We start from the raw sequence: 57,671 nt of genomic DNA, 5'->3' as shown, positions 1-57,671 counted from the left end.
AACCGTGCTTTAGCTGCACCTTTAAACGTTAATGGCGATCACTCTGACATGTATTTAACTCGTGATAGTGGTTGGATTCAGTTAGATGCATTTAGCCCGCAAGAAGCATATGACATGAACCTTATAGCTTTTAAAGTTTCTGAAGATCATGATATTAGACTTCCTGCAATAGTTAATCAAGATGGTTTTATGACATCTCATACTGCTCAGGGTGTTTACCCCCTTACTGATGATGCAGCATTTGAATTTGTTGGTACTTATAAACCAATGAATGATATGCTGGATTTTGAACATCCAGTAACTCATGGTGTTCAAACAGAAGAAGATTGGCACTTTGAGCATAAAGCTCGTCAACATAATGACCTTATGGTAAAAGTACCTTCAAAAATAGATGAAGTATTCGCTGACTTTGAGAAACTTAGTGGTCGTAAATATAATCCAGTAGAATGTTATGACATGGCTGATGCTGATGTTGCAGTATTTTGTTTAGGTACTTCAGTTGAAACTGCTCGTGAAGTTGCAACTGAGATGAGAGCTAAAGGAATTAAAGCAGGTGTTGTTGGACTTCGTGTTATTCGTCCATTCCCATTTATGGAAGTAGCTGATGCACTTAAAGATATTAAAGCAGTTGCTGTACTTGATCGTTCATCTCCAAATGGCGCAGCTGGGGCAATGTTTAATGAAGTTGCAGGTTCACTAATCAATACAGATTCAAAAGTACTACTTTCTGGATATGTTTATGGTTTAGGTGGTCGTGACTTAACTAAGGCAAACTTAGTAGATCTTTACAAAGAGCTTCAAGCAAATGCAGATGCTGGTAAATTAACTACTCAACAACAACAGTTTATCGGTGTTCGTGGACCGAAACTATCTTATTTATAGGAAATTAGTATGAGTGAAATGAAAAAAATTAAAAACTTAAAAGAGTTTTCAACATCAGCAGACCGTTTTGAAGGTGCAAACCTTTTATGTCCGGGTTGTGCTCACTCTATCATTGTTCGTGAAGTTCTAAATGCAACGAATGATGATTTAGTTTTAGCTGCATCAACTGGTTGTTTAGAAGTTTGTACTTCAGTTTATCCATATACATCATGGGATGCTTCTTGGATTCACATCGGTTTTGAAAATAGTTCAACTGCTGTTGCTGGTGCAGAGTCAATGTATAATGCACTTAAAACAAAAGGTCGTTTAAAGCAACCTGAGAGAAACCCTAAGTTTGTAGCTTTTGGTGGAGACGGTTCTTCTTATGATATCGGTTTTCAGTGGATTTCAGGCTGTATGGAAAGAAACCATGACATGATGTATGTTGTTCTTGATAATGAAGTTTATGCAAATACTGGTGGTCAGCGTTCAAGCTCGACTCCTATTGGTTCTTCTGCTACAACTTCACCTGCAGGTAAGATTTCTTACGGTGAAAAAACAAACAAAAAAGATATGCTAGGTATTATGGCAGCTCATAACATTCCATATGCGGCGCAAGTTGCTCCAAATAAATGGAAAGATATGGTTAAAAAAATCCAAAAAGGTTTTGCAACTGAAGGTGCAGTATTTATTAATGCAGTTTCACCTTGTACAACTGAGTGGAAATTTGATCCTAAAGATACAATGCATTTAGCTGACTTATCTACTGATTCATTGGTTTTCCCTCTTTATGAAATTATTGGTGGTAAAGAATTTAATATTACTTACAGACCTAAAAACATTGTGCCAGTTGAAGAGTATTTAGCTGCACAAGGACGTTTCAAACACTTATTCAAAGATGAGTACAAGTACTTAATCAAAGAGTGGCAAGAACGTGTAGACGCTAACTGGGCATATCTACAAAGACGTGAAGAAGCAAAAGTTTAAAAACTTCTAGCTTCGGCGCATATTGCGTCCAACTTAGATACGGCAGGCTATTAGCCTAGCCTTTATCTAAGTTAAACACAATCTACACCAAATCTAAAACTTTTAATCTATCAATTTTTCCTTATAACTTATCTAATTTTTTATATTTATTTTTTAACATCAAAAATTCGCTACAATACTTCAATTAAATTAAGGAATTATATATGCCATTATTAGACTCATTTACAGTTGACCATACTATCATGCCAGCACCAGCAGTTCGTAAAGCTAAGGGAATGAAAACTCCATCTGGAGACGACATTACAGTTTTTGACTTACGTTTCGTAAAACCAAATGAAGATATTCTTTCATCAGAAGGTATTCATACACTAGAGCACCTTTTTGCAGGTTTCATGAGAGATCATTTAAACTCTTCTACTACTGAAATTATTGATATTTCACCAATGGGCTGTAGAACAGGTTTTTACATGAGTGTTCTTGGTCAACCTGAAGAAGAAGTGGTTGCAAACGCTTGGGAAAAATCAATGAAAGATATCTTAGAAGTTAAAGAGCAAAAAGATATTCCAGAACTAAACATATATCAATGTGGTACATATAAGATGCACTCACTCTCAGATGCTAAAGATATTGCTTCTGCTGTACTTCGTAAAGATATAGATATTATGGATAACGATGCACTTTCTCTGGACTTAGCAAAAGTAGAAGACTAGATGTATATCTTACTACCAATGGATAGTGATGAAGTCCAAGAATCTTCTTTAACTAAGCTTGATGATGTAAAAATCTGGGCCCAACTATTAGTTGAAGAAGGTCAGTTGGTAGAAGTAAATCACTCTAATGATAAAGACAGTTTTGAAAAGTTTAGTGAGTGTGTTGTTGTCTCAAATGACAAAGAATATGTATGGCCTTTTATGGAAAAAAACATGATGGTTTTAGTTGCACATACTCAAAGAAGTATAGATGATATTGTTGAAGCATATTTATTTAAAGAGCTTCACGATTTAGCTTACTAAGATGAATTTAGATAAATTTTTACAACTATTTACTCCTCTTCCCGGAAATCACTATCTTCAAGTGAGTACCTGTGAAGATGAGATTACTACAGCACTAAAATCTATGATGGAAAGTGTCAATGGTGAAGTTAATCTTGCTTTATATAACGAAGACAATCTAAATTTTTCACAAGCTTTTCGGGCATTACCAAGAGACAATGATATGGTAATTTTAAAAGATATTTTTCATAAACATGAAAACCCAAAAATGATTTTAAAATTAGCATACTTAACACTAGCAAATACTGCCAATATAATTATTATGGAAAAAAAAGGCATTATGGACGTAGATGCTACAAAAGCTCTTTTAGAAGAGTTTGAATTTCGCGCGCCTAATGATATTGATATAGTTGAGGGATATGATTTAGTTATTGCAAAGAAGATGCATATGTGGGGTAATGGACTTTAGTGGATAAATTTAATGATGAACTTCATGAGATAGTTTTAAGTGAAGATGGTTCATTTACAGCTTATTCAAAAGAGTATGATGAACACTATCACTCTACAAAAGATGGAGCGACGAAAGAGTCGCTTTTAAAGCATGTACATCCAGCTTTTAAAATCAAAGAAAATCAAAAAGAAATTAATATACTAGATATTTGTTATGGTTTAGGTTTTAATACTCTAGCTACGCTTTATTATCATAAAAAGCATTCCCTTACATCTAAGCTAAATATCTATTCTCCTGAGTTAGATGCTACTCTTATATCATCTTTAAAAGATTTTAGCTATCCCAAAGAGTTTGATGAGTTTAAACACATAATTATAGAGTTGTGTGAGCATGGCATCTATCGTGATGCAGATTTTCATATAGAGATTTTTATTGGAGATGCAAGAGAATATGTGAGGGAATTTAAAAATAAGTTTGACATAGTTTATCAAGATGCTTTTTCACCAAGTTCTAACCCAATGCTTTGGACTTTACAATATTTTGAAGATATTAAAAATGCGATGAAAAAAGATGGAGTGCTAACTACTTATTCAATAGCTCTTGCAATAAGACTTGCTCTGTATAAAAATGACTTTAATCTTTATCTAAATAATGAAGATGGGATAAGAGCATCTACTGTAGCATCTAGAATTAAACTAGAAGAGTTCGCTCTTGTAGATATGCAACACAAGATATCGTGTAATCCAGATGCTAAACCTTTAATGGATTAGTATCTAGCTGAAATAGAGTCTACGTCATCCCATGTTATATCTTTACTCTTCTTAGATTGATGAGATATGATATGTGAGACATATCTTGCAAACATATCTGTTTCAACATTTACTCTACTACCTTTACGATAGTTTTTAAAAAGAGTCTCTTTCATCGTTATTGGTATGATAGTAAGTCTAAAACTTTCCGAGTTAACATCATTAACTGTCAGACTTACTCCATCTATAGTTATTGAACCTTTTGGCACAATATATGGGATGAACTTTTTGTCGATATTTATAAATACATCAAAAGAATTTCCACTATTTCTTATCTCTTTAATTGTACCGATAGCATCTGTATGCCCTTGAACAATATGTCCTTCAAATCTATCACCCATCATCATAGCAGGTTCAATATGAACTTCATTCTGGTAGTTTTCAAGAACTAAGTGTTTTTGAGATTCTGGAGATAACTCTACACTAAATCCATCGTTTGAAAGTTTAACAACACTTAGGCATGCTCCATTGATGGCAATAGAATCACCAAGCTTTGCTTTGTATTTTGATCTTACACTTAACTCACTTCCTGAGAAGCTTTTAACTGTAGCCATTTCTCTTATAAGACCTGTAAACAAGTGTGTCCTTTTATTATGATTTCTTCTTTAACTTTTTTCATTTTCTGTTCGAATAGGTAGTCTAAAACTTCTTTTATTCGAGTTTTTCTCTTTAATTTTTTTAAGAAGAGCTTCTTTTGTATTTAGATGTTCTTCTCTAACTTTATGCTCATCATTACCATCAACTTCTTCATCAAAGTCAATAACTTCTGGAACATAATCTTTAAATAAATCTTTTGTATCTTCACTCATTTTGAAAAACCTTAAGTAATTCTATATATATTATGGTAATGATACTCAAATATGATAAAATTCGGCTAAATTAAAAATTAAAATTTTTCTCGCCAAAGGCGAAGCTTTAGTTGAGATGTATAAACAGTAGGAATAAATATATGAATTATGATGTAATAATTATTGGTGGAGGACATGCTGGTGTAGAAGCTGCTTTGTCCTCTGCAAGAATGGGAAACAAGACTCTTATGATTTCAATGCTAGCTGATAATGTTGGTGCTACAAGTTGTAATCCTGCAATAGGTGGTTTAGCTAAGGGTCACTTAGTTCGTGAGTTAGATGCACTTGGTGGAGAGATGGGTCTTATTACGGATGAAGCTGGAATACAATTTCGTATACTTAATCAAACTAAAGGCCCAGCTGTTCGTGGAAGCCGTGCACAAATTGATATGGATAAATATAGAGTTATTGCTAGAAATGTAGTACTTAATACTCCAAACTTACACTTAGTACAAGAAACAGCGGAGTCTTTGATTATTGAAGATGCTACTGTTAAAGGTGTGAAAACTGACCTGCTAAATGAATATAAAGCTAAAAAAGTAATTGTAACTTCAGGAACATTTTTAAATGGAATTCTTCATATTGGAGAAGTTCAAAAAAAAGGTGGACGCTACGGAGAAGAGAGAAGTGAAGGCTTAAGTGCTTCACTTAAAGATGATTGTGGCTTAAGTTTATCACGTCTTAAAACTGGTACTTGTGCAAGAATAGATAGCTCAACTATTGATTTTTCTGTTATGGAAGAGCAAGGTGGGGATGAACTTCCTAGTCCATTTAGCTTTCGTACTAATAGAGAAGAATTTAGAGCAACAAAAAAACAACTTCCATGTTTTATAGCTTATACAAACGAGTCAACACATGAAATAATCTCTTCAAATTTTTACAGAGCACCACTTTTTACAGGTCAAATAGCAGGTAAAAGTCCAAGATACTGTCCAAGTATAGAAGATAAAGTAAGTAAATTTGCAGATAAAGATAGACACCATCTTTTTATAGAACCACAAACAATGGACAATACAGAATGTTATATAAATGGTTTGTCAACTTCTCTTCCACCCGAAGTGCAACGTGAAATGATAAAGTCTGTAAAAGGTCTAGAGAATGCAAAGATAGTTCGTTATGGCTATGCTATAGAGTATGACTTTGTAGATCCACGTGAACTGAGACATTCCTTAGAGACTAAAAAAATATCAGGTCTTTATTTAGCGGGACAAATCAATGGAACAACAGGTTATGAAGAAGCAGCTGCTCAAGGTCTTATGGCTGGGATAAACGCGGCTCTTTCTATACAAGAAAAAGAACCTCTTATTTTAAGACGTGATGAGGCTTATATAGGTGTTCTTATTGATGACCTTGTAACTAAGGGAACAAATGAGCCTTATAGAATGTTTACTTCACGTGCTGAATATAGACTACTTCTTCGTGAAGAATCTTCTGACACAAGACTTAGTTACTATGGAAATAAACTTGGACTTTTAAGTGATGAATTTTATCACAATGTAGAGTTAAAAAATAAGCAAATAAAAGAAGGTGCTCAACTTTTAGAAGATACAAAGTTCACACCAAACAAAGAATTTATATCATTTTTAGAGTCAATGGATGAAGTGGCGATTAAAGATATTTCTACAGCTCAGCAGTTAGTTGCAAGAAAGAGTTTTGATGTCGATAAGATGATAAAGTTAATCCCTGAGTTAGATATATATGATGATTACATAAAAGAAGAAATATTAGTAGAAGGTAAGTATGCACGTTATATAGAAAAACAAAGCGAAGAGATACAGAGAATGAAAAAGTATCTAAAAATTGCTATACCTGAAGGTTTTAATTTTAAACAAGTAAGTGGTTTATCTAAAGAAATAGTTGAAAAACTAGAAGAGTTTAACCCTCCTACACTTCAAGCTGCAATGCAAATAAGTGGAATAACACCTGCAGCTGTAGAAATACTACATATTTATATAAGAATTGCAAAGAAGAAAAAATAATCTAAGTGACCATAAGGTCGATACAAAGTAAAAGAGACTCGTTCTTTTTACGAATAAATAGGAAAATTAATGAAGACATTTTACTACGTACATACAGGTCATAGAATAGGTTTAGATAGATTTAGAAGAGCAAGCACAATAATACGTCTTTTAAAGGGTGTTGATATTACACTTCTATGTTCAGATTTTCGTATTGCACAAGTGGCATCTGAGTTTGGTATTGATACAAGTGTTGGGATAGATGTGGTTCGAAATATCCCGCAAATATCACATCATGGTGATAGAATTATTTTTGATTCTGATGAGGCAAATCCAATAATGTTGGATGACATGAGAAAATATTTTTCTAAGTTTATAAGAATCGCAGATAGTAAAGATGATAAAAAAGAAAATGAAGAATTTTTAATTTCTCCATATTTAGATGGAACAGATATTTGTAAGACAGTTGTGATTGATGATAAGTATTTTGATAAGTGTGAAAAAAGTATAGAACTTTCTCTGTTTTTTGGAGATGATGATTATGAAAAAGAACTAGAAGAAAATATCTCACTTCTAGATAGTTTAAATCCAGATTTACTTTTAGGTTTTTATTATTTTCTTGATTATGAAGATATGTTAAAAGATAAATTTCAAAATAACCATGAATTTGAAGATTATGATGAAGTTATAAAAAAATCAAAAATTTTAATAACTGCGTCTCCTCAAGCAGCTTTAGAAAATTTAGCTTCAGGTGGTAAACCAATTTTTATTCAAAGAAAAGATTACCCTAAAGACTTCCAAAAACTCTTTAATCAAATGAATATTCCTATAGTTGAAAATTATGAAAATTGTCAACTTTTGACAATATTGCAAGGGCTTGAAAAGCACGAGTATTACAATGTGGAACATAATAGTGAAAGATTAAGTGATTTTATAAAAGAGAGCTTAAATTTATAGCTACTTAAAAGTAATTTAGTATATAATCTTGCTTTAAAATTCACACTGAAGTGAGCAGATATGAAAAGTAACAGCCGTAGAGGTTTTATGGGTAAAGCGTTTGGTGCAGTAGCAGCAGTTGGCGCAGTAGGTTCATTGGTCGCAATGAAAAAGAGTTGGGATCCATTACCAAGTGTAAAAGCAGCTGGTTTTACAACTTTAGATATGAGTATATACGAAGAAGGCCTTATGGTTACTGAGAAATGGAGAGGGAAACCTATCTTTGTTCTTAAGAAATCAGCAGCAGTTATGGAAAAAGAAAAAGGTAACGCAGCAGCAGAAGCCAGAAATATTAAAATTGGTAATGATAACTTTATGGTTGCTATTGGTCTTTGTACTCACTTAGGCTGTATTCCAGCATTTAGAGAGGCTGAAGGTGATTTCCTATGTGCATGTCACGGTGGACAGTTTGACGCATCTGGTTTAGTAACAAAAGTACCACCTCCAAGAGGTTTTGATATTCCTCCATTTAAAATTGAAGGTAATACGTTAGTTCTTGGTGAAGTTGGTCCTGAGTGGCAAACTATGAAAGATAATGGCGTTACGCTATAAATTAGGGGGGGAGAGTAAATGGCACATTTTACAAAGGCAACAAGTGTTAAAGATTGGTTAAACCAAAGATTAGCAATTGAAAAAGTCGAAAAGGTAATGGCATCTGAGTATTGGATTCCAAAAAATATTAACTTCTTATGGGCAATGGGTATGGTTCTTGTAATCACTTTCGCACTGCTTGTAGTTTCTGGTATATTTTTATTGATGTACTACGTACCAACTGTTGATGAAGCATTTAATAGTGTAAATTATACAATAATGAGAGAAGTTGATTTTGGTTGGTTATGGAGACATGTACATGGTGTTGCGGCATCTGTAGTTTTCTTAGTTATCTATATTCACATGTTTACAGGTATCTATTACGGTTCTTATAAAAAAGGTCGTGAAATGATTTGGATTTCAGGAATGCTTTTATTTATTGCATTTTCAACTGAAGCATTTTCAGGTTACATGTTACCATGGGGACAAATGTCTTACTGGGCAGGTATGGTTATTACTAACTTGTTTAGCGGTGGTTCATTACATGCAGACGGTTTAGTAGAGTGGATTCGTGGGGATTATGTTCCTGCACAAGCATTCTTAGGTCGTTTCTTTATGTTACACGTTCTTCTTGTTCCTTTAGCAATTATGGGTCTTATTGGACTTCACTTTGCAGCTCTAAGAATACCACACGTAAATAATCAAGATGGTGAAGAAATTGATTTTGATGCTGAGTCTAAAAAATATTTAGATGGCGACAAAGTTGGTTCAAAAGTAATGAGATTTGCTAATGACTTTATGTCTAAAGATATGATGGTAGTTGGAATTTTCTTAATATTCTTTTTCTATCTTACTTTTTATAATTATGGTTTTGCAATGGATCCAGTAAACTTTGACCCAGCAGATGGTCTTAAAACACCTGCTCATATTTACCCTGAGTGGTATTTCTTATGGTCTTATGAAATTTTACGTCCATTTAATATTGACCTTGGTTTAGCACTATTTGGATTTGCACAGGTTATTTTTGTGTTCTTACCTTTCTTAGATAGAAGTCCTAATTCTGTTCCTGCTTCTCGTCGTGGAGCATTTAAGTACTGGTTCTGGGGAATGCTTATTGTTATGATCGTTCTTACAGCTATGGGTAAACTACCTCCAGAAGGTATATATAGTACAATTGGTCTATATGCAGCTATTATATTTATAGCTATGTGGGTAGCATTGCCAATTATTACATCATTAGAAAAAAAGTTATAGGGAGATAAAGATGAAAAATAAAGAACCATTAATATTAGCAGTTGTAATATTCTTTTCACTTGTAACTTATTATTTGGTTGAGCCTTATGCTCACCATGTAATGCACAAGCATGTAGATAGTGAAAATTTTACATATGCTGATTTACCAGAAATAACTAAAACTGGAAATGCAGTAAACGGTAAAGAGTTAGTGATGAATGCTGGTTGTGCTGGCTGTCACTCAATTGAAACAGCGGGAATGCCTGCGCCAATGGATTCAGTAATGGCAGCACAAAGCTATGGTGTTAATCCACCAGATTTAAGTAATGCTGGTGCTATATACGATGCTAAATTTTTAGCTGAGCTAATTAAAAATCCTGCACATGCTTTAAAAGTTGAGCATAAGTTTGATGAAGCAAAAGCTCAAATGCATCCAATGGTACCATTCTATGGTATGGGTGGAGACATAGACCAAGAAATTGCTGATATGGTAGCTTACTTACAGTCTATTGCTGTTAGCCCTGCTGATGTAACTCCTAAAATGGCATTTGAAAATGCTTGTGGTAGATGTCATGCAGTTGGTTATGAAAAATGGACTCAAATTGGTACTAAATCAGGATTTAAAGATAAAAAAGATGAGTTAGCATTTGATATCAAAGTATTAGAATATCAAGACTCACTAAAATCTTATATGGGTAAATTACCACCAGATTTAAGTATGTATATCCGTTCTCGTAATGAGCAGTTTATTAGTACTCTAATTGAAAATCCTCAAAATCATTTAGCTGGTACAGCTATGCCGCGTGTTGGTGTTACTGCAGATAGTGCTGCTAAAGTTATTGAATATATGAAAGACGCTGGTGATACTAAACGTCATGAAAGAGCTGAAGTAGGTAAAAATGTAATGATTTATATCGTCATATTTGCAATCTTTGCTCTTCTTTGGAAAAAACAAGTATGGAAAGACTTACACTAGTAAGTCTGTAAAGTGGAATAATCCACTTTACTCCGCTTGGACCGCTATGGTCACTAAAGTATGAAGCTAAAACTTCATCTATATTCAAGGGCTAGGACTTTTTGTCTTAGCCCTTTTATTTATCAAACTTCTTCTATCTTAACAAATCATTCATAAATATTTATATAGATTTAACTAATTAAGCCTTACTTTATTTCTGAAACTACAATCGTTCCACATAATAAATCATGTAAAGCTTTTTTATCTTTTCTATAAAATGGCATAATTAAACCTAAGAGAGTTGCAGCAGTAAATAAAAATGCTATAAATCTAAAAGCTGCTTTAAAAAAACTAATGTATTCTCCAGTCTTAGCATCTACAACTTTAATTTCATAAGCTTTTTTACCAAGAGTATGACCAAATTTACTTAGTAGTAAAGCGTATATAAACCCATAAAGAGTAATACCTAAAAGTGGTGCTATTTCTGATGATTGAAAATCATCCTTTCCGTCCATAATAATATAAGCTGTAATATATAGTATAGGAGCATATATCATAAACATATCAGTAATAAATGCTTTTACTCTATCTATGTATTTTGCGTACACATATTTTACTTTTGTCTTATCTATTTTGTTTTTCTGTTGTTTTTTAATATTTCTGAATCTCATAAACTGATTATATCAGATTAATACTTTGGCTTAAGTTTATAAAGTTAAGCATGAGTTTTAGGCTAAAAGTCAGTCAGATAATGACAAATTACTCTATTAAAGCACAAAAGGTAACAAATAACTAATAAAAAAGACACTTTAAACTTAATTTAAAAATTACCTTTGTACAATATGAGGTCTCAAAATGAACCACACTTTGAGAAGGGATAGTTGAATGACATTTCTGTTACTCAGTTATCACTTCTCTTAAGTGGTATCGTTTAAAAAAAACAGGAGAATTAGAATGAAAAAAACTTTAGTTTCTTTAGCGGCAGCGTCGCTAATCGTAACATCAGCAGTAGCTGCTGATAAGGGTATCGATATTGTAACAACTGGTCAAGCAGTGGTTTACTATAATACGTTGGGTAACAATGGTGGCAAAGACTTATTTACTGCTAATGGTGGTGCAGCTAATTCAAAAGGAAATTTCGGTGTTCAATTAAACTTAGATGCTGATCTTAAAAATGATTTCACATTTGGTTCACAAATTAATTATTTAACTACACTTGGATTAGAAAAAAATCTTGTTAATGCTGATATGCAAAATACAAATGGCACTACAGGAACTGAAAAATCAATTTCTGATGACATTTACTTTAGTAAATTATTTATAGCTAAAAAAATGGGAAAAACAACTATTAAGCTTGGTCGTCAAGAGCTTCCTAAAGCACTTTCTCCATTTGCATTCTCAGAAGGTTGGAATGTATTCAAAAATACTTTCGACGCTGGATTAGTAGTTAATACTGATATTCCAAAAACTACTATCGTTGGTGCTTATGTTGCTAAAGGTAATGGTAATGGTTTTGGTAACAACATGAGCTCATTTACTGATTTAGTAGTTAGTGCTGATGCTGGTGGTACAACTACAGTTGGCGGAACTGCATATATGTTAACTGTTCAAAATAAGTCATTACCAATGACTACAGTTACTGCTTCATACTATGATTTAGCAAAAATTGCAACAACTTTGACTGCTGGAGATATTGGTGCGAATGTTATGTGGCTTGATGCAAAAGTTGCTTCTAAAGACTTACCAATGGGTCTTAACTTCGGTCTTCAAGGTGGTCAAATTGCACCTGATAATTTTAAAGCAGTTAAAATGGCAAATACAACAGCACTTGGTGCTAAAATTGGAATGAAACCAATTGACGCTTTATCTTTATCTTTAGCATATACATCAATTAGTGGTGATGAAACTGATGCAAATGTAGCTATTAGAAACACAACTGGTGTTAAAACACCACTTTATACTCAAATGATTGCCAACCAAGATTGGATTGCACTTGATTCAAATACTATAATGTTAAAAGGTGTTTATAACACTGGTAACTATGGTAAAATTATACTTCAAGGTTCAATGTCAGATACTGGTAAGGCTAGCTTAAAGAGATACACAGATGCAAGTTCTAAAAGTCAAGGACAAGACTTATTAGATATAGAATTAGTATATAAAGTTAAAGTTGGTGATGTAAACTTATTAGCAGCTTATATCTCTCAAGACTTTGATAAAGATAATGGTTCTACAGCAGAAGATCACAACGATATTGTTCGTTTTGTAGCTCGTTACAACTTCTAATAAGCACTTAGCTTAAAAGAAAGACGATACTTCACGAATTATTCCCACGTATAGCGTGGGAATACCTACTTCAATTAATTTAAATCAAAAAACTTTATGATATAATCTTACAAATTAAAATAAAGAGAACTACATGAAAATTATAAATATTTTACTACTTTCAATTGCCTTATTTCTTATTACAGCCTGTGGAAATAGAACACCTTTTAAAACTCAAACACCACTCGAAAAAGCATCTTTAGTGTATATATATACTCTTTCTCAAGTTTCATTTGACGATAATCCGAGTAATCCTGAATACAGTATACGAATAAATAATAAACGATATTCACAGAGAATAAAAGAAGATGAATACATTGCCTTAAACTTAAAACCTCAGAAAATGACTATTTCAGCTACTAAAAAACAGATAGAAGAAAAAGTACTTAATATGGATCTAAAAATTGGACAAATATATTATGTAAAAATGATAACTAAAGACGGTGGTTCATTTGAATTTGTACAAGTGAATAATGATATAGGATCAAAAGAAATTACAAAGACAGGGCTTGCGGGTTCTTCTGAAGAAGCAGAAGAAAATATAATAACAGAATTTATAAATCCAAAAGATACAGAATCAGTTGAAGTTAAAGCTACAACTACAACTCTTGTTCCTACTACAAATCAAACTGTTGCTCCAATGTCAAAAACGGATGAAATTATGAAAGCTTATGACTTAAAACAAAAAGGTATTATTAACGACGAAGAGTTTAAGACTCTTAAAATTAATATATTGAGTAAATAAAATGTTAGTTGACAGTTATGATAGAGTCGTTGATTATTTAAGAGTCTCAGTAACAGAGCGTTGTAATTTTAGATGCCAATATTGTATGCCAGAGAAACCATTTTCTTGGGTTCCAAAAGAGAATCTACTTAGCTTTGAAGAACTATTTGAGTTTATGAAAATAGCTATTGATGAGGGTGTTAATAAGATTAGAATTACAGGTGGTGAGCCACTGCTTCGCGAAGGTTTAGATAAATTTATAGAGATGATTTACAAGTATGAACCTAGTGTTGACTTAGCAATGACTACTAATGCTTTTCTTTTAAAAGGATCCGCACAAAAGTTAAAAGATGCAGGTCTAAAACGCATTAATGTAAGTATAGACACACTTAAACCAGAAATTGCAAAACAAATAGCACAAAAAGATGTATTAAAAAATGTTTTAGAAGGTGTTGATGAAGCACTTAAAGTTGGACTAAAAGTTAAAGTAAATATGGTTCCAATGAAAACTGTGAATGCAAATGAGATTACAGAGGTATTGGAATATTGTAAAGAGCGTAACATGAGTATTCGTTTTATAGAATATATGGAAAATTCTTTTGCATCTAAGGACATAAAAGGTCTTAAATCAAAAGAACTTTTAGAAATTTTAAGTGCAAAGTATGAGTTTAGCGATGATGGCTTTGATGGTTCTTCTCCTTCTCATTACTATACTATGAAAGATGGTTATAGATTTGGAATTATTGAACCATATGAAGATGATTTTTGCAAAAAGTGTAATCGTATTCGACTTACAGCAGAGGGTAATCTTATCCCTTGTCTATATTTTGATGAAGCTCTTAGTATATCTAAGGCTATAAAAGCTGGGGATATTAAAGCAGCTGCCCAAGTTCTTAAAGAAGTTATTAGAACAAAGCCTGAGAAAAATAGATGGGGTGGTGATGATGCAGAAATTTCGTCTCGCGCTTTTTATGAAACTGGTGGATGATAATTGATATACCTTGTAGAACATTTTTATAGTATTCAAGGTGAAGGTCGTTACACAGGTGTTCCTTCTCTATTCTTCCGTTTTGGCGGATGTAATATGAGATGTGAAGGTTTCGCATGTGAAGAACTTGCACCAGACGGAACAAAAATTATTGGTTGTGATACTGTTTATGCTGTAAATAAAGAGCATTTTTCATTGAACTGGAGTCCTATACAAAAGACTCAAGAATTGTTAAATGTTCTAGATATTTATGAGCTTCCACAAAAACCAGTTGATATTGTGCTTACAGGAGGCGAGCCTCTTTTATATGCTAAAGAAGAGATATTTGTGGAGTTTCTTGAAAAGCTTCATGAAGCTAGACATAAAATAACTTTTGAGACAAATGGCTCAATGGCAGTAGACTTTGAAAAGTACCCTATATACAAAGAGTGTATATTTACCTTGTCAGTTAAACTATCAAACTCAAAAGAACCATTTAGAAAAAGAGTTAATGGAAACATCATCCATTCAATAGCCTCAAATGCAAAAGAGGCCTTTTTTAAATTCTCTATAGATGCTGACTCTATCAATCTTGGGTTGGATGAAGAAATACATAATATTACGCTTCATTCTCCTAAAACTGAAGTTTTTTGTATGCCATTAGGTGGAAACAAAGCTGAAGTAGAAGCCAATACAGAGCCATTAGTTGAGTTTTGTAAAGCTAAAGGTTATAACTTTTCTGATAGACTTCACATAAGAATTTGGGATCAGAATAAAGGAGTATAAATGATAATACGAAAACTTTTTAAATTTGAAAATGCCCATGTAGTACGTGGTTGTTCAACTGTAAAGTGCAGAAGTTCTCTGCATGGACACTCATATAAGGTAGAACTTCTATTTGAATCTAACTTCCTTGATAATGGACAAATGGTTTATGATTTTGGACTAATGAAGCAAAATATGAAAGCACTAGTTGAGAGTTTTGATCATGGAGTTACTATCTGGAGTGAAGATGATACAGAATATATTCAGAACATGAAAAAACATTCACAGAGATGGGTAGAGCTTCCAGTTTCTCCATCATGTGAACAGTTCTCACGTGTTATATTTGTTATGATTGATAGACTTCTACAATTAACAAGTAGTGTAAATGGAGAAAAAGAAGTAAAGTTAAATAGTGTAATTGTACATGAAACTGACACAGGTTATGCGCAAGCTTTTAGTTATGATGCTTACTCAAAAGATATGGGTTACATTGAACTTGATTCTATAATCTTCTCAAATGAGGTGAAAAGTGACTGGGCAGATTCAAAGCTGTGGGAAAAAGTAAAACAAGGTGATAGTTTTATTAACCCTTCAAGTGTTTAGAGCTGTTTTAACAGCTTACTAAACTTACTTTTTCTTTTGATGTAAAAGAAAACCTTACTGGAAGTATTTTAACTACTTCTCCAGATTTTATAGATTCAACACTGTCATTTATCATAATATAAGAGTTTGAAGATGCAAGAGGCGAAACCATTCCTGGAGCAAACTTTTCACATGGCTCAAAACTACTTCCATCAAAATATCCAGGGACTAAAGAAATACGACCTTTTTTTAGTTTGTAGTCATTTTTCATTTTTGTTTCAATTGAATTAAGATATTTCTCATTTACCCCACTTAAAGCAAGGATAATACTTTGCCCAAAGAGTTCAAAGTTTAGTGCTGCAGCTAGTGGATTACCTGGAAGGTTTAAAACTAAAGTTTCATTGATTCTTCCAAATGTTGTAGGTTTCCCTGGCTTTATTTCAATCTTATCAAATAGTGACTCTATATTAAATGCACTAAATGCTTCTTTTGTAAAGTCTGCATCTCCAACACTTACTCCACCTGATGTAATAATGAGGTCACTATTAAGAGCACTTTTAATATGCTCATGTAAGTCCTCTAAAGTATCTTGAGCAGTTCCTATAAAGTCAACCTCACATCCAAACTCTGAGGCACGTGATAATAGAGTAGGTGTGTTAGTATTATAAAGTTGATGTGATTGAACATTTTCAAAATGCATCTTTAGTTCACTGCCAGATGCAAAGATTGCGATGGTAGGTTTTTTATAAACTTTTATGTGGCTTATACCTTGAGAAGCGAGAAGTGTTATTTGATGAGCTTGTAATTTATCCCCACTATTTAAAAGAGTTTTGCCTTTTTTAATATCTTCACCACAAAGGCGAATATGTCTACCTTGTGAAAGGTTTGAAGGAAGAGTAACACCTTTTTCACATGCAGTTGTGTCTTCAACAGGAACGATACAATCACAACCCTCAGGAATCTTAGCTCCTGTCATTATTTTAATGCCTTTTTCAGATGTAAGAATTTCCTTAGAATCATCTCCAGCAAAAATAGTATGAGTAACTTTTACACATTTGCTTGCATCTGAGGCTTTTACAGCATAGCCATCCATTGCAGAATTATCAAATGGTGGAAGGTTATGTTGTGCAATTATATCTTGAGCTAGGATTGATCCTAAAGCTTGTTCAATTGGTAAAATTTTAATTGATTTTTTTTTAGTATTTTTATAGATGATTTCTAATGCTTCTTTTATTGTTACTGCCATTTATGCCTCTTATTAAAAAATTATAGTAGAATTCCACTATGAATGAAATGTATAATATGAGTATTGTAGCACATAACTACAGTGTTATTGGAATTTTAGGAACGATTTTTATCAATATTATGATGCTTTTTAGAGCACGTGATATTAAAAAATATTCAAGGTTTATGACAATATTTATGCCTATTGGTATGACTGTAATTGGAACAATTATATTTACTGGTGTAGTGATGATGGCAGCTAAACATCTGGAGTTTAGCGAAGAAAATATACTTATGATTATTTTTGCAATTGTGCTTATTATTTTAGAAAACACAAGATCTAAAAAATTGCAGTGTCTAGGAAAAGAAGAAGATGAACCACTGAGTCTTTACAAGAAGCAGGTATATAAGATATTTATGATAGAGATTATTATGGTTCTATCAATATCTATCTGGATGTGGCTTTGATATATATACTCCACGATGAAGCTTCAAAAAAGACTTTAAACTTAAAAGGTGAACTTCACAAATATCTTGTAAAAGTTCGTCGTCACAGTCTAGATGATGAACTTTTTTTTAGAAATAGAGATGATATTAAAATATTGCATAGGTATAAAATTGTAAATATAGAATCAAGATCTTTAGAACTTGAACTGCTCTCATCAAAAGAAGAAATAAGATGTAGTAAAAAATCTTTGCATATAGCATGGTGTGTTATAGATATTAAATCAATAGAAAAAGTTTTACCATCATTAAATGAGATAGGAGTTGAAAAAATATCTTTTATTTACAGTGATAGAAGTCAAAAAAACATTAAATTGGATTTTAAAAGATTTGAAAGAATTTTAGAAGCTTCCATGCAACAGTGCGGTCGAAGTTCATATATGGAGTTTGATACATATCAGGGCATAAAAGAGTTTATAACAAAATTTGAAGATGTAAAAGTTTTTGACTTTTGTGATAATATTTTAGAATCAGATGCAAACTTTGAGCGTGTTCTTATTGGTTGTGAAGGTGGTTTTTCAAAAGAAGAAAGAGAGCTTTTACAAAGCCAAGAAAGTTTTAGACTAGATACTCCTATGGTTCTTCGCTCTGAAAGTGCAGTTATGGCAGTTGCAAGCAAGATACTATTGTAAGTATGGTAAGTGGTAGTTTGTATCTTAAGATATAATTCGATATAATTCGAGTTCCAAAAATCCGCACCCATACGGATTAAAAAAATATATAGATATGCGTATTCAAATCGCGTATCAAAAGGCAAAAAATGAAAAAAGATCTTCACCCTAACTTAGTAACTTGTGCTGTAACATGTGCATGTGGTAACAGCTTTGAAACAAAAAGCGAACAAGAATCAATCCGTATTGACATCTGTAATGAGTGTCACCCATTCTTCACAGGTTCTGAAAGAATGGTAGATACTGCAGGTCGTATCGAGAAGTTTAACGCACGTTACGCTAAGAAATAGTCAAGAATTTTTCTTGCTTACATTTGTTCCAACTCCAATTGGAAACATAGGCGATATATCGCTTAGAGCTATTGAAGCTCTAAGCAACGCTGATACACTACTTTGCGAAGACACTCGCGTTACAAAAAAACTCATACATATTTTAAAAGAGAGATACAATACTGTTTTTAAAGAAGAACAGAAATTTATATCACTTCACTCCCATAATGAAAAATCTTTTGTTGAAAAACTAGAACCATCTTTTTTTGATCAAAATATTGTTTATGCTTCAGATGCTGGAATGCCAGGAATTAGTGATCCTGGACAACTTTTAATAAATTACGCTTTACAAAATAATATTGAGTATGATGTTCTTCCTGGAGCAAATGCTCTTTTAACGGCTTTTGTTGCTAGTGGATTTGTTGAGACACAGCTGCTATTTTGGGGATTTTTACCACATAAAGGTAAAGACAGAGCTACTTCACTCCAAGGTGCTTTACATAATAGTTTTACAACAGTACTTTATGAATCTCCACATAGACTAGAAAAGCTACTTCTTGAAATAAAAGAAGAAGAGCCTGCTAGAGAGATTTTTTTAGCAAAAGAATTAACTAAAAAATATCAAAACTATTTTCGTGGTACAGCAGAAGAAATTTTAAACAATTTAAATGACAATTTTCGTGGTGAATGGGTTGTTGTTATTCAAGCAGCAGAGAAGCATAATAGTAGTGCAATTTCGCAAAATGACATTTTGGACCTTGACTTGCCAAAAAAAGTACAAGCAAAACTTATTTCTAAAATAACAGGCGAAAATACTAAATCTTGTTACCAAAGATTGCTAAAACTGCAATAAAAATTATAAACTAACTAGATTATCACTTTTTTTTGCTAGAATATCTTTATGTTAATTTATGCTAAACAACCAATCAACTATATAATAGAAAATTATCCTAATAAAATCAAAACTCTGTATCTTGCAAAAGAACTTGAGAAAAAAGAGTATTCTCGATTAATGAAGATGAATTTTGAAGTCAAGCGCATCCCTCCAGATGCTGCAGGTAAAATGTGTAAAAATGCTATTCATCAGGGTATATTAGCCGAAGTTGATGATTATGAACTTCACCCTTTTAACTCATTTTTAGATAAAGATTTTGTTCTAGTTCTATCAGGTTTAACCGATGTTGGAAATATCGGGGCAATTGTTAGAACAGCTTACGCTATGGGTGTAGATGCAATCGTAGCATGTGGGATTAAGAATATAAACCTTGAACCTGTTATGAGAACCAGTACAGGAGCATTGTTCGATATGCCGTTTGCACTGGAACATAATATACATAATGTTATGAACGATTTAAAAACATCTGGTTTTTGCATCTATGGTGCAGACATGGGTGGAACAGATATTAGAGAAGTTAAGTTGAAACAAAAAAGAGTTCTAGTTTTAGGAAGTGAAGGAGAAGGTTTAACTTCTCGTGTCGTTTCTAAACTAGATGAAGTCGTTAGTATAAAAATGTTACATGGGTTTGATTCTTTAAACGTTAGTGTGGCAGGAGCTATTTTGATGGACAGGATGAGAATATGAGTGATGGACTTAGTAAGTTAAGAGGTATTGGTGCTCAAAAAATACATGAGTTGACTCATATAGCAAGACATCATGTTCAAGCTGTTCTTCATGAAACTTTTGATGATATGAATAAAATACAATTTTTAGGATTTATATCAATATTAGAAAGAGAATACGGTGCAGATTTAAGTGACTTAAAAGCTAAAGGACAAGAGTTCTATGCTGGAGAAAGCCCTAAACTTGAGCCAGACACAAAAGTTTTTGTATCTTCTAAAAAGAAAAAAAGTTATACTCTTATTTATATATTAGTAGTTGTAATTATATTTGCAGTTGCTGTATCCTTTACTCTAGATCTTACTTCTGCTGCATCTACTAAAGCAAAAACACATACTATTGATAACAGTGCTATTGAAAATGCTAAAGATAGTATGTCCCAAAATGCTATTATAGAAGATGAAAAGACTACTATAGAAGATAATAATACTACTATCCCTGTTGTTATAAAAGTTAAAACAGAACCAGAGCCTGAACTTATTCCTGAGGTAGAACCTGAAGTAATACAAACTGTAAAATCTTTTAAGCTAATGCCAAGGTCAGAACTTTGGGTAGGTTATATTGATCTTAGTAATTATAAAAAATATCAAAAACTTTTTAAAGGTGAATTAGATATTGATCCTAATAAAAACTGGATATTAACACTTGGACATGGTTATTTAAAAGTTGAGATAGACGGAGAAATTACAGAATTTAGAGACAAAAAAAATATTAGACTTTTATATAAAGATTCAAAACTATCAAGGATTACTTTTAGCGAGTTTAAAGAATTGAACAAAGGAAGTAAATGGTAAAAGTTTTTTTTGCCATTCTCCTATCTTTAACTCTTAGTTTAGCAGATGAAGTAAAAGAAGTAGACCTTTTAAAAGAAAAAATACAAACTCTTATAGAACCTCAAGTTTATAAACAAAATAGTGCATATATTGATATTCTGTTTTCTCCCGCTACAGATTACTATCTAGGTGAGAGAGTAGATGCGGTAAAGGTTATTCAAACACTTAAGGATAATGGGCTTTTAAATTTATTTTTTAAAAAACCAAGTGAGCTTACTCTTCATTTTAAAACAAGTGGTTCTCCTCTATTTTTTGTTAAAATTATGGGTGATACACTTAGAAATATAGGTTATTACAGATATGTTACACAAGAGTCAAACCTTAATAACTCTGAATTCACTTGGACTATTAACTTAACTTCTGAATATGCTACTGACCCATTAATATTGCAACAAGAACTTGGTAAAAGTGGTTGTAACATTGTAGATATCCATAGAAACACTCCAACTGACTGGACATATATAGTTGATATGAGAGATGGAGAACTAAACGTTGAAACTCTTGAAGATGGTTTTGAAGTAAAGTTGAAAAGATCACTTTATGCGAAGTGGATAAATGTTTCACAAATCAAAAAACTAAATATTATATCTTCAAGAAGAAATAGTTGGTATCCATACATTGCATATTATGACAACTCATTGCATCTACTAAAAGTCTTAAAAAAAGACACTAGAAGAAGTAGAATAATGCTTAACTTCAATGACAATGTTCATTATATAAAAATTTCTGATATTTATACTTTAAAAAATATTCGTGATGATTTAACCTTATCACCTCTAGGCTCAAGATAGCCCCACACATCAAACATAAGACTCCTTAGCTCTTTCTAAATATTTTTCGCTAAAATAACATCAATAATTTTACTAGGAATATTTGATGTTTGATGAAATACAGTTTGACAAAATGAAGAGATTACCAAAGTATGTTTTTGCTGAAGTAAATGACTTGAAGATGGCTGAGCGTAGAGCAGGTGCTGATGTTATTGACTTCTCAATGGGTAACCCAGATGGTGATACTCCAGAGCATATACGAGAAAAACTTGTAGAGTCAGCCCAAAAAACAAAAACACATGGTTACTCAACTTCAAAAGGTATACCTAAACTTTTAATGGCAATCTCTGATTGGTATAAAAGAAGATATGACTGTGATTTAGACCCTATGACAGAGTGTGTTGCAACTATGGGTTCAAAAGAGGGTTATGCACATCTTACTTATGCGGTTACTAACCCGGGTGATGTTGCTGTAGTTCCTGATCCGACTTATCCAATTCATGAATATTCTTTTATCTTAGCAGGTGGAAATGTTGTTAAGTTTGGCATAGAATTTGATGAAGACTATAAATTGGATGAAGATAAATTTTTTAAAGATTTAGATCGTGTTTTTAAAGAGAGTTCTCCTAAACCAAAATATGTACTAGTTAACTTTCCTCATAATCCGACGACTGTAACAGTAACTCAAGAGTTCTATGTTAAGTTAGTTGCAATGGCAAAAGAGAAAAGATTTTATATCATCTCTGATATTGCATATGGAGATATAACTTTTGGTGGTTATGTAACTCCTTCAATTATGAGTGTTCCAGGTGCAAAAGATGTTGCGGTTGAGAGTTTTACACTTTCAAAATCTTATAATATGGCTGGCTGGAGAGTTGGTTTCTTTGTAGGAAATGAAAAACTTATTGGCGCTCTTCAAAAGATAAAGTCATGGTTAGACTATGGTATGTTTACTCCTATTCAAGTTGCAGCTACTATAGCACTTAATGGCGACCAGCAATGTGTTAAAGATATTACAGATAAGTATGATCATCGTCAAGATGTTTTACTTGAAGCATTTGAAAGAGCTGGATGGAAAATACGCAAAAATCAAGCAAGTATGTTTGTTTGGGCTAAATTGCCTGAGTGTGTAGAGCATCTTGGTAGTTTAGAATTTTCAAAAAGACTATTAACTGAAGCTGGTGTAGCAGTGGCTCCTGGAATAGGTTTTGGTGCTTATGGTGAGAACTATGTTCGAATAGCACTTATTGAAAATGACAATAGAATCCGCCAAGCGGCTAAAAGTATAAAAGATTTTTTAAAACAGTTTGAAGAGGAAAAAAAATAGTATGATAAAAGTAGGAATAATGGGTGTTGGAACTGTTGGAACAAGTGTAGCTCAAATTTTAAAAGACAATGCAGAGATTATTTCTGCTCGTGCTGGTGTTGATATATCAGTTAAGAGTGGTGTTGTTAAAAATCTTAACAAAGATAGAGGTTTAGATATCTCTCTTAGCGATAATGTTGATGACATTCTAAATGATGAAGAGATTGATATTGTAGTAGAACTTATGGGTGGAGTAGATGAGCCATTTGAAGTTGTTAAACGCGCACTTAAAAATGGAAAAGCAGTTGTTACAGCTAACAAGGCACTACTAGCTTATCACCGTTATGAGCTTCAAGAGATTGCTGGAACTATCGCATTTGAGTATGAGGCTTCAGTAGCTGGTGGTATTCCAATCATTAATGCTCTTAGAGATGGTTTGTCTGCAAATCATATCGAATCAATCATGGGAATCATGAATGGTACTTGTAACTATATGATGACTAAGATGACTGAAGAGGGCGTTGCTTATGATGCTATTTTAAAAGAGGCTCAAGAACTTGGTTATGCAGAAGCTGATCCAACTTTTGATGTTGGTGGATACGATGCTGCTCATAAACTACTTATCCTTGCATCTATCGCTTATGGCTTAGATGCCAAGCCTGAAGATATTTTAATCGAAGGTATTGAGAATGTTAGCCAAGATGATATTACTTTTGCAAAAGAGTTTGGTTACGCTATAAAACTTTTAGGAATTGCTAAAAAAGATGCAAATGAAGTAGAACTTAGAGTTCATGCTTGTTTGATTTCAAAAGATGAGATGATTGCTAAAATAGATGGTGTTATGAACGGAATCTCTGTTGTAGGGGATAAGGTTGGTGAGACACTTTATTATGGTCCTGGAGCTGGTGGAGATGCAACTGCAAGTGCTGTTGTTGCAAACATAATTGATATTGCAAGAAGTGGAAAATCAACTCCAATGCTTGGATTTGATAAGCCAATGGAAGGAAAACTTACTTTAAAAGCTACTGACGATATTAACTCAAAATACTATCTTCGTATAAATGTATCTGATCGTGCAGGAGTACTTGCAAAAATAACTAAGGTATTTGAAGATAACAATATTTCAGTTGAGACTATGCTTCAACGTCCATCTTCAACTAACTCTGCAAACTTACTTATTTCTACTCATATAGCACTAGAAAAAGATATTCAAAATATGATAAAAGAGATTGAAGAGTTAGAGTTTGTAAACTCAACTCCAGTAATGATTAGAATAGTATAAAGGACTTTTATGCCAAATATAGAAACTATAGATAGTGTATGTACATATTGTGGAGTTGGCTGTGATATAGCAGCAAATGTAGATACTAAAGAGAATAAAATTGTAAAGATTTTTGCTCATCCAGATGGTGTAGTTTCTCAAGGCAAGCTCTGTATCAAGGGTAAGTATGGTTTTGGTTTTGTAGATGCTCCAGATAGACTTCGTATTCCTAGAATCAGAAAAAGTTTCTTAGAAAAAAATCCATCAATCAAGGAAGCTATCTCTTCTTTTTTAGTTGATTTAGATGAAACTTGGTATGAAACAGACCTTGATAATGCAACTACAGCTTGTACAATGAAGTTAAAAGAGACTCAAGCTAACTATGGTCGTAAATCTATTTGTTCTATCGGTGGAGCAAGAACTTCTTGTGAATCATCTTACCTTTTTCAAAAATTCACTCGTCATACTCTAAACTCTCCACATGTAGATAATTGTGCTCGTGTTTGTCACTCCCCATCACTAAGTGGTATGAGAGTAACAATTGGTGAGGGTGCTGCTACTAATACTTACAATGATATTTATAACACTGAATTTATGATAGTTATTGGTTCAAACACAACAGAAGCACATCCAATTATTGCTAATCGTATGATTGATGTTGCGCGTAAAAAAGACAACTTGGCTGTTTTTGATGTACGTGAGATTAAACTTCATAGATTTTCTAAATACAAGGCTATTATGCCTCATGAAGCAAACTTATTAACTCTAAATATGCTTGCCTATGTAATTATAGAAGAAGAGCTTTATGATGAAGACTTTTTAAAAAATCGTACAAAAGATTTTGATGCATTTGCCGAGAAAATTATTAATGATCCCTTTGCTAACCCAGACTACTATAACGAGATAGAAGGTTATGAGTATCTTTCTAAAATGATAAGAAAAGTTGCTCGTGAATATGCACTTAAAAAGTCTATGATTTTTTGGGGACTTGGAATAACTGAACATATTGATGGTTCTTACGCTGTAATGGCAATGGTTCACTTGAGCTTAATGACTGGTAATATTGGAAAGAGTGGAGCAGGTCTTATGCCTCTTCGTGGTCAAAATAATGTTCAAGGAACATGTGATATGGGAATGCTTCCATATTATGCTCCTGATTATCAAGTACCAAAAGAGATTGGTCTTATGACTCCTCAACTTGTTGATGAGATGTTAGAAGATAGAGTTAAAGTTGTACTTAATATTGGTGAAGATTTAACTCATATTCATCCAAATCTTAATAAAATAGATCGTGCAATTGAGAAGCTTGATATGATTTTTGTTCAAGAGCTTTTTATGACTGATATTGCAAAACGTGCGGATATTGTTGTTGGTGTAAAATCAGCATATGAAAAAACAGGTGTTTATGTAAATGCTATGCGTCGTCTGCATCTATCTCAGCCCCTAGTTAAATCTGACTTGCCTGATGACTGGGAAGTATTACAGATACTTGATAATAAAATGGGTGGAGATTACGACTATAAAACGAGTGAAGATGTATGGAGTGAAGTTCAACGCGTTGCTTATAGACGCTTTTCGGGAGCTGATTACCATAGACTTGAGAAACATCGTAAACGTGGTCTTCAGTGGCCTGTACATACTGAGGATACACCAATTCTTCACCAGTTAGACTTTCGTACTGAAGATGGACTTGGTCATTTTAAATATAATCAATATAAACTTCGTGGAATGATAAAAGAGATACTTGATAAAAAACTTACAGGTTATCACTTAAGTACAGGTAGAACTCTTGCTCAATATAACAATGCTTCGCAAACTTCAAGATGTGAATCTTTAATGAAACGTTATGATGAAGATGTACTTCTTGTTTGTGAAGAAGATGCAGCTGATTTCACGAGTGAACGGGTTATATTAAGAAGTGAGTTTGGTGAGACAACACCACTAACTATAAAAATAACAGATAAGGTTCAACCAAAAACATTGTTCTCAACTTTCCATCATGCAAAAAGTAAAATTAACGCTCTCTTTGGAGATGCTCATGATGAACTTATAATGACTGCTGCATTTAAGACAATTAAAGTAGAAGTAATAAACACTTAGATGAGTAGAGCCAAAGGAAATTTAGCTGAAGACAAAGCATGTAAATTTCTTGATGAAAATGGCTTTATGATAATAGAGCGAAACTTCTACTCACGTTTTGGTGAGATAGACATTATCGCAACAAAAGACGAAGTTCTTCACTTCGTCGAAGTAAAAAGTGGACTTGACTATGAGTCTGCAATCCAAAACATAACACCTCAAAAATTATCAAGACTACTTAGAACAGGCGATGTTTATATGAAAAAGAATTCTTTAGATGTAGATTTTATGTATGACGCGATTATAGTTACTCCACAAGATGTGGAACTTGTAGATAATATAACAATCTAATTTACTTTACTCTTCTAACACTTGCATTTCCAAAAAATAAAATACCGTCAATCCTAGTTTCATATAAAATATTTTCACTATCTAAAATAAATGTAGCATCTTTAGACCCACCACTAAGATAGTCTTTTTTAACTCTTACGCTAAAGATAGACTTATCGTCTTCTTGTCTTATATGCTTAACTATAATGCCTTGTTCAGTATCTTTACTACCAAGAGCATTCATCTGTTTTGTCTCATCTTTTTTCATAGAAAGAAGATTGTGTTTTTTGTTAAAAAAGACACTTATCATATCATCTTGGTATATTTCATCTAAAACTTTTTCTTTTTTTGTAATAATATCCTTGTAGCTAACGTTATATCTCACATGAATAATATCAAACTCTGATATTTCCACTCTATCTTTTTTATACTCATTAACAATAGTTTTATTATTAGCATAATCGATAGTATAAGTTTTTATTTTCTCAAAACCATTGCCATACTCAGAGTTAATATACTTTTGTGGAATAAGCACCCCATCTTTAACTAAACCAATGCTTTGCAATATATACTGCTTGTTATTAGTAAGTTTACCAACAATACCAACTCCGCTTCCTATGATTTTAATGCTGTACTTTTCACCATCATTGTCATATACAACTTTTGCAGCAGCTATTTTGCCAAATATAGACAACTCACCTATATAATCCATCTTCATAGTGTTAGCATTTAGACTTAGTGATATTAGTATTAGTATAATAATCTTTTTCATAACAAGCTCCTCTAAGTATGTAAAATTAACATAACTCTGTGTGGATTAAATGTGAAAGAAATGATATAATATTTTAAAATAAATTGGAGATTTTCATGGATGCAAAAATATTTTTTGGCTCAACAGAGCAAACAGGTGAAAACTTCAGTGAGAGAATAAGTCCTTACAGGGGAGATGTAGTTTCTCGTGCTCCTATCTGTAGTGAAGAAGATGCAAAGAAGGCTTTAGATATTGCACACTTATCGGCAAAAGAAGCTAAAAAGAGCACTCTATCTCAAAGATGTGATTGGCTTTTGGATGTATGTTCTAAGCTAAAAGAAAATAGAGAAGATATAGCTCAAACTATAACTGATGAGGTAGGTAAACCTATATCTTTTTCTCGCATAGAAGTTGATAGATGCATAGAAACTGTTACTTTATCATGTGAGACTATGCGTACTATGCATGGTGAAACGATCAATACAGATGCCATGGCTAGTGGAAAAAAAACAATGGCATTTTTTACAAGAGAGCCAGCTGGTGTTGTTGTAGCTATAACACCTTTTAATTTTCCACTAAACCTTGTAGCACATAAACTCGCTCCTGCCCTTGTTGCAGGTAATGCTGTAGTTTTAAAACCAACTCCTGAAGCACCTCTAACTGCTTATAAATTTGCAAAACTATTTATTGATAGTGAGTATGCGATAAAAGATGCTCTTAGTGTTGTATATGGTGATGCTGAGGTTGGAAGTGCTCTAATTACCAGCGACATTCCAAGAGTCATAAGTTTTACTGGTTCTGTCCCTGTTGGAAATATTATTACTAAAAGTGCAGGAATAAAAAAAGTATCCCTAGAGCTTGGTGGAAATGCTGCAACATACATAGATTCAAGTGCAGATTTGGATCTTGCGGCAACTCGTTGTGCATTTGGTGCTTTTGTAAACTCAGGTCAGGTTTGCATCTCTCTTCAACGCATCTATGTCAATGCTGATATATATGATGAGTTTGCATCTAAGATGGCAGAAGAAACTAAAAAATTAGTAGTTGGTTCTCCTTATGATGATGATACTTTTTTAGGTCCACTTATAGATGATGAGTCTGCTATTCGTGCTATGAATTGGGTAAAGAGTGCAGTTAAAGAAGGTGCGACATCTATGCTTGAGTTAAAACGTGAGGGAAGAATGTTTTACCCTTGTGTAATGGCTGATGTGCGTGATGATATGGCGATAGTTTGTGAAGAGGTTTTTGCTCCTATAGTCTCCCTTGTAAAAGTAGATAATTTTGATGATGCAATTCCTCGTATGAACAACTCTCCTTATGGTCTTCAGTTTTCTGTTTTTACAAATGATTTAAGTATAACAAAACGCGCTATTTCAGAGTTAGATGCAGGTGGAATTATTATAAATGACATACCTACCATTCGTTTTGATATTCAGCCATATGGCGGATTGAAATTAAGCGGAGTAGGGCGTGAAGGTCCTAAGTTTGCTATAGAAGAGATGACAGAAATAAAAAGTGTCATTATTTGTTAATGAAAAAAAAAGTGATTGTTTCGTCTTGTTTACTTGGTAATTTATGCCGTTATGACGGTAAAACAAAAAAAAGTACAGAAATTATAGATGCCCTTAAAGAGTATGAAATAATTCCTTTTTGTCCTGAAGCTCCAATCTTTGGAACACCGAGACAGAGAATTAGTGTTATAAATATTGATGCAGATAACAGGATAATAACCGATGTTACTAAAGAAGATGTAACACAGCTTTTAGAAGATGAAATTAACTCATTTATAAAAGATAATCCAGATGCGAACAAGATAATTTTAAAGTCAAAAAGTCCGAGCTGTGGGTTTGGAACTACTCCAATATTAAATGAGCAAAGAGACATTCTCCATTACTCAAATGGAATTGCGGCTGAAATATTCAAAAAAAATTACAAAAACACCAAAATAGAGGACGAAAACACTTACTTTTAACTCTTTTTATCCCCATTTTTAGATATAATCGAGCAATTTTATAAAAGAGAATAATGATGGATATTAGAGAAGAGTACTTAAAATTTTTTGAGTCAAAAAACCATAACAGAATTGCGTCAGCGCCACTAGTGCCAGAAGATGCTTCACTTCTTTTCAACAATGCTGGAATGGTGCCTTTTAAGTCAATTTTTACAGGTGAAATTCCTAGACCTACTAACCCAAGAGCTACTTCATGTCAAACATGTTTAAGAGCCGGTGGAAAGCATAACGATTTAGAAAATGTTGGACATACAGCAAGACACCATACATTTTTTGAGATGTTAGGAAACTTTAGCTTTGGTGACTACTTTAAAGAAGAAGTACTTGACTACGCATGGGAGTTTTTAACAGAGGTTCTAGAACTACCTAAAGATAAACTTTGGATTACTATTCATGAGAGTGATGATGAAGCTGAACTTCTGTGGCAAAAACATGTTCCACTAGAGAGAATTCTTCGTCTTGGTGATGCTGATAACTTTTGGTCAATGGGTGATACTGGACCATGTGGACCATGTAGTGAAATCTTTTATGATCAAGGTGCTGAGAATTTTTCTGGCGAAGAAGATTATCTTGGTGGTGAGGGTGACAGATTTTTAGAAATTTGGAACCTTGTATTTATGCAGTATGAAAGAAATGCTGATGGAACAATGACGCCACTTCCAAAACCTTCAATCGACACAGGTATGGGACTTGAACGTGTTGTAGCTATAAAAGAGGGAGTTCTTAGTAACTATGATTCATCTCTATTTATGCCTATCATTAGGGATGTTGAAAAACTAATTGGCAAAGAGTATTCATATGCAACTGGGGCATCTTATCGTGTAATTGCTGATCATATTAGAACTGCACTTTTCCTTTTAGCTCAGGGTATTAACTTCTCAAATGAAGGACGTGGTTATGTGCTTCGTCGTATTCTTCGTCGTGCTGTAAGACATGGTTACCTTCTTGGTTTTAGAGAAGCTTTCATGTACAAACTTGTAAATACTGTTGTAGAACTTATGGGTGGAGAATATGATTATCTAATAGTAAAAGCAAAAGCTGTTACAGAACAAATACAACTTGAAGAAGCAAGATTTTTCAAGACTATTGAGTCTGGAATCGCTCTATTTGAAGAAGAACTTTTAAACACAAAAGAGACTTTTTCAGGTGAGGTTGCATTTAAACTTTATGATACTTTTGGTTTCCCACTTGACCTGACAGAAGATATGTTAAAAGGTAAAAACCTTAATCTTGACTCTGCAAAATTTGAGGAGCTAATGTTAGAGCAACGTACTCGCGCTAAAGCTGCTTGGAAAGGTAGTGGTGATTCTGAGACTCATGGTGATTTTAAAGAGCTTTTAGAGAAGTTTGGCGAGAACACTTTTGTTGGTTATGAGTTTACTCAACATTCAGGGGAAGTACAAGCTCTTCTTGATGATAACTTCAAGAGTGTGCAAACCTTACAAGCTGGTTCAAAAGGATGGGTTCTTTTAGATATAACTCCTTTTTATGCTTTAAGTGGTGGTCAAACAGGTGACAATGGAGAGCTTGAAGGTTTTGCTAAAGTTGAAGATACTAAAAAGTTTTTCGACCTTAACCTTTCACAAATCACTGTTACATCAACAATAAAAATTGGTGATCTCGTAGATGCTAAGGTTGATATTTCAAGAAATGCAATTATTAAACATCACTCAGCTACTCACCTTTTACACGCTGTATTATCTGATGTTTTAGGCGATCATATTTCTCAAGCAGGTTCACTTGTTGAAGCTAAGAGACTTAGATTTGACTTCTCTCATCCAAAAGCTCTAAGTCATGCTGAAATAGCTGAGATAGAAACTAGAGTTAACAATGATGTACTTAAAGGCATAAGTGCAAATACTCAAGTAATGGGTATACAAGATGCTAAAAATAGTGGTGCAAAAGCTCAATTTGGTGAGAAGTACGGTGATGAAGTTCGAGTAGTTAGTTTTGCAGATGCATCTGTAGAGTTTTGTGGTGGAGTTCATGTTGATAACACTGCAAATATAGGTTCATTTATCATTACTAAAGAGAGTGGTGTTTCTGCTGGTGTTAGAAGAATAGAAGCTGTTTGTGGTAAAGCTGCATACCAACACTTCTGTGAGCAAAGAATGCTTATCAAACAAGTTGAAAGTGATGTTAAAAACTTAGATGTTCTAGCGGGTGTTGCTAGACTTAAGTCAAATATAACAGAGTTGAAAACTGAACTCAAAGATGCTCAAGAAAGCTCAAAAGTTGAAATAACATCTAATGAAATTAATGGTGTTGCAGTTGTAGTTGAAGAGTTAATCTCTGGAGACATCAAAGAAAAAATTGATGAACTTAAAAATGCAAACGAATCTCTTTGTGCAATGCTTTTTCAAGTAAAAGGTGACAAGGTTCTAATAGCTGCTGGTGTTAAAAATGCTTCTGCTAAAGCTGGTGACTGGATTAAGAATATTGCTCCAATCCTTGGTGGCGGTGGCGGTGGTCGTCCAGACTTCGCACAGGCTGGTGGAAAAGATAAAACTAAATTACCTCAAGCTAAAGAAGCATCTCTTGCTTTTATAACAGAAGCTCTTTCATAGTGCAAGAAATTTTTGTTGAGTATAAGACATTAGTAGTTTTCTTACATGTCATCTCAGCAGTTGTATGGGTTGGTGGCATGGTATCTATGGGATATGCTGCTCATCCATCATTTATCGAAATTGAGTCTCCAGCAAAAAGACTTGAACGTATATCTCATGCACTAAAAAGACTATTTACTATAGTTCTTCCATTTGTAATTATTCTAATTATAACAGCTATCATAATGATAAAAGGTTATGGTCTCTCATATACTAAATACAGTACTTTATCTCACGCAAAAGAAGCTATATGGTCTCTTATGTTTATAAACCTTATCGTAATGATAAAGCGAAGAAATAGAGCTGATAAGATGCTAAACGAAGGTAATTTTGCAGGTGCTAAATCTCAGTTAGAGCTTATTGGTAAGTTTATGGTTCCTCTAAATATCCTTTTAGGAATCACAGCTATTTTTATAGGATCATATTTTTCTTCAAGTTTTTAATAATAAGCTATAAACAGAGAAAACTCTTGAAGAGTAATTAAAATAACTTAAGGCATTTAGTATATGATAAGACTCGCATCTGGTTCTCAGACTCGCGCTATGCTTCTACGTGAAGCTAGTATAGAGTTTATTCAAGAGGCCATAGATTTCGATGAAGATGCCATTGTTGCATCTTCACCTAAGAACTTTGTATATCAAGCAACACTTGGAAAATATGAAGTCAATTTAAAAAAATTTGGAATTGAAGATTACCCAATACTTGTTGCTGATACTGTTGTAACTGCACAAGGAAAAATTCTTCGCAAAGCTAGGTCTAAAGATGAAGCAAGAGATATTTTAATGACTCAAAGCGGAAATATAACTTCTATAGTTACTTGTATGATTTACCACTCAAAAGAGAAAAAAATTATAGATATCTCTCAAACAGATTATATTTTTGATGAATTTAATCTTGATGATTTAGAATTGTACCTACAAAGTGGTGAGTGGAGAGGAAAGGCTGGCGCTTGTATGGTTGAAGGCTTTTGCAAGTCTTATATCAAAGAAGTAAGAGGATTTGAAAGTACTGCAATGGGACTAAATACAGATACTCTAAAAGCCTTTATTTAAGAACTAACGCAGATTTTATTTCTACCACTATTTTTTGCTTCATAAAGAAGTATATCTGCCTCTCTATAGAGTTCATTTTCATCATCTATAGAGGTTGCATCTTTTATGGCAAGACCAAATGAGACTGTTAGATACTTACTTGCACTATTCTTTTTATGCTCAATTTTTAAATCTTCTATATTTTGTTTTACTTTTTCTATAAACTTGATAGCTTCTTTAGGTGAATGCCCTTTAAATATTAGTGCAAACTCTTCTCCTCCTAATCTAAAACAATAATCATCCGCTCTTGTCATAGAAGCTTTTATGCAAGCTGAGAGGCTTTGAAGTGCTTGATCTCCGCTAATGTGACCATATGTATCATTGTATTGTTTAAAGAAATCTATATCTAGTAGAGCAAAACAAATATTGTATTTCTCACGTTTAGCGCTATTGATAAGTTTTGGAAATATCTCATTAAAATATCTTCTGTTATACAGAGATGTAAGTTCATCTGTAATGGAGAGTTTTTGTAGTTTTTTCTCTGTCTCTTTACGATTATTTATCTCATCATTTAACTTTCTATTTGCACGAAGAATGATTAAAAGTATAGTTATAAAAAGTAAGCCTAATCCAATAATCCACTGTAAAACAGGTTTATAGTTCACATCATTATCATAATTAACAGATACCCATTTATTTAATATTGCTTGTTCTTTATCTGCTGGTATTTTAGCTATAACCTTATCAAAAATGTTTCTTAGTATTGGCTCGTCATTTCTAACTGCAACTCCAAGTTCTAACTTCTCATCAAACTTACCAGCTATCTTTAACTGCCCAATATAATTTTTTTGTATATGATAACCGGTAGTTGCAAGAGTACCAATAAATCCAAATAGTTTAGCGTTTTCTACTTGGTGAAGACCATCTTTGATGTTCTTCACTTCAACAATATTCATATCAGGATATTTATCTTTAAGAATCTCTGCAAAAGCATAATCTTTTGCGATACCGATTTTTTTATTGACTACTTTGCTAATATCATTGATAAAAAATTCATCAATATTTGTCACAATCACCAGTGGAATATGTAGATATGATTTTGTAAAATGAAAATATTTTTTTCTCTCTTTTGTTGGAATCACTAAGGATAAAACATCACACTTCCTTTGTAATCCTAGTTTTAAAGATTCGCTCCATGTTTTAGTGGGTAAAAGTTCAATTGGCGTGCCTATTTCTTTTTCTATTATTTTTATATACTCAGCACTCATACCAATATGTTTTCCATTTTCATTTTTCTCAAATGGCATCCAATCCGGATCAATACAAAGCTTAATAACTTTTTTCTTTTTTAGATAAGCAATTTCTTTACTAGTTAATATTTCATTCTTTTGAATATTTCTAATTTTTATCCATTTTGAAATAATTTCATTTTTTTGATCTTGAGATAGGATAGCTAAGGCTTTGTTAATGAGAGAGTGAAGTATCTTGTGCTCTTTATTTATCCCCATACTTATTGGAAACCTTTTAGTGTCTGTAAAAGCCGCAGAGATATCAGTAAATAAATTGTCTTGGATAAGGTTATGGTAGGAGATATATCCAACAATTGCGTCAACTTCTCCATACTGAAGCATATTCATCTCTTGTATCGCATCAGAAGCATATACTAGTTCAATATTTTTAACTTTTGAGAAGTATGACTCCATCATTCTATGCCCTCGTATTATGGCTACCTTTTTTCCTTCTAAGTCCTTTAGAGACTTATACTTATCTTTATTTTTTCTATTTGAAAATATAATAAAGTTTGTAAACAAATATGGGTCTGTAATAAGATAATCTTTTTCATTTTTATGGTGTTTAAATATAGATGCTAATCCATAATTTCCATTTTTTTTAGAAACTTCATGTCCTGCTGTTTTATCTATTACCCTTAAGTCAACTGAAATTTCTATCCCTATTTCTTTAGATAAAAGATTAAAGTAGTCTTGTATGATTCCAACTACATGATTGTCTTTATTTAAAAAAAGTAGAGGTTTTTGATATTTAATTGCAGCAAATTTAACTTCAGGATTATTTTTTATCCACTCTTTTTCTTCTTTAGTGAGAGTTATGTTACTTTTCTTTTTCTTCTTTAGTGAGAGTTATGTTACTTTGTGATGGTTTAAAAATATAATCATGAATATCTACTTCATTTTTTATTAGACCATGTTTTTTGTATATTTGAAGTGTGTATTGTATTCTTCCCTTGTCTAAAGTACCTATTGGAATTAGTTTATGCTGTATGACTTCTTCTAGTGTATTTGCTTCATATCTTAGATGCTCTATTGACTTTGACGCGGCATATTTTTCTTTTATAAGTTTGATTATTTCTTCTTTATGCTCTAGTGCATAGTACCAACCTTTAATGGTCGCTTTTTTAAACTTTTCTACTCTTTTTGGGTGATTTTTTGCTTCTTGGTTATTCGTAAAAAGCATATCTCCATATAAATCCAGTCCATAATTAGCTGGATGTATAATATTTATATCTATGCCTCTTTCTTTAAAATAGAAATATTCATTTGTAAGATATCCAGCATAAGCGTCAAATTTTTTGTTAATTAGAGCTTCATAGGTATATGTGTCTTTAATTCTTTTAAGGTTGGGTGTAACTTCAATATGTTGAAGCATTGATAAGATACTAAATCCATCAGTATCTTTTTTATAAAACATTAGTTTTTTATTGTTGAGTTTGTATGGAGAGTCTAAGCCACTACTTTTTAAAGTCATAATAACAGCAGGAGAATGCTGAAAGATAGGTGTAACTATAGTTATTGGTTCTTTTTTTGCCTTGTATAAAAATAAGATAGAATCAGCTACTCCATACTCAGAGTCGCCATTTATAACTTGCTCTATATTATTTTTACTTCTGTCTCTTTCTCTTATCTCAACATCAAGACCAAGCTCTTCATAAAAGCCTTTTTCTTTTGCTGCATAGTAACCAGCAAATTGGAACTGATGAAGCCATTTAAGTTGTAAAGACACTTTTTCATTTGCATGAAGAGAGAAAGTAAGACTAAAAAATAAAATAAAAAATATTTTCATAATATGCATATTAATACCTTATAAATATTTTACACTAAATCTCTTGATAAGCCATTGAAAATTTGCATTATACAATATATGATAAAGAAGAAAAAAATTACTATAGTATAATACACTTATATATAAAAAGAGTAAAAAATAGTTGCGGTTGGATAGATATGTATTATGATAATGAGATAAAAGCACTTAAGCGTTCGGCTAGATATAGAACAAGAGAAGTAGTTAACAATGATATTTTAGACTTTGCATCTAATGATTACTTAGGTCTTTCACACAACAAAGAGCTTCATAACAAAACTACTCAAGCCTTATCAGAACTTCCACTTCATAGTTCAAAAGCTTCTCTATTGGTAAATGGTTATCATCAAATACATAAAGATTTTGAAGACTCTTTAAAAGAGGCAAACAACTTTGAAGATGCAGTAGTTCTGGGCAGTGGATTTAGTGCAAATATAGCTTTAATAGAAGCACTTGTAAGAAAGGGTGATGAACTATTTATGGATGAGCTCTACCATGCTTCTGGAGTCCTTGCATCTAGTCTTAATGGTATAAATGTAAAGTTCTTTAAACATAACGATATGAAAGAACTCTCTACAATTTTAGAAGCCTCAGATGCAAAGAGAAAGATAGTCGCAGTTGAGGGCATCTACTCAATGGATGGAGACTTGGTAGAAAAAGAAGTCTTTAGCATCTGTGATAAAGAAGATGCCATTCTTATAGTCGATGAAGCACATAGTTGTGGTGTTGTTGGAGACAAGCTTATGGGCGTGTTTGACCTTTATAAGATAGATGCAAAGCCAAACCATATAAAGATGGGAACTCTTGGTAAGGCTTATGGAAGTTTTGGTGCTTATATCTTAGCATCTGAGCATATAATCGAGTACCTTATAAATCGTGCTAAGCCAATTATCTATGCTACTTCACTCTCACTTTATGATACTTTACTAGCTCACAACTCTCTTAAGTTTATTCGCTCAAATACAAACTCTTTAAAGGGAGAAATAGCACTTCGTCAAAGAGTAGTTTTTGAAGAGTTGGGAATTGCCGTTGAAGGACTTATTGTTCCTATACTTATAGGAGATAATGCCAAAGTCCTAGATATGAAAAACAAACTCTTCTTAGATGGTTATGCAGTCGGTGGTATAAGACAACCAACTGTGCCAAGTGCTATCATTAGACTCATTGCTAGACTTGGTCAGAGTGAAGATGAGTTAAGAGTTGTATGTAAATCAATTAAAAGTATGACAGTTTGAAATATTCAAGAAGAGATAGAGATTTTTTTTGTACAATTGTAGCAATAAAACGTTGGAGATAACTCTTGTATAAAATATCGCAAAGAAGATACCTAGGCAACAAAAACAGAATCTTAAATTTTATAGATGAAATTATAAAAGCTGAAGTTGGAGAGTTTGATTCTTTATGCGATATTTTCTCTGGAACTGGAGTTGTCGGAGAGTACTTTAATGCAAAAAATAAAAGAATTATCTCTAACGATCTACTTTATAATAACTATGTTTCACTAAATGCTTTTTTAAATCCTGAACCTTTCAATGAAGCCAAACTATTAAAAATTATAGATGAGTTTAATGAGTTAGAAGTTGATGAGAGTAACTACTTCTCAGATAACTTTGGAGATAGATATTTTTCTATGAAGATAGCAAAGAAGATAGGTTATATAAGAGAAAATATACGAGACTTATTTGTAAACAATGATATCAATTTAAAAGAGAAAAATATACTAACGACTTCTTTGATGTACTCAGTTGATAGAATAGCCAACACTGTTGGACACTACGACGCGTATATAAAAAAAGATATAAGAGAGCAAGCTTTTGTTATGAAAATGCTTGATTTATCTAAAGATAAAAATACAAACAATGAAGTACACAATACAGATGCAAACCTCTTGATAAGAGATATAGAGTGTGATGTTTTGTATCTTGACCCACCTTACAACTCTAGACAGTATTGTGATGCTTATCATCTTCTTGAAAACTTATCTCTTTGGAACAAACCTGAAGTATTTGGAGTTGCAAAAAAGTTTGACAGAAGTAAAATAAAAAGTGAGTATTCACTTAAAAGCGCAGCTGAGAGTTTTGATGACCTGATAATAAATGCAAAATGTAAATATATTTTACTTTCATACAACAACATGGGCGAAAAAGGCAACTCTAGAAGTAATGCAAAAATCACTGATGAAGAGATTATAAAAAGTATGTCTAAACGCGGTGAAGTGAAGATATTTGAAAAAGATTACAAGGCTTTTACAACTGGAAAAAGTTCTCATAGCGATAATAAAGAGAGAGTGTTTTTTGTTGAGGTTAAAAATTGAAAAAAGCTTGGTCAATCTCTACAACAGTTAGAAATCCGGAGAGACTTCGTAACTTTCTAATCACTCTAAAAGAGATCCAAAATAGAGAGTGGAACCATGAAACTCAGATAGAGTTTCAAGCAAGACTTGTCAAAAATAGATTTTATGGATTTGGAAGTAATCAGTTTTACAATAACTTACCATCAAAACTTGTTGACCTTCTACAAGATATGAACCATGAAATAACTCTAGATGAAGCTATGAATATACTTGAGAAAAGAAATTATCCTGAAGGCATAGCGATAAGAGGAAGAACATCTTATAAACCTTTGGAAAAAATAGGGCTCGTTTGTCTTGTAAATAAAAAGATAAAAATAACATCTCTTGGCATCTATCTATTAAAAGATGATTATGACTTAGGAGAAATGTTTTTTAAAAGCTTTTTAAAATGGCAATATCCAAACCCTGTAGATAGAGACTTTAAAGATTCAGAGATTTATAATCTAAAACCATTTATCTTAACGCTGCATCTTATAAACGAAGTGAATAAACTTTGTAAAGTAAAAGATATAAAAGAAGTAGGAATCTCAAAAACAGAGTTTGAAATTTTTGGACAGACACTTGTAAATTATAAAGATTTAACAGACCAAGCTAAGACCTTAGTTGAGTTTAGATTAGCACTAAGAGCACTTAAAACTCACAAAGAAAAAAAAGAGTTTACACAAAACTATATAGAAGAGTTTTTAGCAGATTTTACAAATATAGATAACAATAATCTAAGTGATTATTCTGATAATACTATAAGATATTTTAGACTTACAAGGCTTATATATATTCGCGGTGGAGGTTTTTATATAGACCTTGAGCCAAGAAGAATGATAGAGATAAATGCACTCTTAAAAACTTATGATGGAAGTAGTGAATCTCTTAGTAAGAAAGAGTATATAGAGTACATTTCAGATATTAATTTACCTATTTTGCCGTGGCAAAGTGAGCAAGAACAGAAGAAGATATCAGATGCTATAAAAGTGGAGATAGAGACTCTTGAATCTCAACTACAGATGCAAGAGAACCTAGATGCAAAGAGTGTCGAAGAGTTGAGAGGGTATCGTAAAAAACTCCAAAATATAAAGATAAAAAAAGAGCTTCAACATATCTCTAAAATAGATGAAACTATAGATGCTCTAATAAATATAAGAAGCTTAGACTTGAAGCCTAGTATTGCTTTAGAGAAGTACATAACAATGGCACTAAATATTATCAACGATGCTAAAGAGGTAAGAGCAAACTCTTTGGTTGGAGATGATAATGAGTTTATATTTACAGCTCCTGCAAATAAGCCAGATATAGAGTGTTTCTATGAGAGTTTCAATAGCATCTGCGAAGTTACTATGTTAAATGGAAGAGACCAATGGCATAATGAAGGGCAACCTGTTATGAGGCACTTTAGAGATTTTGAAAACAACTCTGCACAAGAAGATAACTATTGTATATTTGTAGCACCTAAGATGCATAGAGATACTATAAACACATTTTGGTTTTCTGTGAAGTACGAGTATGAGGGTTTAAAACAAAAGATAGTTCCTTTAACTATATCTCAAATCATAGAGATATTGGAGTTTATAAAGGTTCTAAAAGAAGAAAAAAGACCTTTCTTTCATACCCAGTTTCAAGTATTTATGCAGAGTATCATAAATCTAAAAGATGAAGTTCATACATCAGATGAGTGGTTAAGAGCTATACCTAAGGTTCTTCATGATTTTAAAGGGAGTTTTTATGAGTGATTATTTAAAATCTCCACTAAACTATACTGGTGGAAAATATAAACTTTTAAAACAGATAGAACCGTTATTTCCAAAAAATATAAACACCTTTGTAGATCTTTTTGCTGGTGGATGTAATGTTGCAGTAAACATAGATGCAAAGAAAATTATTGCTAATGATATAAGTGCTGATATTATCAACCTATACAAATTTTTTAAAAAGAGTTCATCTGATAAAATTATTGAAAAAATAGAAGTAATAATAGAGAAATATGAACTATCAAACACTACAAAATATGGATATGAAAAGTACAATACAAACTCAAGTTCTGGAGTTGGAAAGTATAATAAAAAATTCTATGAAAAACTAAGAGCTGACTATAATGAGAATCCTAGTGAACTTATGTTTTACACGACTCTCATTTTTGCATTTAACAATCAGATACGTTTTAATGCCAGCGGTAAGTTTAACACTCCTGTAAATAAAAGAGATTTTAATAAGAATATGAAGAAAAATTTAGGGCTATTCATAGATAGATTAAATACGCTAAATATCTCGTTTAACTCAAAACACTTTAAAGATGTGAAAATACCATCAGACTCTTTTGTTTATATTGACCCTCCATACTTGGCTACGCAAGCGACTTACAACGAAAATGGCGGTTGGAATGAAACTAAAGAGATAGAGTTACTAAAGTATATGGATGAGTTAAATGCCAAAAATATAAAGTTCGCACTCTCTAATGTTTTTGAAAATAAAGGTCGTAAAAATGATCTTTTAATAGAGTGGAGCAAAAAGTATAATATTCATAATCTAGAACATACTTATCACAACTGTAGTTATCATGCTAAAGATAAAAATACAAATACTACGCAAGAAGTGTTAATTACCAATTATTAGGCAGAAATTAGATAAAATATATTATGAAAATTAAGCAGCTGAAAATTTCACTAAAAGACATAACTTTAGTAGATATAGACTTTGAGATAACTTCTTCATTAGCTCTTGTTGGGCAGAGTGGAAGTGGAAAAAGCTTAACACTAAAAGCACTTTTGGGAATGTTGCCTAATAGTATGGCTGTTGAATTAGAAGTAGAGTCAAAGTTTGAACTAAAAGCTGGAAAAGACCTCTCTTTTGTTCCTCAAAATCCATTTACCGCGCTATCTCCACTTACAAAAATTAGAAAACAATTTTTTGTAGATGATAAAAGAATTAAAGAACTTTTTGATCAGGTAGACTTAGACATAGAACTAGCAGATAGATTTGCTCCTGAACTATCAGGTGGACAACTACAAAGAGTTGTTATAGCTATGGCTTTGGAACAAGATCCAAAACTCATTCTCTTGGATGAACCAACAACAGCCCTAGATCCTGAGACGAGAGTTTTGATTTTGGATTTGTTAAGAGATTTACAAAAGAAACATGGTTTTAAGATGCTATTTGTAACTCACGATATGAACTCAGCAAAGCTTATTTGTGATGAGATATGCGTTATAAAAGACGGAAAAATAGTTGAGAGCGGGAATATGCAAAGTATTTTAAATGCTCCACAAGAAAAATATACACAAACATTAATTGAAGCAAATTTTGCGAACAGGGAATTTAGACAATGAGCAAACTTAAAAATATATTTTTAAGCATATTACTACTGGGATTTTTATCTCCCTTTTTAGTACTGGGGTATTTTTTAACTGTGCAAAACTATGATGTTTCTGCATTAACAAATTATCAGCCAGATGTAACAACTAGAATCTACGATAAAAACGGCGATAAAATAGCAAATATATTTGATAAAAAACATAGATACTATGCATCTTTTGATGAGATTCCTCCAAGGGTTATTGAAGCCCTTGTAGCCATAGAAGATACAACTTTTTTTGAGCATCCAGGTATCAATATAGATGCTATCTTTCGTGCAGCTATAAAAGTTATAAGAGCTGGTAAGGCTGTTGAAGGTGCTAGTACAATTACTCAACAGTTAGTGAAAAATGTACTTTTAACAAGAGAAAAAAAATTATCAAGAAAGATAAAAGAAGCTATCTTTGCTCTAAAGATTGAACGTGCTCTTACAAAAGAGCAGATTCTAGAATGCTACTTAAATGAGATTTATTACGGTCATGGTTATTACGGTATAAAGACAGCTGCAGATGGATATTTTCATAAAAAGCTTGCAGATTTGACTCTTAAAGAGATGGCTATTTTGGTTGGACTTCCAAAAGCACCAAGTACTTACGCCCCGACAAAAAACTATGAAATCTCAATGGGCAGAGCAAATCGCGTTATAGACAGAATGCATGTACTTGGTTGGATAGATGATTTGGCTTATAAAACTGCTTTAGAAGAAAATCCTGAAGTTTTTAACGACACTCTTACTCAAAACAAAGCACCATTTATCGTTGATGAAGTTGCTAGACGTGCAAGAAAACTAGGTATAGACGATATGAAAACAGGTGGTTATGAGATATATACTACTATTGATATCAGACTTCAAAAAGTTGCTAGAGAATCTCTAAAAAGTGCTTATGACAAGTCACTAGCAAGAATCGAAGCTTATAAAGTAAGAGAAGCGAAGATTCTTCTAAGAAAACCAGACTACGAAATATCTCCAGATGTAAACACAACTGTATTAAATGGAGCTCTTGTATCACTTGATTCAGCCACAGGAGATATATTGGCACTAGTTGGAAGTACTGACTATAAAATTTCTTCATACAACCGTGCAACACAAGGAAAGAGACTTCCTGGTTCTGCTTTTAAACCTTTTATCTACCAAGTTGCAGTTGACTTAGGTTATTCTGGAGCTACTAAACTTATAGATGTCTCTAGAACTTACAAGTATGAAAAAGATGGCGAAGAGATGAAGTGGCAACCTAAAAACTATGAAAAGAACTATAAAGGTCTTATCTCTTTAAGAGAAGCACTTATACACTCTAGAAATCTTGCAACTATAAATCTTGTAAATGATATTGGCTTACAGCAGTTACTAAGAGAGTTAGACAAGTTTGGTATAAAAAATCTTCCTCGTGATTTATCTATTTCTCTAGGAACTATTTCCGTTTCACCACTAGAGCTTGCAAAGTACTACACATCTTTTGCAAATCATGGACTTCAAATAGAGCCGCATCTAATTAGATATATAGATAAAAATGGAAATACTATTTATGAAAAAAGTGAGAAGACTCAGTTTATAACAGAACCTACACAAGCTTTTATAATGACTACTATATTAAGAGACGTTGTTAGTCGTGGTACGGGTAGAAGAGCTAGAGCTAAAGGTATAGAACTAGCAGGAAAAACAGGAACTACAAACAAAAATATAGATGGTTGGTTCGCAGGTTATTCACCAACTATAGAGACAATAGTCTGGTTTGGAAATGATGATAATACTCCAATGCATAGATGGGAAACTGGTGGTAAGATAGCCGGTCCTGCTTTTGCTCAGTATTACCAAAATGTTTTAAAGTTATATCCACAGATACAAAGGGAGTTTATAGCTCCTGAGGGAATAGTTGAAGTTGATGTAGGAAAAAGAAAAGAGTATTTTAGTGATATCTCAAAACCACCTAGAACTGAAAATGACGCAAAACCAGAAGAGGAGTTATTATTTTGATAAAAAAAATTATATTAGCACTGTTAGTACTTAGCAGTGTAGCAAATGCAGAACTATTTAAAAGCTCAAACGTAAGTCTTGGTCTAAGTATCGGAAATGGTAATTTAACTACTGTTGAAGATGGAGAGCAAAATTATACAATATTGGGTTTTAGTGCCGAGTACTTTGTTCAAGATAACTTGTCAGTTTCTCTTGGTGTTATGAGCTGGCTTGGAGCTACTCCAACACTAAAACAAGTGACTACAACAGCGACTTACTATGTACCTTTGGATCAAGAGTTTCGTCCTTACTTTGGAGGATTTGCGAGACAAACATATGTTAGTGATGGTTATGAAGATTATGAGTCATATGGTGGAAGGTTAGGGATAGCAATGATCTTATCTCCAAACTCTTATGTTAGTTTTGGAGTGGTAAGCGAGCACCAATCATCTTGCGCTGAGTGGCAAGATAGTTGTTCAAGCACATATCCTGAGCTTGTGTTTGGAGCGTCTTTTTAGTCTTTTTTATCTTCAGATTTTTTAAGAGACTTGATGTTAATTTTTCTTCCAACTTTTTTTGGAGGATAACCTTCTTCTCTTTGTGATCCATCATGACGATGGTTTCTATCTCCACTTTTTCCTGAGAAGATTGCTTTGCCATTTTCATCTTTACCTAAGTACTTATTTGGTGCTTTGTCTTTTTTAGCCCATTTGTCGTCTTTGCCTGATTTGTTAAAGTCTTTTTTGAAATCTTTCTTGTCATCTCTTTTAAAGTCTTTTTTATCATCTCTTTTAAAATCTTTCTTGAAGTCTTTTTTGTCGTCAGAGTATTCTCTTTTTGGCTTTGGCTCACCAGTTTCTTTATCGTAACGTTTTTTAGCTTCTTCTTTTATTTGACTTTGAGTCATCTTTTTAGGAGTATATTTTGAGTCTGTTTGTGGTTTTTCAATAACTACATACTCAAAACCTTCTATTATGTCTTGCTTGATTACACGACCTAAAAGAGTCTCAATAGGATAAAGAAGTTTTTGCTCAGTTTCGTTTAAAAGAAGAAGAGCTCTACTTGTAGTATGAGCAAGTCTAGCCATATATAAAACAGCTTTACCAGGTACATCAAGACTGATTAATAAGTCACAAACAAGTGTCTCATCTTTGATAAGAGTTCTGTCATCTACAACTTGTACATTTTCTAGTGCTTGAGAGTTTTCATTTTGTAAAAAATCTTCAACACTTTTAGCATCTATAGATGTTACTACGATGATTTTACTCTCTCTGTTATCAGATATAAGTTTGTTAACTAGAGATAATTTCTTATCATTAGGACATGGATGAACGCGGTGGTTGTTTGGTTTGATAGTTGATTGTGTCGATGACATAAGAAGTCCTAAGTAAGCAATTTAAATTATTGGTCGAATTATATCTTAAAGTTGCATAAATAATTCTATTGAAGTGTTATTCTAATTTTCAAGCTTCTGTTTACAAAATAGTCCATTGATATGATTTTCAATTAAACGATAGGTCTTTGAGTCAAGTGTACCTAAAGCATTTAAGGCTAATAGCATCTGCTTTAATTCTTCTATTTTTTCTTTAATTTTAGAATTTTTCATGAAATATCCCTTTCTATTATAAACAAATAATATAGTTAACTGTCAATAGTTATTGTCGTCAATATATATTGACAATTGTAATAATATCATCATTCAAATAGAATGTCAATATATATTCATTAACAGTAAATAGGATAAAGATGCGATTTAAAAATGTATTGGCTCAGGTGATGTTAGAAAAAGAGATGAGTATTAATAAGCTTTCTATTATTACAGGTGTTAGCAGACAATCTCTTAACGAGTATCACAAGGATAGAATCCAACGTTATGACGCAAAGATAATAGCTAAGGTCTGTCAAGCACTTAAATGCGAGATAGGTGATTTACTCAAGTTTGAGGAATAACTATTTCTTGCGGTAAGGAACTGTGTTTTGCCATTCTATAACTTCAAAAGTTTTATGTCGATTGAAGAGTTTGCTTTAGCATAACGTTGAAGATAACGGGTGACTTTAACTGCAAATTTTTATAAAAAATTTATTAGTTCCAAAGTTTTGTTATATTTTCTACTACTTATTTTAAGATAATTCTTGTGAAATTACTGTAAATATTTTCAATTTTAATGATTCATCATCAATATCATCAGTTATAACAGCTGATATGATTTCTTCTAAAAAATCTTTATCAATGAGACCTGCAGCTACATGATAGCTTATATTTTCCATTTCTCTTAGAAAACGTTGAACAGCAAAAACATATCCATTTAACAAAAGAAATTGTGCTCCTATAGAAATTGCGATACGCTTATTTCCATCTTCAAAACAATGAAACTTGTTCGCACAAAAAAATATATGAGTAAGCTTTTTTTCAAATGTAGGGTAATAGTCATCATTTTGAATATGTTCAAGACAACTACCTAGTTTCTCAACATCTAAGTGACCTTTAGCACCACCTCCACTTATATCAACAGTTTTTTCATGAGTTTCGATAGCCTGTTCAAGAGTTAAATAGATTAATGACATTATTATTCTCTTTCTTTAAGACGTTTAAAAACATCTTTCGCATCTTCAAGACGTTCCTCAAGTTCTTTACTTTTATCTCCAAGAAAACGTTCAAATTCTGAGCCTTGAACAGGAGTGATATATTCTGATAATTGCTTATGTAATGCATCTCTAAATGCTAAATCACGACTTGCCATTTTATTACGGGCACGTTCTACTAGTGGTCTCCAATGGTCTTGTGCTTCAAATTCTTTATATAGCTTTTCAACTTCTAAGGAAGTTAAAGGTCTGGCATATATTTTACTTGTTTTCTCTAATGATTTTGCAAATCCAAATTCAAAAGATGCAATTAGGTCTAAAATTTCTGAATAAAAGGTATCTCTAACTTTGTCTTTTTCATGTAGTTTAAGAACTTTTCTGTAAGCCTTTGAATTCTCACGAAATATTGATACATATATTTTATCGGTATATAAAGGGTATTTAAATGGTCCCATACTAACATAGTCACGTAATGCATCTGTAAATTCTTTACGATAGTTTTCTTCAGCAAAAGAAGCTTGTATAAATTCTTCATCACGTTGATTTATATACTTAGTTCCTCCTCCAGTACGCTGATTAATTGTATCAATAACAATATCTAAAATAGTCTGTCTTAACACTCGTGCTGTTTCACTTTCTGTTAATAGCATTGCAATATTTAATAGCGACCTGAAGTCGAATATACCGAGGTTTCGAACTTTGTGACCGACATCAATGTCGGTCACAGATTGATCTTCAATTGCAGCACGAAAATCTTTTAGTTTTTGACCTTTAATAACTATATAACCATTCTGTCCTAATTCACTTGTATGTGATTCAAGGTAACGTTCAATAGTTCGTATATCGACATCAAAGAACATAGCTACTTGTTCTTTCGTTAATCGTAAATTATCTTCAAAATTAACACCTGTAATATTTGTTGCTTTTTGTATTTCTTGAATTGCATACGGATTATTTAATATATTTTGTCGTTCTAAATTTGAATTTGTCAGGTCTTTTGCCATTGATTGTCCTTAATCACTAATTATTATTATTTTATCATAAATAAATTTTCATATTTAAAGTGTATTTTTTATCTTCTTACAAATTTTTTCACTATTTCTAAATTTGCACACTCTGAATGAAAAGTATTAAATTTATTTGCTAATTCTTGATTCTCAAATGACGTTATATATTGCATATCTGCATTATCTACAATCATATCGTTGGTTATTATTAAGTTTTCTGAAATTATAAAGTTATTAACTATATCTCTAAATCGTGGTTGAGTATGTCTATATTCAGAATCGTCAATTGTGACTAATTCTCCAGTAATAGAACAAGGCACTTCCCTATGACTAAATATTTGTTTTTTCTCTTCGATTAACTTTAATGAAATAGCAGTTCGACATGCCGAGTAAAAATCTTGCAATAGTGTTGGACTAGCATTATTTATACATGTCTTTATTGAAAAATCTGTACTACTATCATCGTTTCGTTTTACATGAAAACAACTTGTCGGATGATTTGGTGATGTATCTCTATAAAAACTAGTTATTCCTACTCCAATCTTTTCTTCAACTTCCGGATGACGTTGAATTAAATCGAAAAGTATATTGTCATCTATTAATGATACCGTATCCCCATCGTTGTAGCTTTCAAGCATTTCTTTAAAAAAACTTGTAGCTTCTGTTTTTGTAGAAAATTGTCTATGTGATAAATTTATTGGATGACCTGCCATTTTTTCCATTCATGTTGATATAACTATTTATTCAACGAACATTATATGTATAATAACCTTAAATACCAAAATAACACACTATTGAAAGTGCTTATTAATTTGTTATATATAAAAAAAAAGTGATAAAAACTACTATTTTACCAAATATGATTTTTAAAACTTAAAAAAATCATGTATATTTAATACTGAAATAGCAGTTATTTGAAAGGGTTTGTTAATTTCTCAAATAATCCATGAAAAGAACATAATGTCGCTTAAGTAAAAAGCTGTTCTAAATTTAAATTCCCAAAAAACAAGCCCAAAATTATGCTATTATAGAAAGATATTAAGACTAGGAAATACATGTCATTTAACAACTTAGGGTTATCAGCTCCACTATTAAAAGCAATTAAAGAACAAGGCTATAGTGAGCCTACCCCGATTCAAAAACAGGCTATCCCTGTTATTCTGGATAGAAAAGACATCCTTGCGGGTGCACAAACAGGAACTGGTAAAACAGCAGGTTTTACTCTTCCTATGCTAGAACTTTTAAGCCGTTCTAAACATACAAAGCAAAAAGCACATCATGTTAGAGCACTTATTCTGACTCCTACAAGAGAGTTAGCGGCGCAAGTTGCAGAGAGTGTTGCAGTTTACGGGAAGCATCTTCCATTTAAATCATGTGTAATCTTTGGTGGTGTAAAAATAAACCCTCAAATAGTACAACTTCGTAAGGGAATGGATATAGTTATCGCAACTCCTGGACGACTTTTAGACCATATGAATCAAAAAACTATAGATCTTTCAAAAGTAGACTTCCTTATTTTAGATGAAGCAGACAGAATGTTAGATATGGGTTTCATAAATGACATCAAAAAAGTTTTAGAAGTTCTTCCTAAACAGAAGCAAACTTTACTTTTCTCTGCTACTTATTCAGATGAGATAAAAAAACTATCAGATAGACTTTTAAACTCTCCGACATTGATTGAAGTTGCTCGTAGAAACACTGCATCTGAGACAGTTAAACAAGCTGTTTACCCTGTAGATAAAGTTCGTAAACGTGAACTTCTTACTCACCTTATCAAAGATGGTGACTGGAAACAAGTTCTTGTGTTTAGTAGAACTAAGCATGGAGCAAATCGTTTAGCTGGACAGTTAGAATCAGATGGAATCACAGCTGCTGCAATTCATGGAAACAAAAGCCAAAATGCAAGAACAAAAGCTCTAGCTGACTTTAAAAAAGGTGAGGTAAGAGTTCTTGTTGCTACTGACATCGCAGCTCGTGGTATAGATATAGACCAACTTCCTCATGTTGTAAACTATGAACTTCCAAATGTAAGTGAAGACTATGTTCACCGTATCGGTAGAACAGGTCGTGCTGGTAACGAAGGTGAAGCTGTTTCTCTTGTTTGTATAGATGAAGATGAGTACTTAGCTAACATCGAAAAGCTTATAAAAAAAGATATTCCAAAAGTATGGTTAAAAGGTTTTAAACCTGATCCATCAATAAAAGCAGAAGCAATCAACCAAGGTGGCGGCGGAAGAGGTAAGGGTGGAGGAAACTCTAGAAATAGACCTCGAAATAAGCCTGCCCAAGGTGGTAGTACTTCAAGAGGTAACTCAAACCGAAGAAGATAGGTCTATAATGAATTTTAAAAAGTATTTATTTCCCATTTTTGTATTGGCACTTGCGTATCTTCTGTTTTCTAGTGATGATGCAAAACTCATTATCGCTGGAATTACCATATTTTTAATAGGTATGGTTTTTATGGAAGACGGCTTCAAGCTTTTTAGCGGTGGAGTCATAGAAAAAGTTTTAAAAAAAACTACCTCTTCAGTACCTAAAGCAATTGGTGCTGGATTTGTAGCTACTGCAATCGTTCAAAGTTCTTCACTCCTTACAATAATTGTTATCTCATTTTTAAGTGCCGAGCTTATCTCTCTTAGTGGAGCTATTGGTGTTATCTTTGGCTCAAACATAGGAACAACAGCGACAGCTTGGATAGTCTCAGCATTTGGGGTAAAGATAAAAATAGCTCAGTTTGCTCTTCCTATGATTATCTTTGGAGTAGTCTTTAGGTTTAAAGATGCTAAATCATATCAAGGTATTGGAACTATTTTAGTCGGTCTTGGTTTTGTCTTTCTTGGCATAGGTTATATGAAAGAAGGATTTGACGCACTAAAGGGTGGAATAGACTTAGCATCTTACGCTATGGACGGATACCTTGGAGTATTAGTTTATGTTCTTATAGGCTCAGTTGCTACAGTTGTCATTCAGTCTAGTAGTGCAACAATGGCACTGATTATCACGGCTCTTGCAACAGGACAGATTGAGTACTTTAATGCTTTAGAACTAGCTATTGGTACAACAGTTACTGCAATACTTGGCTCACTTAGCTCAAACGCAAATGGAAAAAGACTAGCAATAGCGCATCTGATATTTAACATAGTAACCGGATTTGTTGCAATAGTATTTTTATATCAGCTGGCATCTTTAGTTGCATACTTATCTAGCATGATTGGCATAAATGAAACCGACTATGCAATGCAGTTAGCTCTTTTTCATACTATCTTTAATGTTTTAGGCATACTTGTAGTCGCTCCATTTACCTCCTACCTCGTAAAATTTTTAGAATCTCTTTTTATAGAGGTAAAAGATGTTGACAAGGCAAGATACCTTGATGATATAGTTATAAATGTCCCAGAAGCGGCTCTAGAAGTTGTACGAAAAGAAGTTGAGCATCTATATGATAATTCAATAGAAGTGATCTCTCCTGCCCTTTCTCTTCATCGACACCAATATCTAGGATGTGAAGACATGTCTCATGTCATCAAACATTCGGATGAAAAAATAAATACAGATATTAACGTTTTTTATGACAACAACATTAAAGAGATATATGGACAAATCTTGTACTATGCAACAAAAGCTCAAGAAAATATGAATGAAGAGCAAAAGATGAAAGTATATGAGTTGAAAATCTCTTGTAGAGATATTGTTGAGTCTATCAAGTATGTTAGAGAGATACAAAAAAATATCAAGATATATCTAACCTCAAGCAATGAGATTATGAAAGCTGAGTATAACTTGATACGAAAAGAGATAGCTGAGGCAATAGATACCATAAACAAGATTCGAAATATGGATGATGACTTAGATATACTATCTAACATTGAGCTTTTAAAAAAAGAGATAGATAAGTTAGATCTTATACAAAATGGAAAGATTGATTCTCTAATCAGAACAGATAAGATAAAGAGAAAAATGGCAACTTCACTTATAAATGATAACTCATTTGCATATGATATTTCTAAAAATCTTATCAACACAGCATCTATTTTATGGATAAAAGATAGTGATATTCAAGACTTAAGGGAGATTGCATGAACATAGAAAAATTGTTTAAAAAAGCAGAAAAGTTTTTCATACTAGATAAGGGTGAGCAAGAAAAGAAGCAAAATAAAAGAGAAAAACTAAAAAATTCTCTTTTAAAAAAGATAACTTCTCTTAAAAAGAAAGTCAAAATATCAGAAAACTCCAATGAAAAAAAAGAGCTTAAAAAACAGCTCGAAGTTCTGAAAAAGTTCCATGAAAAACTAAAATAGTTACTTATTGAAGTATATGAGTTTGAAGACTTGCTCTCTAAGGCGATGCCTAGAGAGCTTAGTGAGTGTTTAGTTAAAAGCTCTGTTTAAAGCACAGAACATTGCTTTTATAGATGCAGTTGCAATATCGTTATCTTTTCCTACACCGTAGCAAGACAATGTATCTTTAGTCTGTATTTCAATATAAGCAATAGCTTTTGCTGAACTTTGATCACCACATGAATGCTCAGAATAAGATTTAATAGTAAAATCATTTTTATAGTCTTTCATCAGTGCATTTTTACAAGCATCGATTGGACCGTTACCCTCTCCTGAAGCGATTATCTCTTTTCCATTGTAGCTATAAGTAAGCTTACAAGTAGAAACTTTGTTGATTGACTCAACAGTAAAGTCAACAAATGATATATGTTGTTTAGCTTTAAAATAAGTATCTTCAAATATATCTAAAATCTCATCAGAACTAAGTTCTCTTCCTTTAACATCAGTAATACCTTGGACAATTTTTCCAATCTCTGGATGCATAGCTTTTGGTAGAGCAAAACCAAAGTTTTTCTCTAATATGAAAGCTACTCCACCTTTTCCAGACTGAGAGTTGATACGAATAATACTCTCATAAGATCTTCCAACATCTTCTGGGTCAATCGGTAAATAAGGAACTTCCCAAAAACTATCTTGAGAGTTCTTTTGATATGCAAGACCTTTATTGATTGCATCTTGGTGTGAACCGGAGAATGCTGTATAAACCAACTCACCAACATAAGGGTGACGAGCATGTGTATCCATCTCAGTACATTTCTCAACAACTTCTAAAACTTCATTTATATCTGAGAAGTCTAACTCTGGGTTTACACCTTGAGTTAACATGTTAAGAGCAAGAGTAATCATATCTACATTACCAGTTCTCTCTCCATTACTTAAAAGTGTTCCCTCAACTCTATCAGCTCCTGCTAAAAGTGCTAACTCAGTAGCCGCAACAGAAGTTCCTCTATCGTTATGAGTGTGAGTTGAAATGATTACATTTTCACGATTGTCTAAGTGATTAGACATCCACTCTATTTGGTCTGCATAAATATTTGGTGTTGCCATCTCTACAGTCGCAGGAAGGTTGATAATAACCTTTCTTGTAGATGAGATTCCCCATCTAGCAGTTACTGCATTTGAAATTTCTGCAGCAAACTCTAACTCAGTTCCAGTAAAACTCTCAGGTGAATACTCTAAGAACACTTCTCCATCAAAATCTTTTTCATACTTTTTAACTAAGTCAACGCCTTGTAAAGCTAAAGCAACTATCTCTTCTTTACTTTTTCCAAATACTATCTTTCTTTGGGCAGTAGAAGTAGAGTTGTAAATATGTACAGTTGCTTTTTTAACACCCTCAAGTGCTTCAAAACTTCTTTTAATCAAGTGTTCTCTAGCTTGAACTAAAACCTGAACTGTTACGTCATCAGGGATAAGCTTATCATCAACTAATCGGCGTAAAAAGTCAAACTCTACTTTAGACGCAGATGGAAATCCAACTTCAATTTCTTTGAAACCAAGTTTTAATAAGAGTGCGAAAAGTTCAAGTTTTTTATTCATATCCATAGGGTTGATTAGTGCTTGATTACCATCACGTAAATCTACACTACACCATTTAGGAGCTTTTGTTATAGTTTTTGTTGGCCATTGTCTATTAGGCAAATCAATTTGTGGGTAAGGGCGATATTTGCCCATTTTTACTTGATTCATTATGAATCCTTGAACTTTAAATTTGATAGTACACTCTTACATAACTATCTTAATCGGGATTATATCAAATTTTGTATTAGAGAATTAGAAGATGTTATTAAGTAGTAGTTTGTTGTAAAATTATTATAAAGAAAGCGCCCTTGTCGGTGTTAAATACATTTATAGTTCCATTGTTTTTTTTAACTAATTGTTCACTCATATATAAGCCGATACCAGTGCCTTTTCCCTCAGGTTTAGTTGTGACATTAGCTTTGAAAATATCTTGAATGACTTCATTATTTATGCCACCTGCATTATCTTCAACTTCAATATATATGTTATTGCTTTCTTCGTAGCATCTAATATCGATTTTTCTATGGCTTATATCTTTATCATTAAATGCATCTATAGAATTATTTATAAGGTTAATTAAGAGGTGTTTAAACTCATTTTTATTTCCAAATATCTTGATAAGTTCATCTATCTCAATATCTAAAAGTATGTTTTGCAATATAAGTTCATCTTTCATAAGAATCTGAACACTTTGCATTGCATTTAGGACTGTAAACTCTTCATTTTTAACTGATGGACGAAAAAATGTACGAAATTCATGAAGAGTACTAACCATATGATCTACCTGCATATGCATTGTTTCATCAAGATCTTTTATGTATGTAGAATCTACTATATTGTTGTCAAAATCTTCTTTTAGCATGTCACTCATCATACTAATAGAGTTAAGTGGTTGCTTCCATTGATGAGCAATGGCATCTATCATTTGACCCATAGATGCAAGTCTAGACTGTTGTTCTAACATCTCATCTTTTTGAGCATCTTTTTCATGGGCAATTATATTTTTTTTATCCCATTGTTTTAAAAAATATTCATTTTGTTTTATAATTTTTTGATTTTCTTTTTGTTCATTTACGTAGAAATCTAAAACGGTTTGGATTTTTTCTGCTAATTTTTGGTCTGATTTTTTAGATAGGTTGACTATCTCTTTGAGTAGGATTTGAGTGATTTTATTTGACATTTTTCACCAGTATTAATAATTTATGTTTATTATAGCTAAAAGAATGTATTCCCGCAAAAAAGCGGAAATATCAACTTATAGTACGATTAGCACTGGTAAGTAGTTTTAAATTCGAAAGCAGTTGGACGACCTTCATCTGGCCATACATCTCTTGCAAATCTATAATGTTGGTAAGCATTGATAAATTCTTCAGTAAATACTGGTTTAAGGAAATCATTATCAGAGATAAGACCTTCAAGTGCTTCACGAAGTGTGTGTGGCATTTGAGGAATACCTTTTTCACGAATTTCATCAAGAGAAAGCTCATATAAATCTTCATCCATTGGACCAACAGGAACAGTAGCTTTTTTGATACCGTCAAGACCAGCCATCATCATTACAGCAAATGCAAGGTAAGGACAAGAAGTTGAATCTGGAAAACGCATCTCAACACGTGTAGCCATTTCGCCAGCACCATATGGAATACGACAAGCAGCTGAACGGTTTTGAGAAGAATAAGTCAGAATTGAAGGAGCTTCAAAACCTGGTAATAATCTCTTATATGAGTTAGTTGTTGGGTTAGTAAACGCAGAAACAGCAGCAGCATGTTTGAAGATACCACCAGTATAGTTAATAGCCATTTCACTTAGGTTTGCATAGTTACCTGGTGCATAGAAAAGGTTCTTACCATCTTTCCATAGTGACTGGTGAACGTGCATACCATTACCATTATCACCATACATTGGTTTTGGCATAAATGTAGCAGTTTTACCATTAAGGTGTGCAATCATCTTAACAACATACTTATATTTTTGAACATTATCAGCAGCACCGATTAGGTCAGAGAAAACAATACCGATTTCATGTTGACCTTGTGCAACTTCGTGATGACCAAGAATAACTTCAAGACCAACTTGCTCTAGTACTTGCATCATTTCAGCACGCATATCTACAGCTGAATCAGTTGGTGCTACTGGAAAGTAACCACCCTTTGTTCCTGGTCTGTGACCTGTGTTGTACATATCTGGGTAAGGATTGTTTGAATTCCACTCACCTTCTTCAGTATCAACTTTATAACCAGCTTCATTGATATTATCAACAAAAGTTACAGAGTCAAATACAAAGAACTCGTTTTCAGGACCAAAGTATGCTGTATCAGCAATACCGATTTCTTCAGCATGCTTAAGAGTTTTTTTAGCGATTGAACGAGGACATCTTTCGTATGCTTGATCTTTGTAAATATCATAAACATCACAAATTACGATTACAGTTGGATCAGCAGTAAAAGGATCTAAAAAAGCAGTTCCGATATCAACTTTTAACAACATGTCTGACTTGTTAATCGGTTGCCATGCATCTACAGATGAACCATCAAAAGGAAGACCATTTTCAAGTTGATTAGCACTAACAGCACTCATTCTGTAGCTAATATGGTGCCATGCACCCTTAATGTCTGTAAATCTAAAGTCTACAAATTGAACATCGTTTTCTTCACAAAAAGTAAAAAACTCTTCTGTATTATTAACAAATTTTCCCATTCATTCTCTCCTGAAATTAAATTGCTATTAGTATAGCTCAAAAATATTTAATTGAATCTCTTATCCTGTTTAAATTTTAATCAATTAGAAATTTTTGTTTCGTAAAGTTATAATTTAAGAAAGAATCTTGTTTAAAATAAGAGTATAATTTGAGCTATATTTTAATACAAAGAGAACTTTTGAATAATATTGATAAAGAGCATATTTGGCATCCTTATAGCAGTGTTTTAAATCCAAGAACTAATATAAAAGTAGATAGTGCAAATGGCATTTACTTAAACTTAGAAGATGGTACCTCTATCATAGATGGTATGTCTTCCTGGTGGTCTGTTATACACGGATATAACAATGAAACTATAAACTCTGCCATAACTGAGCAAATAGCTAAAATGAGTCATGTGATGTTTGGTGGACTTACTCATGAACCAGTTATTGCCTTGACTGAAAAAATATTAAGTATTATAGATGATGAATTTAAATACATTTTTTATAGTGATTCAGGCTCTGTGGCAGTGGAAATTGCTATGAAAATGGCACTTCAATACTTCTCTAGAGAAAACAGTATTTCAAAGAATAAATTTTTAACAGTAAAGAGAGGCTATCACGGAGATACCTTTGGCGCAATGTCTGTTTGTGACCCAACTACTGGAATGCACTCTATATTTAGTAGTTTTTTACCGCAGAACTATTTTGTAAGTGAGCCTAAAAGTAAGTTTGATGAAGCGTTTGATAAAGATGATTTAAATGAAATCACTCAACTTTTAGAAGAAAAACATGAGAGTATCGCAGCTATAATAATTGAACCAATTGTTCAAGGTGCTGGTGGTATGAGAATATACAATAAAGAGTACTTAGTAGGACTCAAAGAGTTATCTTTAAAATATAATGTACTGCTTATTTTTGACGAGATAGCAACTGGTTTTGGACGAACAGGAAAAATGTTTGCCTATGAGCATGCAGGAGTAGTTCCAGACATTATGTGTATAGGAAAGGCTTTAACTGGTGGTTATATGACAATGGCAGCAACAATTACAAATGAAAAAGTTGCACAGGGTATAGAAAAAGATGGAAATATTTTAATGCACGGACCAACTTTTATGGCAAATCCACTTGCATGTAAAGTCGCTTCTACAAGTATAGACCTACTTTTAAATAATAATTGGCAAGACAAAGTTTTAGGTATTGAGAAATATTTAAAAGAGAATTTAACTATTTGTGAAAAACTAGAAAAAGTAAAAGAAGTAAGAGTTATCGGTGCAATTGGTGTTGTAGAACTACATAAAAATGTAGATATGGATTTTGTCACAAAAGAGTTTGTAAAAAGAGGTGTTTGGATAAGACCATTTATGAAAACAGTTTATATCATGCCTCCATATATTACAAAAGAAGATGAACTACAAAAACTCATAGATGCTATCTATGAGACAATACAAATAATGGACTTAATTAAAAATATGGGGGTTTGAAAACCCTTGCAAACTTCTGTATATTGGTAAGAAACCAAGGTATTTCTATAATGGATTATAAAAAAGCTCT

General features: G+C 32.7%; 59 protein-coding genes (1 of these 59 running past the window's edge). 44 read left to right on the top strand and 15 right to left on the bottom strand.

Translation table 11 applies throughout. The annotated features are described in order from the left end of the window. The 6 genes from QZZ48_RS00900 to QZZ48_RS00875 form a co-directional block, all read left to right on the top strand. A protein-coding gene (locus tag QZZ48_RS00900) for a 2-oxoacid:ferredoxin oxidoreductase subunit alpha (RefSeq protein WP_294960767.1) crosses the window boundary here: on the top strand, positions 1-882 show its 3' portion. It extends 342 nt beyond the left edge of the window; 882 of the gene's 1,224 nt are visible here — the last part of the coding sequence; its start codon lies beyond the left edge, outside the window; the stop codon is at positions 880-882. A gap of 9 nt (positions 883-891) precedes the next feature. Then, positions 892-1,848 (top strand): thiamine pyrophosphate-dependent enzyme, encoded by a 957-nt coding sequence (locus tag QZZ48_RS00895; RefSeq protein ID WP_294960764.1) that lies wholly within the window; start codon positions 892-894, stop codon positions 1,846-1,848. 203 nt (positions 1,849-2,051) lie between these two features. Further along, positions 2,052-2,558 (top strand): S-ribosylhomocysteine lyase, encoded by a 507-nt coding sequence (gene luxS / locus QZZ48_RS00890; protein WP_294960762.1) that lies wholly within the window; start codon positions 2,052-2,054, stop codon positions 2,556-2,558. Beyond that, positions 2,559-2,861, top strand: a complete 303-nt coding sequence (locus QZZ48_RS00885) for a hypothetical protein (RefSeq protein ID WP_294960760.1) — start codon at positions 2,559-2,561, stop codon at positions 2,859-2,861. A gap of 1 nt (position 2,862) precedes the next feature. Next, positions 2,863-3,309, top strand: coding sequence for a hypothetical protein (locus QZZ48_RS00880; RefSeq protein WP_294960757.1), 447 nt, complete (start codon positions 2,863-2,865; stop codon positions 3,307-3,309). Next, positions 3,309-4,061, top strand: coding sequence for an MnmC family methyltransferase (locus QZZ48_RS00875; protein ID WP_294960756.1), 753 nt, complete (start codon positions 3,309-3,311; stop codon positions 4,059-4,061). Before QZZ48_RS00880 ends, QZZ48_RS00875 begins: the two co-directional genes overlap by 1 nt. Here QZZ48_RS00875 and ribE read toward each other — a convergent pair. Together ribE and QZZ48_RS00865 are read right to left on the bottom strand one after the other, a co-directional pair. Beyond that, positions 4,058-4,678 carry a riboflavin synthase gene (gene ribE / locus QZZ48_RS00870; protein WP_294960753.1) on the bottom strand — a complete coding sequence of 207 codons (621 nt, stop codon included), beginning with the start codon at positions 4,676-4,678 and terminating at the stop codon, positions 4,058-4,060. The two genes, QZZ48_RS00875 and ribE, sit on opposite strands and share 4 nt — an antisense overlap. Positions 4,679-4,705: 27 nt before the next feature. After that, a complete protein-coding gene (locus tag QZZ48_RS00865; RefSeq protein WP_294960751.1) occupies positions 4,706-4,909 on the bottom strand; it encodes a hypothetical protein in 204 nt (67 codons plus the stop codon). 140 nt (positions 4,910-5,049) lie between these two features. Between QZZ48_RS00865 and mnmG the strand changes: the two genes are divergently transcribed. From mnmG to QZZ48_RS00840, 5 genes are all read left to right on the top strand, one after another. Next, positions 5,050-6,927, top strand: a complete 1,878-nt coding sequence (gene mnmG / locus QZZ48_RS00860; RefSeq protein ID WP_294960748.1) for a tRNA uridine-5-carboxymethylaminomethyl(34) synthesis enzyme MnmG — start codon at positions 5,050-5,052, stop codon at positions 6,925-6,927. Positions 6,928-6,996: 69 nt separating this feature from the next. After that, positions 6,997-7,863: a hypothetical protein gene (locus tag QZZ48_RS00855; RefSeq protein WP_294960746.1), complete on the top strand. Its 867-nt coding sequence runs from the start codon at positions 6,997-6,999 to the stop codon at positions 7,861-7,863. Between the two features lie 60 nt (positions 7,864-7,923). Continuing rightward, entirely contained in the window at positions 7,924-8,454 is a 531-nt protein-coding gene (petA, locus tag QZZ48_RS00850) for a ubiquinol-cytochrome c reductase iron-sulfur subunit (protein WP_294960743.1), read from the top strand. A gap of 18 nt (positions 8,455-8,472) precedes the next feature. After that, a complete protein-coding gene (locus QZZ48_RS00845; RefSeq protein WP_294960741.1) occupies positions 8,473-9,687 on the top strand; it encodes a cytochrome bc complex cytochrome b subunit in 1,215 nt (404 codons plus the stop codon). Positions 9,688-9,697: 10 nt separating this feature from the next. Further along, positions 9,698-10,642 carry a c-type cytochrome gene (locus QZZ48_RS00840; RefSeq protein ID WP_294960738.1) on the top strand — a complete coding sequence of 315 codons (945 nt, stop codon included), beginning with the start codon at positions 9,698-9,700 and terminating at the stop codon, positions 10,640-10,642. A gap of 185 nt (positions 10,643-10,827) precedes the next feature. Here QZZ48_RS00840 and QZZ48_RS00835 read toward each other — a convergent pair whose 3' ends face one another. Continuing rightward, the gene (locus QZZ48_RS00835) at positions 10,828-11,229 is read right to left on the bottom strand and encodes an RDD family protein (RefSeq protein WP_294960736.1); all 402 of its coding nucleotides are present in this window, start codon (positions 11,227-11,229) and stop codon (positions 10,828-10,830) included. Positions 11,230-11,575: 346 nt separating this feature from the next. On the opposite strand from QZZ48_RS00835, the gene QZZ48_RS00830 reads away from it, so the two are divergent. The 5 genes from QZZ48_RS00830 to QZZ48_RS00810 all read left to right on the top strand — a co-directional run bounded on the left by QZZ48_RS00830 (position 11,576) and on the right by QZZ48_RS00810 (position 16,005). After that, complete coding sequence (locus QZZ48_RS00830; protein WP_294960734.1) at positions 11,576-12,907, top strand: hypothetical protein; 1,332 nt, start codon at positions 11,576-11,578, stop codon at positions 12,905-12,907. Positions 12,908-13,040: 133 nt separating this feature from the next. Next, positions 13,041-13,691 (top strand): hypothetical protein, encoded by a 651-nt coding sequence (locus QZZ48_RS00825; protein WP_294960733.1) that lies wholly within the window; start codon positions 13,041-13,043, stop codon positions 13,689-13,691. 1 nt (position 13,692) lies between these two features. Continuing rightward, positions 13,693-14,658, top strand: a complete 966-nt coding sequence (gene moaA / locus QZZ48_RS00820) for a GTP 3',8-cyclase MoaA (RefSeq protein WP_294960730.1) — start codon at positions 13,693-13,695, stop codon at positions 14,656-14,658. A 3-nt stretch (positions 14,659-14,661) separates the two neighbouring features. Beyond that, positions 14,662-15,423, top strand: a complete 762-nt coding sequence (locus QZZ48_RS00815) for a 7-carboxy-7-deazaguanine synthase QueE (protein ID WP_294960728.1) — start codon at positions 14,662-14,664, stop codon at positions 15,421-15,423. Then, positions 15,424-16,005, top strand: a complete 582-nt coding sequence (locus QZZ48_RS00810; protein ID WP_294960726.1) for a 6-carboxytetrahydropterin synthase — start codon at positions 15,424-15,426, stop codon at positions 16,003-16,005. A gap of 7 nt (positions 16,006-16,012) precedes the next feature. On the opposite strand, the gene glp is transcribed toward QZZ48_RS00810, so the two are convergent. Next, a complete protein-coding gene (gene glp, locus QZZ48_RS00805; protein WP_294960723.1) occupies positions 16,013-17,230 on the bottom strand; it encodes a gephyrin-like molybdotransferase Glp in 1,218 nt (405 codons plus the stop codon). Positions 17,231-17,268: 38 nt separating this feature from the next. Here glp and QZZ48_RS00800 point away from each other — a divergent pair, with 38 nt between their 5' ends. The 11 genes from QZZ48_RS00800 (at position 17,269) to QZZ48_RS00750 (ending at position 26,870) form a co-directional block, all read left to right on the top strand. After that, the gene (locus QZZ48_RS00800) at positions 17,269-17,676 is read left to right on the top strand and encodes a hypothetical protein (RefSeq protein ID WP_294960720.1); all 408 of its coding nucleotides are present in this window, start codon (positions 17,269-17,271) and stop codon (positions 17,674-17,676) included. Then, positions 17,667-18,344 carry a 16S rRNA (uracil(1498)-N(3))-methyltransferase gene (locus tag QZZ48_RS00795; protein ID WP_294960718.1) on the top strand — a complete coding sequence of 226 codons (678 nt, stop codon included), beginning with the start codon at positions 17,667-17,669 and terminating at the stop codon, positions 18,342-18,344. The genes QZZ48_RS00800 and QZZ48_RS00795 overlap by 10 nt, the downstream gene beginning before the upstream one ends. 128 nt (positions 18,345-18,472) lie before the next feature. Continuing rightward, on the top strand, positions 18,473-18,673 hold the full coding sequence (gene rpmE, locus QZZ48_RS00790; protein ID WP_294960716.1) for a 50S ribosomal protein L31: 201 nt from the start codon (positions 18,473-18,475) through the stop codon (positions 18,671-18,673). A 13-nt stretch (positions 18,674-18,686) separates the two neighbouring features. Then, a complete protein-coding gene (rsmI, locus tag QZZ48_RS00785; RefSeq protein WP_294960714.1) occupies positions 18,687-19,505 on the top strand; it encodes a 16S rRNA (cytidine(1402)-2'-O)-methyltransferase in 819 nt (272 codons plus the stop codon). Positions 19,506-19,553: 48 nt separating this feature from the next. Then, positions 19,554-20,234, top strand: a complete 681-nt coding sequence (rlmB, locus tag QZZ48_RS00780; protein ID WP_294960711.1) for a 23S rRNA (guanosine(2251)-2'-O)-methyltransferase RlmB — start codon at positions 19,554-19,556, stop codon at positions 20,232-20,234. Next, positions 20,231-21,064: a hypothetical protein gene (locus tag QZZ48_RS00775; protein WP_294960708.1), complete on the top strand. Its 834-nt coding sequence runs from the start codon at positions 20,231-20,233 to the stop codon at positions 21,062-21,064. Before rlmB ends, QZZ48_RS00775 begins: the two co-directional genes overlap by 4 nt. Continuing rightward, a complete protein-coding gene (locus QZZ48_RS00770) occupies positions 21,058-21,894 on the top strand; it encodes a hypothetical protein (protein ID WP_294960706.1) in 837 nt (278 codons plus the stop codon). Before QZZ48_RS00775 ends, QZZ48_RS00770 begins: the two co-directional genes overlap by 7 nt. A gap of 85 nt (positions 21,895-21,979) precedes the next feature. Beyond that, a complete protein-coding gene (locus QZZ48_RS00765; protein WP_294960703.1) occupies positions 21,980-23,200 on the top strand; it encodes an LL-diaminopimelate aminotransferase in 1,221 nt (406 codons plus the stop codon). 1 nt (position 23,201) lies between these two features. Beyond that, positions 23,202-24,461 (top strand): homoserine dehydrogenase, encoded by a 1,260-nt coding sequence (locus QZZ48_RS00760; protein ID WP_294960700.1) that lies wholly within the window; start codon positions 23,202-23,204, stop codon positions 24,459-24,461. 9 nt (positions 24,462-24,470) lie between these two features. Further along, entirely contained in the window at positions 24,471-26,540 is a 2,070-nt protein-coding gene (locus tag QZZ48_RS00755; protein ID WP_294960698.1) for a molybdopterin-dependent oxidoreductase, read from the top strand. Then, a complete protein-coding gene (locus tag QZZ48_RS00750; protein ID WP_294960696.1) occupies positions 26,541-26,870 on the top strand; it encodes a YraN family protein in 330 nt (109 codons plus the stop codon). It begins immediately after the preceding gene. Between the two features lies 1 nt (position 26,871). On the opposite strand, the gene QZZ48_RS00745 is transcribed toward QZZ48_RS00750, so the two are convergent. After that, positions 26,872-27,621 (bottom strand): DUF3108 domain-containing protein, encoded by a 750-nt coding sequence (locus tag QZZ48_RS00745; RefSeq protein WP_294960694.1) that lies wholly within the window; start codon positions 27,619-27,621, stop codon positions 26,872-26,874. A gap of 95 nt (positions 27,622-27,716) precedes the next feature. Here QZZ48_RS00745 and QZZ48_RS00740 point away from each other — a divergent pair, with 95 nt between their 5' ends. The 5 genes from QZZ48_RS00740 (at position 27,717) to maf (ending at position 33,269) form a co-directional block, all read left to right on the top strand. Then, positions 27,717-29,132: an aldehyde dehydrogenase family protein gene (locus tag QZZ48_RS00740; RefSeq protein WP_294960691.1), complete on the top strand. Its 1,416-nt coding sequence runs from the start codon at positions 27,717-27,719 to the stop codon at positions 29,130-29,132. 11 nt (positions 29,133-29,143) lie between these two features. Continuing rightward, complete coding sequence (locus QZZ48_RS00735) at positions 29,144-29,572, top strand: DUF523 domain-containing protein (protein WP_294960689.1); 429 nt, start codon at positions 29,144-29,146, stop codon at positions 29,570-29,572. Between the two features lie 56 nt (positions 29,573-29,628). Beyond that, positions 29,629-32,178, top strand: a complete 2,550-nt coding sequence (gene alaS, locus QZZ48_RS00730) for an alanine--tRNA ligase (RefSeq protein ID WP_294960856.1) — start codon at positions 29,629-29,631, stop codon at positions 32,176-32,178. Next, the gene (locus QZZ48_RS00725; protein ID WP_294960686.1) at positions 32,178-32,660 is read left to right on the top strand and encodes a hypothetical protein; all 483 of its coding nucleotides are present in this window, start codon (positions 32,178-32,180) and stop codon (positions 32,658-32,660) included. Before alaS ends, QZZ48_RS00725 begins: the two co-directional genes overlap by 1 nt. 63 nt (positions 32,661-32,723) lie before the next feature. Beyond that, entirely contained in the window at positions 32,724-33,269 is a 546-nt protein-coding gene (maf, locus tag QZZ48_RS00720) for a septum formation inhibitor Maf (protein WP_294960683.1), read from the top strand. Here maf and QZZ48_RS00715 read toward each other — a convergent pair. Both QZZ48_RS00715 and QZZ48_RS00710 read right to left on the bottom strand, forming a co-directional pair. Next, positions 33,266-35,293, bottom strand: a complete 2,028-nt coding sequence (locus tag QZZ48_RS00715) for a transporter substrate-binding domain-containing protein (RefSeq protein ID WP_294960854.1) — start codon at positions 35,291-35,293, stop codon at positions 33,266-33,268. The two genes, maf and QZZ48_RS00715, sit on opposite strands and share 4 nt — an antisense overlap. A gap of 64 nt (positions 35,294-35,357) precedes the next feature. Further along, positions 35,358-36,326 (bottom strand): ABC transporter substrate-binding protein, encoded by a 969-nt coding sequence (locus QZZ48_RS00710; RefSeq protein WP_294960681.1) that lies wholly within the window; start codon positions 36,324-36,326, stop codon positions 35,358-35,360. 158 nt (positions 36,327-36,484) lie between these two features. Between QZZ48_RS00710 and QZZ48_RS00705 the strand changes: the two genes are divergently transcribed. The 7 genes from QZZ48_RS00705 (at position 36,485) to QZZ48_RS00675 (ending at position 44,508) form a co-directional block, all read left to right on the top strand. Next, positions 36,485-37,579 (top strand): aminotransferase class I/II-fold pyridoxal phosphate-dependent enzyme, encoded by a 1,095-nt coding sequence (locus QZZ48_RS00705; protein WP_294960678.1) that lies wholly within the window; start codon positions 36,485-36,487, stop codon positions 37,577-37,579. Positions 37,580-37,644: 65 nt separating this feature from the next. Then, on the top strand, positions 37,645-38,658 hold the full coding sequence (locus tag QZZ48_RS00700) for a DNA adenine methylase (protein ID WP_294960675.1): 1,014 nt from the start codon (positions 37,645-37,647) through the stop codon (positions 38,656-38,658). After that, the gene (locus QZZ48_RS00695) at positions 38,655-40,421 is read left to right on the top strand and encodes an AlwI family type II restriction endonuclease (RefSeq protein ID WP_294960672.1); all 1,767 of its coding nucleotides are present in this window, start codon (positions 38,655-38,657) and stop codon (positions 40,419-40,421) included. The genes QZZ48_RS00700 and QZZ48_RS00695 overlap by 4 nt, the downstream gene beginning before the upstream one ends. Continuing rightward, positions 40,414-41,301: a Dam family site-specific DNA-(adenine-N6)-methyltransferase gene (locus tag QZZ48_RS00690; RefSeq protein WP_294960669.1), complete on the top strand. Its 888-nt coding sequence runs from the start codon at positions 40,414-40,416 to the stop codon at positions 41,299-41,301. The genes QZZ48_RS00695 and QZZ48_RS00690 overlap by 8 nt, the downstream gene beginning before the upstream one ends. A gap of 23 nt (positions 41,302-41,324) precedes the next feature. After that, on the top strand, positions 41,325-42,014 hold the full coding sequence (locus QZZ48_RS00685; RefSeq protein WP_294960667.1) for an ATP-binding cassette domain-containing protein: 690 nt from the start codon (positions 41,325-41,327) through the stop codon (positions 42,012-42,014). Then, a complete protein-coding gene (locus tag QZZ48_RS00680; protein ID WP_294960665.1) occupies positions 42,011-44,011 on the top strand; it encodes a penicillin-binding protein 1A in 2,001 nt (666 codons plus the stop codon). The genes QZZ48_RS00685 and QZZ48_RS00680 overlap by 4 nt, the downstream gene beginning before the upstream one ends. After that, entirely contained in the window at positions 44,008-44,508 is a 501-nt protein-coding gene (locus tag QZZ48_RS00675) for a hypothetical protein (protein ID WP_294960664.1), read from the top strand. Before QZZ48_RS00680 ends, QZZ48_RS00675 begins: the two co-directional genes overlap by 4 nt. On the opposite strand, the gene QZZ48_RS00670 is transcribed toward QZZ48_RS00675, so the two are convergent. Continuing rightward, positions 44,505-45,365, bottom strand: a complete 861-nt coding sequence (locus tag QZZ48_RS00670) for a hypothetical protein (RefSeq protein ID WP_294960661.1) — start codon at positions 45,363-45,365, stop codon at positions 44,505-44,507. The genes QZZ48_RS00675 and QZZ48_RS00670 overlap by 4 nt on opposite strands. A gap of 81 nt (positions 45,366-45,446) precedes the next feature. Then, complete coding sequence (locus QZZ48_RS00665) at positions 45,447-45,596, bottom strand: hypothetical protein (RefSeq protein ID WP_294960658.1); 150 nt, start codon at positions 45,594-45,596, stop codon at positions 45,447-45,449. A 140-nt stretch (positions 45,597-45,736) separates the two neighbouring features. Between QZZ48_RS00665 and QZZ48_RS00660 the strand changes: the two genes are divergently transcribed. Continuing rightward, entirely contained in the window at positions 45,737-45,940 is a 204-nt protein-coding gene (locus QZZ48_RS00660) for a helix-turn-helix transcriptional regulator (protein ID WP_294960657.1), read from the top strand. Between the two features lie 171 nt (positions 45,941-46,111). Here QZZ48_RS00660 and QZZ48_RS00655 read toward each other — a convergent pair whose 3' ends face one another. The 3 genes from QZZ48_RS00655 to QZZ48_RS00645 all read right to left on the bottom strand — a co-directional run bounded on the left by QZZ48_RS00655 (position 46,112) and on the right by QZZ48_RS00645 (position 48,293). Next, positions 46,112-46,555: a Fic family protein gene (locus tag QZZ48_RS00655; RefSeq protein ID WP_294960655.1), complete on the bottom strand. Its 444-nt coding sequence runs from the start codon at positions 46,553-46,555 to the stop codon at positions 46,112-46,114. A 2-nt stretch (positions 46,556-46,557) separates the two neighbouring features. Next, positions 46,558-47,577, bottom strand: a complete 1,020-nt coding sequence (locus tag QZZ48_RS00650; RefSeq protein WP_294960652.1) for a DNA-binding protein — start codon at positions 47,575-47,577, stop codon at positions 46,558-46,560. 68 nt (positions 47,578-47,645) lie between these two features. After that, positions 47,646-48,293, bottom strand: coding sequence for a DCL family protein (locus QZZ48_RS00645; protein ID WP_294960649.1), 648 nt, complete (start codon positions 48,291-48,293; stop codon positions 47,646-47,648). 342 nt (positions 48,294-48,635) lie between these two features. On the opposite strand from QZZ48_RS00645, the gene QZZ48_RS00640 reads away from it, so the two are divergent. The 3 genes from QZZ48_RS00640 to QZZ48_RS00630 are packed head-to-tail and all read left to right on the top strand — an operon-like array spanning position 48,636 to position 51,878. Beyond that, positions 48,636-49,910 (top strand): DEAD/DEAH box helicase, encoded by a 1,275-nt coding sequence (locus QZZ48_RS00640; RefSeq protein WP_294960646.1) that lies wholly within the window; start codon positions 48,636-48,638, stop codon positions 49,908-49,910. Positions 49,911-49,917: 7 nt separating this feature from the next. Continuing rightward, on the top strand, positions 49,918-51,660 hold the full coding sequence (locus tag QZZ48_RS00635; protein WP_294960643.1) for a Na/Pi symporter: 1,743 nt from the start codon (positions 49,918-49,920) through the stop codon (positions 51,658-51,660). Continuing rightward, a complete protein-coding gene (locus QZZ48_RS00630; protein ID WP_294960640.1) occupies positions 51,657-51,878 on the top strand; it encodes a hypothetical protein in 222 nt (73 codons plus the stop codon). Before QZZ48_RS00635 ends, QZZ48_RS00630 begins: the two co-directional genes overlap by 4 nt. 69 nt (positions 51,879-51,947) lie before the next feature. Here QZZ48_RS00630 and leuA read toward each other — a convergent pair whose 3' ends face one another. The 3 genes from leuA to glnA form a co-directional block, all read right to left on the bottom strand. Next, positions 51,948-53,606 (bottom strand): 2-isopropylmalate synthase, encoded by a 1,659-nt coding sequence (leuA, locus tag QZZ48_RS00625; RefSeq protein WP_294960637.1) that lies wholly within the window; start codon positions 53,604-53,606, stop codon positions 51,948-51,950. Between the two features lie 97 nt (positions 53,607-53,703). After that, positions 53,704-54,618 (bottom strand): HAMP domain-containing sensor histidine kinase, encoded by a 915-nt coding sequence (locus QZZ48_RS00620; protein WP_294960634.1) that lies wholly within the window; start codon positions 54,616-54,618, stop codon positions 53,704-53,706. 86 nt (positions 54,619-54,704) lie between these two features. Continuing rightward, positions 54,705-56,135, bottom strand: coding sequence for a type I glutamate--ammonia ligase (glnA, locus tag QZZ48_RS00615; protein WP_294960632.1), 1,431 nt, complete (start codon positions 56,133-56,135; stop codon positions 54,705-54,707). A gap of 179 nt (positions 56,136-56,314) precedes the next feature. On the opposite strand from glnA, the gene bioA reads away from it, so the two are divergent. Further along, positions 56,315-57,601: an adenosylmethionine--8-amino-7-oxononanoate transaminase gene (gene bioA, locus QZZ48_RS00610; RefSeq protein ID WP_294960629.1), complete on the top strand. Its 1,287-nt coding sequence runs from the start codon at positions 56,315-56,317 to the stop codon at positions 57,599-57,601. Positions 57,602-57,671 lie beyond the last annotated feature (70 nt).

Origin of the sequence: Sulfurimonas sp. (genome assembly GCF_016744025.1) — a bacterium.
Lineage (GTDB): Bacteria > Campylobacterota > Campylobacteria > Campylobacterales > Sulfurimonadaceae > Sulfurimonas.
This window is presented reverse-complemented; position numbering and strand designations above follow the sequence as displayed.

Coding starts and splice junctions, on each gene's coding strand:
- QZZ48_RS00755 (WP_294960698.1), top strand. CDS start 24,471: ATGCCAAATATAGAAACTATAGATAGTGTATGTACATATTGTGGAGTT.
- alaS (WP_294960856.1), top strand. CDS start 29,629: ATGGATATTAGAGAAGAGTACTTAAAATTTTTTGAGTCAAAAAACCAT.
- QZZ48_RS00635 (WP_294960643.1), top strand. CDS start 49,918: ATGAATTTTAAAAAGTATTTATTTCCCATTTTTGTATTGGCACTTGCG.
- QZZ48_RS00685 (WP_294960667.1), top strand. CDS start 41,325: ATGAAAATTAAGCAGCTGAAAATTTCACTAAAAGACATAACTTTAGTA.
- mnmG (WP_294960748.1), top strand. CDS start 5,050: ATGAATTATGATGTAATAATTATTGGTGGAGGACATGCTGGTGTAGAA.
- QZZ48_RS00760 (WP_294960700.1), top strand. CDS start 23,202: ATGATAAAAGTAGGAATAATGGGTGTTGGAACTGTTGGAACAAGTGTA.
- QZZ48_RS00840 (WP_294960738.1), top strand. CDS start 9,698: ATGAAAAATAAAGAACCATTAATATTAGCAGTTGTAATATTCTTTTCA.
- QZZ48_RS00775 (WP_294960708.1), top strand. CDS start 20,231: ATGAGTGATGGACTTAGTAAGTTAAGAGGTATTGGTGCTCAAAAAATA.
- QZZ48_RS00665 (WP_294960658.1), bottom strand. CDS start 45,596: ATGAAAAATTCTAAAATTAAAGAAAAAATAGAAGAATTAAAGCAGATG.
- rpmE (WP_294960716.1), top strand. CDS start 18,473: ATGAAAAAAGATCTTCACCCTAACTTAGTAACTTGTGCTGTAACATGT.
- QZZ48_RS00830 (WP_294960734.1), top strand. CDS start 11,576: ATGAAAAAAACTTTAGTTTCTTTAGCGGCAGCGTCGCTAATCGTAACA.
- QZZ48_RS00895 (WP_294960764.1), top strand. CDS start 892: ATGAGTGAAATGAAAAAAATTAAAAACTTAAAAGAGTTTTCAACATCA.
- QZZ48_RS00640 (WP_294960646.1), top strand. CDS start 48,636: ATGTCATTTAACAACTTAGGGTTATCAGCTCCACTATTAAAAGCAATT.
- QZZ48_RS00800 (WP_294960720.1), top strand. CDS start 17,269: ATGAATGAAATGTATAATATGAGTATTGTAGCACATAACTACAGTGTT.
- rlmB (WP_294960711.1), top strand. CDS start 19,554: ATGTTAATTTATGCTAAACAACCAATCAACTATATAATAGAAAATTAT.
- petA (WP_294960743.1), top strand. CDS start 7,924: ATGAAAAGTAACAGCCGTAGAGGTTTTATGGGTAAAGCGTTTGGTGCA.
- QZZ48_RS00690 (WP_294960669.1), top strand. CDS start 40,414: ATGAGTGATTATTTAAAATCTCCACTAAACTATACTGGTGGAAAATAT.
- moaA (WP_294960730.1), top strand. CDS start 13,693: ATGTTAGTTGACAGTTATGATAGAGTCGTTGATTATTTAAGAGTCTCA.
- QZZ48_RS00825 (WP_294960733.1), top strand. CDS start 13,041: ATGAAAATTATAAATATTTTACTACTTTCAATTGCCTTATTTCTTATT.
- QZZ48_RS00670 (WP_294960661.1), bottom strand. CDS start 45,365: ATGTCATCGACACAATCAACTATCAAACCAAACAACCACCGCGTTCAT.
- QZZ48_RS00745 (WP_294960694.1), bottom strand. CDS start 27,621: ATGAAAAAGATTATTATACTAATACTAATATCACTAAGTCTAAATGCT.
- QZZ48_RS00855 (WP_294960746.1), top strand. CDS start 6,997: ATGAAGACATTTTACTACGTACATACAGGTCATAGAATAGGTTTAGAT.
- QZZ48_RS00705 (WP_294960678.1), top strand. CDS start 36,485: ATGTATTATGATAATGAGATAAAAGCACTTAAGCGTTCGGCTAGATAT.
- glnA (WP_294960632.1), bottom strand. CDS start 56,135: ATGGGAAAATTTGTTAATAATACAGAAGAGTTTTTTACTTTTTGTGAA.
- QZZ48_RS00750 (WP_294960696.1), top strand. CDS start 26,541: ATGAGTAGAGCCAAAGGAAATTTAGCTGAAGACAAAGCATGTAAATTT.
- QZZ48_RS00620 (WP_294960634.1), bottom strand. CDS start 54,618: ATGTCAAATAAAATCACTCAAATCCTACTCAAAGAGATAGTCAACCTA.
- QZZ48_RS00765 (WP_294960703.1), top strand. CDS start 21,980: ATGTTTGATGAAATACAGTTTGACAAAATGAAGAGATTACCAAAGTAT.
- QZZ48_RS00710 (WP_294960681.1), bottom strand. CDS start 36,326: ATGAAAATATTTTTTATTTTATTTTTTAGTCTTACTTTCTCTCTTCAT.
- QZZ48_RS00810 (WP_294960726.1), top strand. CDS start 15,424: ATGATAATACGAAAACTTTTTAAATTTGAAAATGCCCATGTAGTACGT.
- QZZ48_RS00865 (WP_294960751.1), bottom strand. CDS start 4,909: ATGAGTGAAGATACAAAAGATTTATTTAAAGATTATGTTCCAGAAGTT.
- QZZ48_RS00680 (WP_294960665.1), top strand. CDS start 42,011: ATGAGCAAACTTAAAAATATATTTTTAAGCATATTACTACTGGGATTT.
- glp (WP_294960723.1), bottom strand. CDS start 17,230: ATGGCAGTAACAATAAAAGAAGCATTAGAAATCATCTATAAAAATACT.
- QZZ48_RS00770 (WP_294960706.1), top strand. CDS start 21,058: ATGGTAAAAGTTTTTTTTGCCATTCTCCTATCTTTAACTCTTAGTTTA.
- QZZ48_RS00880 (WP_294960757.1), top strand. CDS start 2,863: ATGAATTTAGATAAATTTTTACAACTATTTACTCCTCTTCCCGGAAAT.
- QZZ48_RS00740 (WP_294960691.1), top strand. CDS start 27,717: ATGGATGCAAAAATATTTTTTGGCTCAACAGAGCAAACAGGTGAAAAC.
- maf (WP_294960683.1), top strand. CDS start 32,724: ATGATAAGACTCGCATCTGGTTCTCAGACTCGCGCTATGCTTCTACGT.
- QZZ48_RS00845 (WP_294960741.1), top strand. CDS start 8,473: ATGGCACATTTTACAAAGGCAACAAGTGTTAAAGATTGGTTAAACCAA.
- leuA (WP_294960637.1), bottom strand. CDS start 53,606: ATGAATCAAGTAAAAATGGGCAAATATCGCCCTTACCCACAAATTGAT.
- QZZ48_RS00885 (WP_294960760.1), top strand. CDS start 2,559: ATGTATATCTTACTACCAATGGATAGTGATGAAGTCCAAGAATCTTCT.
- QZZ48_RS00655 (WP_294960655.1), bottom strand. CDS start 46,555: ATGTCATTAATCTATTTAACTCTTGAACAGGCTATCGAAACTCATGAA.
- QZZ48_RS00660 (WP_294960657.1), top strand. CDS start 45,737: ATGCGATTTAAAAATGTATTGGCTCAGGTGATGTTAGAAAAAGAGATG.
- QZZ48_RS00645 (WP_294960649.1), bottom strand. CDS start 48,293: ATGGCAGGTCATCCAATAAATTTATCACATAGACAATTTTCTACAAAA.
- QZZ48_RS00630 (WP_294960640.1), top strand. CDS start 51,657: ATGAACATAGAAAAATTGTTTAAAAAAGCAGAAAAGTTTTTCATACTA.
- luxS (WP_294960762.1), top strand. CDS start 2,052: ATGCCATTATTAGACTCATTTACAGTTGACCATACTATCATGCCAGCA.
- QZZ48_RS00650 (WP_294960652.1), bottom strand. CDS start 47,577: ATGGCAAAAGACCTGACAAATTCAAATTTAGAACGACAAAATATATTA.